General features: G+C 57.6%; 57 protein-coding genes and 1 riboswitch (2 of these 58 cut by a window edge). Of the genes, 34 read left to right on the top strand and 23 right to left on the bottom strand.

Features of this window, described 5'->3' with window-relative positions; all coding sequences use genetic code 11:
• Positions 1-40, top strand: the 3' end of a protein-coding gene (locus MWR57_RS10440; RefSeq protein WP_423124759.1) for a response regulator. 806 nt of this gene lie to the left of the window's left edge; 40 of the gene's 846 nt are visible here — the last part of the coding sequence; its start codon lies beyond the left edge, outside the window; the stop codon is at positions 38-40.
• Positions 1-228: the 3' portion of a diguanylate cyclase domain-containing protein gene (locus MWR57_RS10435; RefSeq protein WP_423124988.1), read on the top strand. The gene continues 60 nt to the left of window position 1, outside the view; only the last 228 of its 288 coding nucleotides appear in the window; its start codon lies beyond the left edge, outside the window; it ends in the stop codon at positions 226-228. Before MWR57_RS10440 ends, MWR57_RS10435 begins: the two co-directional genes overlap by 100 nt.
• 123 nt (positions 229-351) lie before the next feature.
• On the top strand, positions 352-531 hold the full coding sequence (locus tag MWR57_RS10430; protein ID WP_423124758.1) for a hypothetical protein: 180 nt from the start codon (positions 352-354) through the stop codon (positions 529-531).
• Positions 518-643 (top strand): hypothetical protein, encoded by a 126-nt coding sequence (locus tag MWR57_RS10425; RefSeq protein WP_423124757.1) that lies wholly within the window; start codon positions 518-520, stop codon positions 641-643. Before MWR57_RS10430 ends, MWR57_RS10425 begins: the two co-directional genes overlap by 14 nt.
• 38 nt (positions 644-681) lie before the next feature.
• Positions 682-837 carry a rubredoxin gene (locus MWR57_RS10420; RefSeq protein ID WP_423124756.1) on the top strand — a complete coding sequence of 52 codons (156 nt, stop codon included), beginning with the start codon at positions 682-684 and terminating at the stop codon, positions 835-837.
• A 233-nt stretch (positions 838-1,070) separates the two neighbouring features.
• Positions 1,071-1,286 (top strand): hypothetical protein, encoded by a 216-nt coding sequence (locus MWR57_RS10415; protein WP_423124755.1) that lies wholly within the window; start codon positions 1,071-1,073, stop codon positions 1,284-1,286.
• 26 nt (positions 1,287-1,312) lie between these two features.
• Positions 1,313-1,519 carry a hypothetical protein gene (locus MWR57_RS10410; protein WP_423124754.1) on the top strand — a complete coding sequence of 69 codons (207 nt, stop codon included), beginning with the start codon at positions 1,313-1,315 and terminating at the stop codon, positions 1,517-1,519.
• Between the two features lie 24 nt (positions 1,520-1,543).
• Entirely contained in the window at positions 1,544-2,038 is a 495-nt protein-coding gene (locus MWR57_RS10405) for a GatB/YqeY domain-containing protein (protein WP_423124753.1), read from the top strand.
• A 9-nt stretch (positions 2,039-2,047) separates the two neighbouring features.
• The gene (locus MWR57_RS10400; protein ID WP_423124752.1) at positions 2,048-3,502 is read left to right on the top strand and encodes a class I SAM-dependent DNA methyltransferase; all 1,455 of its coding nucleotides are present in this window, start codon (positions 2,048-2,050) and stop codon (positions 3,500-3,502) included.
• A 31-nt stretch (positions 3,503-3,533) separates the two neighbouring features.
• Positions 3,534-4,121, top strand: a complete 588-nt coding sequence (locus MWR57_RS10395) for a four helix bundle suffix domain-containing protein (protein WP_423124751.1) — start codon at positions 3,534-3,536, stop codon at positions 4,119-4,121.
• Positions 4,106-5,263: a restriction endonuclease subunit S gene (locus MWR57_RS10390; protein WP_423124750.1), complete on the top strand. Its 1,158-nt coding sequence runs from the start codon at positions 4,106-4,108 to the stop codon at positions 5,261-5,263. Before MWR57_RS10395 ends, MWR57_RS10390 begins: the two co-directional genes overlap by 16 nt.
• An 11-nt stretch (positions 5,264-5,274) precedes the next feature.
• The gene (locus tag MWR57_RS10385) at positions 5,275-6,114 is read left to right on the top strand and encodes a BRO-N domain-containing protein (protein WP_423124749.1); all 840 of its coding nucleotides are present in this window, start codon (positions 5,275-5,277) and stop codon (positions 6,112-6,114) included.
• Positions 6,115-6,174: 60 nt separating this feature from the next.
• Entirely contained in the window at positions 6,175-8,556 is a 2,382-nt protein-coding gene (gene hsdR / locus MWR57_RS10380) for an EcoAI/FtnUII family type I restriction enzme subunit R (protein ID WP_423124748.1), read from the top strand.
• Between the two features lie 15 nt (positions 8,557-8,571).
• Here the strand turns inward: hsdR and ftsH are convergent, their stop codons facing one another.
• Positions 8,572-10,392, bottom strand: coding sequence for an ATP-dependent zinc metalloprotease FtsH (gene ftsH, locus MWR57_RS10375; protein WP_423124747.1), 1,821 nt, complete (start codon positions 10,390-10,392; stop codon positions 8,572-8,574).
• 128 nt (positions 10,393-10,520) lie between these two features.
• Between ftsH and yfcD the strand changes: the two genes are divergently transcribed.
• The 3 genes from yfcD to mtnA all read left to right on the top strand — a co-directional run bounded on the left by yfcD (position 10,521) and on the right by mtnA (position 13,242).
• Positions 10,521-11,018, top strand: coding sequence for an NUDIX hydrolase YfcD (yfcD, locus tag MWR57_RS10370; protein WP_423124746.1), 498 nt, complete (start codon positions 10,521-10,523; stop codon positions 11,016-11,018).
• Positions 11,015-11,743, top strand: coding sequence for a ComF family protein (locus MWR57_RS10365; RefSeq protein ID WP_423124745.1), 729 nt, complete (start codon positions 11,015-11,017; stop codon positions 11,741-11,743). Before yfcD ends, MWR57_RS10365 begins: the two co-directional genes overlap by 4 nt.
• A gap of 392 nt (positions 11,744-12,135) precedes the next feature.
• A complete protein-coding gene (mtnA, locus tag MWR57_RS10360) occupies positions 12,136-13,242 on the top strand; it encodes an S-methyl-5-thioribose-1-phosphate isomerase (RefSeq protein ID WP_423124744.1) in 1,107 nt (368 codons plus the stop codon).
• A 281-nt stretch (positions 13,243-13,523) separates the two neighbouring features.
• Here the strand turns inward: mtnA and MWR57_RS10355 are convergent, their stop codons facing one another.
• Positions 13,524-14,549, bottom strand: a complete 1,026-nt coding sequence (locus MWR57_RS10355; protein WP_423124743.1) for a serine hydrolase domain-containing protein — start codon at positions 14,547-14,549, stop codon at positions 13,524-13,526.
• Between the two features lie 564 nt (positions 14,550-15,113).
• Here MWR57_RS10355 and dnaN point away from each other — a divergent pair.
• From dnaN to MWR57_RS10330, 5 genes are all read left to right on the top strand, one after another.
• Positions 15,114-16,244, top strand: a complete 1,131-nt coding sequence (gene dnaN, locus MWR57_RS10350) for a DNA polymerase III subunit beta (protein ID WP_423124742.1) — start codon at positions 15,114-15,116, stop codon at positions 16,242-16,244.
• Positions 16,245-16,387: 143 nt separating this feature from the next.
• Positions 16,388-18,784, top strand: coding sequence for a DNA topoisomerase (ATP-hydrolyzing) subunit B (gene gyrB / locus MWR57_RS10345; RefSeq protein ID WP_423124741.1), 2,397 nt, complete (start codon positions 16,388-16,390; stop codon positions 18,782-18,784).
• Between the two features lie 192 nt (positions 18,785-18,976).
• A complete protein-coding gene (gyrA, locus tag MWR57_RS10340; RefSeq protein WP_423124740.1) occupies positions 18,977-21,451 on the top strand; it encodes a DNA gyrase subunit A in 2,475 nt (824 codons plus the stop codon).
• Positions 21,452-21,530: 79 nt separating this feature from the next.
• Entirely contained in the window at positions 21,531-21,743 is a 213-nt protein-coding gene (locus MWR57_RS10335; protein ID WP_423124739.1) for a TA system antitoxin ParD family protein, read from the top strand.
• A gap of 6 nt (positions 21,744-21,749) precedes the next feature.
• Positions 21,750-22,034, top strand: coding sequence for a type II toxin-antitoxin system RelE/ParE family toxin (locus tag MWR57_RS10330; RefSeq protein ID WP_423124738.1), 285 nt, complete (start codon positions 21,750-21,752; stop codon positions 22,032-22,034).
• A gap of 56 nt (positions 22,035-22,090) precedes the next feature.
• On the opposite strand, the gene MWR57_RS10325 is transcribed toward MWR57_RS10330, so the two are convergent.
• Positions 22,091-22,264 carry a hypothetical protein gene (locus MWR57_RS10325; protein ID WP_423124737.1) on the bottom strand — a complete coding sequence of 58 codons (174 nt, stop codon included), beginning with the start codon at positions 22,262-22,264 and terminating at the stop codon, positions 22,091-22,093.
• A 201-nt stretch (positions 22,265-22,465) separates the two neighbouring features.
• Here MWR57_RS10325 and MWR57_RS10320 point away from each other — a divergent pair, with 201 nt between their 5' ends.
• The 10 genes from MWR57_RS10320 (at position 22,466) to MWR57_RS10275 (ending at position 31,714) form a co-directional block, all read left to right on the top strand.
• A complete protein-coding gene (locus tag MWR57_RS10320) occupies positions 22,466-23,494 on the top strand; it encodes an NAD(P)H-dependent glycerol-3-phosphate dehydrogenase (protein ID WP_423124736.1) in 1,029 nt (342 codons plus the stop codon).
• A 193-nt stretch (positions 23,495-23,687) separates the two neighbouring features.
• Entirely contained in the window at positions 23,688-23,984 is a 297-nt protein-coding gene (locus MWR57_RS10315) for a putative Se/S carrier protein (RefSeq protein ID WP_423124735.1), read from the top strand.
• 252 nt (positions 23,985-24,236) lie between these two features.
• Positions 24,237-25,280, top strand: a complete 1,044-nt coding sequence (selD, locus tag MWR57_RS10310; RefSeq protein ID WP_423124734.1) for a selenide, water dikinase SelD — start codon at positions 24,237-24,239, stop codon at positions 25,278-25,280.
• A gap of 22 nt (positions 25,281-25,302) precedes the next feature.
• On the top strand, positions 25,303-27,192 hold the full coding sequence (locus MWR57_RS10305) for an ATP-binding protein (protein ID WP_423124733.1): 1,890 nt from the start codon (positions 25,303-25,305) through the stop codon (positions 27,190-27,192).
• Between the two features lie 138 nt (positions 27,193-27,330).
• The gene (locus MWR57_RS10300) at positions 27,331-29,130 is read left to right on the top strand and encodes an ATP-binding protein (protein WP_423124732.1); all 1,800 of its coding nucleotides are present in this window, start codon (positions 27,331-27,333) and stop codon (positions 29,128-29,130) included.
• A gap of 278 nt (positions 29,131-29,408) precedes the next feature.
• The gene (locus tag MWR57_RS10295; protein ID WP_423124731.1) at positions 29,409-29,684 is read left to right on the top strand and encodes an RNA recognition motif domain-containing protein; all 276 of its coding nucleotides are present in this window, start codon (positions 29,409-29,411) and stop codon (positions 29,682-29,684) included.
• 152 nt (positions 29,685-29,836) lie between these two features.
• On the top strand, positions 29,837-30,430 hold the full coding sequence (locus MWR57_RS10290) for a hypothetical protein (protein WP_423124730.1): 594 nt from the start codon (positions 29,837-29,839) through the stop codon (positions 30,428-30,430).
• Positions 30,430-31,041: a DUF2238 domain-containing protein gene (locus tag MWR57_RS10285; RefSeq protein ID WP_423124729.1), complete on the top strand. Its 612-nt coding sequence runs from the start codon at positions 30,430-30,432 to the stop codon at positions 31,039-31,041. Before MWR57_RS10290 ends, MWR57_RS10285 begins: the two co-directional genes overlap by 1 nt.
• A complete protein-coding gene (locus MWR57_RS10280; RefSeq protein ID WP_423124728.1) occupies positions 31,038-31,394 on the top strand; it encodes a hypothetical protein in 357 nt (118 codons plus the stop codon). The genes MWR57_RS10285 and MWR57_RS10280 overlap by 4 nt, the downstream gene beginning before the upstream one ends.
• A 35-nt stretch (positions 31,395-31,429) precedes the next feature.
• Positions 31,430-31,714 carry an Lrp/AsnC family transcriptional regulator gene (locus MWR57_RS10275; RefSeq protein ID WP_423124727.1) on the top strand — a complete coding sequence of 95 codons (285 nt, stop codon included), beginning with the start codon at positions 31,430-31,432 and terminating at the stop codon, positions 31,712-31,714.
• Between the two features lie 51 nt (positions 31,715-31,765).
• On the opposite strand, the gene ald is transcribed toward MWR57_RS10275, so the two are convergent.
• Complete coding sequence (gene ald / locus MWR57_RS10270; RefSeq protein WP_423124726.1) at positions 31,766-32,872, bottom strand: alanine dehydrogenase; 1,107 nt, start codon at positions 32,870-32,872, stop codon at positions 31,766-31,768.
• 12 nt (positions 32,873-32,884) lie between these two features.
• Positions 32,885-33,838, bottom strand: a complete 954-nt coding sequence (locus MWR57_RS10265; protein WP_423124725.1) for a YbgA family protein — start codon at positions 33,836-33,838, stop codon at positions 32,885-32,887.
• A 37-nt stretch (positions 33,839-33,875) separates the two neighbouring features.
• Here MWR57_RS10265 and MWR57_RS10260 point away from each other — a divergent pair, with 37 nt between their 5' ends.
• Positions 33,876-34,775: an MBL fold metallo-hydrolase gene (locus tag MWR57_RS10260; protein WP_423124724.1), complete on the top strand. Its 900-nt coding sequence runs from the start codon at positions 33,876-33,878 to the stop codon at positions 34,773-34,775.
• A 22-nt stretch (positions 34,776-34,797) separates the two neighbouring features.
• Here the strand turns inward: MWR57_RS10260 and MWR57_RS10255 are convergent, their stop codons facing one another.
• From MWR57_RS10255 to MWR57_RS10230, 6 genes are all read right to left on the bottom strand, one after another.
• Positions 34,798-35,796 (bottom strand): GGGtGRT protein, encoded by a 999-nt coding sequence (locus MWR57_RS10255; protein ID WP_423124723.1) that lies wholly within the window; start codon positions 35,794-35,796, stop codon positions 34,798-34,800.
• A 17-nt stretch (positions 35,797-35,813) separates the two neighbouring features.
• Positions 35,814-36,506: an iron-sulfur cluster assembly scaffold protein gene (locus MWR57_RS10250; protein ID WP_423124722.1), complete on the bottom strand. Its 693-nt coding sequence runs from the start codon at positions 36,504-36,506 to the stop codon at positions 35,814-35,816.
• A gap of 18 nt (positions 36,507-36,524) precedes the next feature.
• A complete protein-coding gene (locus MWR57_RS10245) occupies positions 36,525-36,872 on the bottom strand; it encodes a DUF190 domain-containing protein (RefSeq protein ID WP_423124721.1) in 348 nt (115 codons plus the stop codon).
• Between the two features lie 12 nt (positions 36,873-36,884).
• Positions 36,885-37,262 (bottom strand): fluoride efflux transporter CrcB, encoded by a 378-nt coding sequence (crcB, locus tag MWR57_RS10240; RefSeq protein WP_423124720.1) that lies wholly within the window; start codon positions 37,260-37,262, stop codon positions 36,885-36,887.
• Positions 37,259-38,479: an MFS transporter gene (locus tag MWR57_RS10235; RefSeq protein ID WP_423124719.1), complete on the bottom strand. Its 1,221-nt coding sequence runs from the start codon at positions 38,477-38,479 to the stop codon at positions 37,259-37,261. Before MWR57_RS10235 ends, crcB begins: the two co-directional genes overlap by 4 nt.
• A 46-nt stretch (positions 38,480-38,525) precedes the next feature.
• Positions 38,526-38,592, bottom strand: a riboswitch (Fluoride riboswitch).
• Between the two features lie 187 nt (positions 38,593-38,779).
• The gene (locus MWR57_RS10230) at positions 38,780-39,397 is read right to left on the bottom strand and encodes a pyrimidine dimer DNA glycosylase/endonuclease V (protein WP_423124718.1); all 618 of its coding nucleotides are present in this window, start codon (positions 39,395-39,397) and stop codon (positions 38,780-38,782) included.
• A gap of 97 nt (positions 39,398-39,494) precedes the next feature.
• Between MWR57_RS10230 and MWR57_RS10225 the strand changes: the two genes are divergently transcribed.
• On the top strand, positions 39,495-39,896 hold the full coding sequence (locus tag MWR57_RS10225) for a response regulator (RefSeq protein WP_423124717.1): 402 nt from the start codon (positions 39,495-39,497) through the stop codon (positions 39,894-39,896).
• Here MWR57_RS10225 and MWR57_RS10220 read toward each other — a convergent pair.
• The 8 genes from MWR57_RS10220 to MWR57_RS10185 all read right to left on the bottom strand — a co-directional run bounded on the left by MWR57_RS10220 (position 39,893) and on the right by MWR57_RS10185 (position 50,101).
• A complete protein-coding gene (locus MWR57_RS10220; protein WP_423124716.1) occupies positions 39,893-44,164 on the bottom strand; it encodes a PEP/pyruvate-binding domain-containing protein in 4,272 nt (1,423 codons plus the stop codon). The two genes, MWR57_RS10225 and MWR57_RS10220, sit on opposite strands and share 4 nt — an antisense overlap.
• 145 nt (positions 44,165-44,309) lie before the next feature.
• A complete protein-coding gene (locus tag MWR57_RS10215; RefSeq protein WP_423124715.1) occupies positions 44,310-44,699 on the bottom strand; it encodes a hypothetical protein in 390 nt (129 codons plus the stop codon).
• Between the two features lie 266 nt (positions 44,700-44,965).
• Positions 44,966-45,307 carry a hypothetical protein gene (locus MWR57_RS10210; RefSeq protein WP_423124714.1) on the bottom strand — a complete coding sequence of 114 codons (342 nt, stop codon included), beginning with the start codon at positions 45,305-45,307 and terminating at the stop codon, positions 44,966-44,968.
• Positions 45,308-45,324: 17 nt separating this feature from the next.
• Positions 45,325-46,329, bottom strand: a complete 1,005-nt coding sequence (gene gap / locus MWR57_RS10205; protein ID WP_423124713.1) for a type I glyceraldehyde-3-phosphate dehydrogenase — start codon at positions 46,327-46,329, stop codon at positions 45,325-45,327.
• A 197-nt stretch (positions 46,330-46,526) separates the two neighbouring features.
• Complete coding sequence (locus tag MWR57_RS10200; protein WP_423124712.1) at positions 46,527-48,140, bottom strand: glycogen synthase; 1,614 nt, start codon at positions 48,138-48,140, stop codon at positions 46,527-46,529.
• Between the two features lie 50 nt (positions 48,141-48,190).
• The gene (locus MWR57_RS10195; protein WP_423124711.1) at positions 48,191-48,424 is read right to left on the bottom strand and encodes a hypothetical protein; all 234 of its coding nucleotides are present in this window, start codon (positions 48,422-48,424) and stop codon (positions 48,191-48,193) included.
• A 27-nt stretch (positions 48,425-48,451) separates the two neighbouring features.
• Positions 48,452-49,507 (bottom strand): chorismate synthase, encoded by a 1,056-nt coding sequence (gene aroC, locus MWR57_RS10190; RefSeq protein ID WP_423124710.1) that lies wholly within the window; start codon positions 49,505-49,507, stop codon positions 48,452-48,454.
• Between the two features lie 9 nt (positions 49,508-49,516).
• Positions 49,517-50,101 (bottom strand): shikimate kinase, encoded by a 585-nt coding sequence (locus MWR57_RS10185; RefSeq protein WP_423124709.1) that lies wholly within the window; start codon positions 50,099-50,101, stop codon positions 49,517-49,519.
• Positions 50,102-50,387: 286 nt separating this feature from the next.
• On the opposite strand from MWR57_RS10185, the gene MWR57_RS10180 reads away from it, so the two are divergent.
• Positions 50,388-50,999, top strand: a complete 612-nt coding sequence (locus MWR57_RS10180) for a peroxiredoxin (protein WP_423124708.1) — start codon at positions 50,388-50,390, stop codon at positions 50,997-50,999.
• 157 nt (positions 51,000-51,156) lie between these two features.
• Here MWR57_RS10180 and MWR57_RS10175 read toward each other — a convergent pair whose 3' ends face one another.
• The 4 genes from MWR57_RS10175 to MWR57_RS10160 form a co-directional block, all read right to left on the bottom strand.
• Complete coding sequence (locus MWR57_RS10175; RefSeq protein ID WP_423124707.1) at positions 51,157-52,905, bottom strand: acetylpolyamine amidohydrolase; 1,749 nt, start codon at positions 52,903-52,905, stop codon at positions 51,157-51,159.
• Positions 52,906-53,141: 236 nt separating this feature from the next.
• Entirely contained in the window at positions 53,142-53,615 is a 474-nt protein-coding gene (locus MWR57_RS10170) for a GNAT family N-acetyltransferase (RefSeq protein WP_423124706.1), read from the bottom strand.
• Complete coding sequence (locus MWR57_RS10165; protein ID WP_423124705.1) at positions 53,612-54,613, bottom strand: D-alanine--D-alanine ligase family protein; 1,002 nt, start codon at positions 54,611-54,613, stop codon at positions 53,612-53,614. The genes MWR57_RS10170 and MWR57_RS10165 overlap by 4 nt, the downstream gene beginning before the upstream one ends.
• Positions 54,610-55,593, bottom strand: a complete 984-nt coding sequence (locus tag MWR57_RS10160; RefSeq protein ID WP_423124704.1) for a D-alanine--D-alanine ligase family protein — start codon at positions 55,591-55,593, stop codon at positions 54,610-54,612. Before MWR57_RS10160 ends, MWR57_RS10165 begins: the two co-directional genes overlap by 4 nt.
• Between the last annotated feature and the right edge of the window lie 438 nt (positions 55,594-56,031).

The raw sequence follows: 56,031 nt of genomic DNA, 5'->3' as shown, positions 1-56,031 counted from the left end.
TCGGCGCTGGGCAACCAGGAAACCATTCTCAGCCGGTTGAGCGAAAACATCGACAAAGCCAACCGGTTGACAACCCGGCAATACCGGCTGTCCCTCAGTGTCGGGGTGGGCCGCTACGAGCATCAGGCCCCGTGCTCCATTGACGAGCTGCTCCACCGGGCAGACCAGGCCATGTATAAAAACAAGGAAGACAAAAAGGCCCGCCGCCAGGATGGGTATAAACAGTAAGGCCGCGGGCTGATGCTGCTTTTTCCCAATCTCTTACCATAAAAAAATATCCCTTTTTCCCGTGGATTTTTTCGCAGGGACGATTATAGTAAAAATTATCATTAACCATCAATCAGGTGACTCATGGAAATAAGCGTTGATAAAAATGTCGTGGAATTCAAGCCGGGCAACGCCCAGGAAACCGCAGCCATGGAGCTGCTGTGGCGGGTCATTGTGGACTGCATGCGGGAGAACAAAAAGCTGGTGCCCATCGGCGAGTACATCCCCACCAAGGAAAACCTGGCCCGCTTTGTCATCGAGTAGCTTCCCGGCGGACAACACCTGTTACTGTTCGGTCTGCAACAAGGACCTGAAGGTGAAAAAGAACAGCGAGATTCCGAAATGCTGCGGCAGGAACATGGAAACCATGGCCTGATCCGCCCCGCAACTATCCAGCCTAAAAGGAGAGCCATCATGGACAAGTTTGAATGCCCCTGCGGTTATGTGTACGACCCGGCGGAAGGCGACTACGAACACGGCATCGAGCCCGGCACCGCCTTTGCCGACCTGCCCGATGACTGGGTCTGCCCCAAGTGCGGCGCGGAAAAAGAAAATTTTTACAAGGTGTAACCGCGCACTCGGACTCAACCCCGTCCAAACCGCCCCCTGAAACCCCTCCCTGGTTTTCAGGGGGTACTTTTTTCAGGAGTTCCGCACCCTGGAGCTTCCTGCACCGCCTCGCCCATCCTTTTGCTTTTCATTCCCTAAAAAAAAGGTACAATCTCGTTGCCGGGGACGCGCAATAACCCCGGAGAGACTTTTTTGACAATCTCAGCCGCACAACGCGGCAGCGGAATCCAGCCATGAACATCAACAACGAAGATCAGGCCAGGGAGGCCATCTCCCTCTGGCGGACAGAGCCACCCAAGGCGCAGCTCAAAAACCTGCGCTTTGCCCTGGAATCCCTGGAACTCAGCCAGATGTACTATGAACAGAAGGGCAACGAACAGGGGGCGGCGCGGGTTGTCGCCTGCCAGACCATCATCAGCGGCCGCATCGCCGAAATCGAAGCCGAATAAATAAGCCCAGGAGTCAGAAGCGCGCCATGCACACCATGTTCGCCACCATAGGCATGATCCTCGCCGTTGCCGGGCTTGTCGTTTCCGTGGCCTTCTGGATCCCGGGTCTCTGCAACCGGACCCGGCTTAAAGAGATCCTCGGTTCCAGATATCCGCTGGTCTATGTGGTCTATGTCGCCAACGGCCCCATGCTCCTGCTGCTTGGCGTCATCCTGCTGATCACCTTCCGCTGAACACTCTAAAAAGAGGACACCATAATGAGCACTGACACACAATACGGCTGGAACCCCGCCTTGGGCATGACCCTGCTGGCCAAACTGAAAAGCGACCTCAAGGCTGCCATGCTGAGCAAAAACGAGACGGTCAAGGGCGCGCTGCGCATCATCATCAGCGAATTCCCCACCAAGATCACCACCCCCATCACTCTGGAGAGCGGCAAAAAGAGCACGCGGGCCAAGCGGGACGACGAGATCACCGACGACGACATCATCAGCCTGATCATGGGGCTGTGCAAGTCGGAACGGCAGACCCTGGAGTACAAAAAAGAGACAACCTCCGAATACCTGGAAATCCTTGAAGCATACCTGCCCAAGATGGCCACGGAAGAGGAGATCACCGCCTGGGCCAAGGAAAACATCGACCTCTCCCAGTTCAAGAGCCCCATACAGGCCATGGGCCCGATCATGAAGCATTTCGGCAAGAGCGCGGACGGCAATGTGGTGAAGAAGGTGCTGGCGGAGATGGCGGGTTAGGATACCCCCATGTTCGAACAGGCTTTCAGAAATATCGACGACGTTCTCCGCAAAGAGGCGGGCTGCACCACCGAGCTCGATTACACCGAGCAGACCTCCTGGCTCCTGTTCCTGAAATACCTCGACAGTCTGGAGCAGGACAAGGCCATGGAAGCCGGGTTGGAGGGAAAGAAGTACTCCTTCATCCTCGACCCGCCTTACCGTTGGGAATCCTGGGCCGCGCCCAAGGGCGCCGACGGCCGGCTCGACCACAACAAGGCGCAGACCGGCGACGATCTGCGCGATTTCGTGGACCGCAAGCTCTTCCCCTACCTGCACGGCTTCAAGCAGAAGGCCAGCGGCCCGAACACCATCGAATACAAGATCGGCCAGATCTTCGGCGAGATCAAGAACAAGATCCACAGCGGCTACAACCTGCGCGAGATCATCGACCACATCGACGAGCTGCGCTTCCGCTCCCAGACCGAGAAGCACGAACTTTCCCACCTCTACGAAGCCAAGATCAAGAACATGGGCAACGCCGGGCGCAACGGCGGCGAATACTACACCCCGCGCCCGCTGATCCGCGCCATGGTGCGGGTGGTCAAGCCCAAGATCGGCGAACGCATCTACGACGGCGCCTGCGGCTCGGCGGGCTTCTTGTGCGAGGCCTTCGACTTTCTTAAAGCCCGGCCCAAGCTGACCACCACCGACCTCAAGACCTTGCAGGAGCGCACCTTTTACGGCAAGGAAAAGAAGTCGCTGGCCTACGTGATTGCGATCATGAACATGATCCTGCACGGCATCGAGGCGCCCAACATCATCCACACCAACACCCTGGCCGAAAACCTCGCCGATATCCAGGACAAGGACCGCTTCGATATAATCCTGGCCAACCCGCCCTTCGGCGGCAAGGAGCGCAAGGAGGTGCAGCAGAACTTCCCCATCCGCACCGGGGAAACCGCCTTCCTCTTTCTCCAGCACTTCATCAAGATGCTCAAACCAGGCGGCCGGGCCGGGGTGGTGATCAAGAACACCTTCCTCTCCAATACCGACAACGCCTCAATAAGCCTGCGCAAGCTGTTGCTGGATTCCTGCAACCTGCATACGGTGCTCGACTGCCCCGGCGGCACCTTCCAAGGGGCGGGGGTAAAAACCGTGGTGCTCTTCTTCGAGAAGGGCGCGCCGACCCGGAAGGTCTGGTACTACTCGCTCGACCTTGGCCGCAACCTGGGCAAAACCAACCCGCTCAACGATGACGACCTTGCCGAGTTTGTGGAGCTGCAAAAAACAAAAGCCGACTCGCCCAAGTCCTGGAGCGTGGACGCAGCCAGCATCGACCCAGCCACCTTTGACCTTTCGGTGAAAAACCCCGATGGCGGCGAGGAGATCATCCACCGGAGCCCCCGGGCGATCATGGACGAAATCGCCTTGCTGGATAACGAGAGCGCCGAGGTGCTGGCCAAGATCAAAAGGCTTTTATAAGTCCTATAGGACACATACGACCTATCGACCTATGGAAAACCAAAAAACCCCGCCAATAATCCTGCCCCACGGCAACTACCAGGAACTGCTTTCCTACCAGAAGGCCGAGGTGGTCTACGACCTGACCTTCCGGTTTTGCGAAAGGCATCTCAAAAAAGGGGACCGCACCATAGACCAGATGGTGCAGGCGGCCCGCTCCGGCAAACAGAACATCGTCGAAGGCAGCAAGGCCTCGGGCACCTCCAAGGAGATGGAGATCAAGCTGACCAACGTGGCAAGGGCCAGCCTGGAGGAGTTGCTGGAAGACTACCGCGATTACCTGCGGGTGCGGGATTGTGCCCTCTGGGACAAGGACTCCAAGGAAGCGCAGTATGTGCGAAAGCTGGGCAATAAGTCCCATACGACCTATGAAACCTACAGGCAGTTTGTGGAAACCCGCCCCGCCGAGGTGGCGGCCAACATCGCCGTCTGCCTGATCCACCAGACCAACTACCTGCTGGACCAGCAGATTCGCCGGCTGGAAAAAGATTTCCTCAAGGAAGGCGGCCTGCGCGAGCGCATGACCCGCGCCCGTTTGCAGGCGCGGGACCAGCAGCGAAAAGGATGGGGGAAGAAATGAAGGCGGGGTGGGAAAGAAGAAGGTTAGTGGATGTTCTGAATATCCAGAACGGCTATGCCTTTGACTCCAAAGGATTTAATCCTACCAAGGGGGTGCCGCTCGTTCGTATTAGAAGCCTCAAGGCGGGCATTGAAACGGAAACCCGTTTTGATGGCGAGTACGATGCTCGGTACCTAGTCAGAGCTGGGGATCTATTGGTCGGCATGGACGGCGAGTTCGGGTGCTATGAGTGGAAAGGTGAACCATCTTTACTGAACCAACGAGTTTGCAGGCTGCAAGGATTTTCCCATGAACTTCTTCCGCGCTTTCTTTATTACGGCGTAAATGATTATCTGAAGGCGATTGAGGAGGTAACCGGTTTTGCCACAGTGAAGCACCTGTCGTCGAAGCAAATCCTTGAGATTGAGTTCCCAGTTCCTCCTCTTCGAGAACAGCAACGCATCGTCACCATCCTCGACCAGGCGTTTGCCTCCATCGCTACTGCCAAAGCCAACGCCGAAAAGAACCTGCAAAACAGCCGCGGACTCTTTGAAAGCCACCTGCAATCCGTCTTCACCCAGCGTGGCGAGGGGTGGGTGGAGAAGAAGTTGGGCGATGTGTGCGAGCTATTCCAAGGCTTATGCATAAACGCCAAAACAAAGCACCTCCTTGTTGAAAAGAGCAGCCTGCCACTGTTACGAATTAAAGATCTCCGAACGAACTCGGCTGAACAATTCGTGGCTGAAAGTGGGTGGCCTAAGAATGCACACGTGTGTGAGTCCGAAATTATTTACACAAGAACAGGACAAATTGGCTTGGTCTTCCGTGGGCGCGTTGGCATTCTTCACAACAACTGCTTCAAGGTCAGACCAAAGCCAGTTCTGAATACCGACTATCTGTTTTGGTGGTTACAGAATCCCGCGTTTAGAGCGAAAATTACCATTCTGGCATCGAAAGCGGCTCAACCGGACATAACGCACTCGTTGTTCAAAGAACAGCCAATCTTACTGCCACCACGCGACTATCAGGATCAGGCGATCGCCCTCATTGATAAAATGCGTGCCGAAACCCAACGCCTCGAATCCATCTACCAGCAAAAACTCGCCGCCTTGGAGGCGCTGAAAAAATCCCTGCTCCACCAGGCCTTCAGCGGACAATTGTAAGGAGCCGAACCATGTCGATTCAGCCCGTGCTTTTTGAAACCCACGAAATCCGCAGACTCTATGACGAAAAAACCGAAACCTGGTGGTTCTCGGTGGTGGACATCATCCAGGTGTTGATCCAGCAGCCGGACTACCAGACCGCACGCAAGTACTGGAACAAGCTGAAAGAGCGATTGGGCAAGGAAGGAAGTCAACTGGTGACAAATTGTCACCAGTTGAAAATGACCGCCGAGGATGGCAAGCAGCGGCTCACCGACGTGGCCACCGCCGAAACCCTGTTGCGTTTGGTGCAGTCCGTCCCCAGCCCCAAGGCGGAGCCGATCAAGCTCTGGCTGGCCAAGGTCGGCTACGAGCGTATGCGGGAAATGGCCGATCCGGCACTGTCGCTGGATCGCGCCCGCGAAACCTGGCAGAAGCACGGACGCAGCGAGAAGTGGATTCAGCAGCGCATGACCGGCCAGGAAACGCGGAACAAGCTGACCGATTACTGGGCAAACCACGAAATCAAGAAAAGCGAGGAATTTGCCATGCTCACCAACATCATTCACCAGGAATGGTCCGGGGTGAGCGTGAAAACGCACAAAGCGATGAAGGGGTTGCGGGATCACAATCTGCGCGACCACATGAGCGAGGCTGAACTGATTTTTACCGCCCTGGCGGAGTTATCGACGCGACAGATCGCCGAGACGGATGAGGCGACCGGGATGGCAGAAAACAAGGTGGCGGCAAAAAAAGGTGGTACAATTGCCAAGCAGGCGCGAAAAGCGCTGGAGGCCAAGACCGGCAAACCGGTGGTGTCCGGCGACAATTTTCTGCCACCCGCCAAGCCGCGCTCCAAGAAGGTGAAGTAGGCCGGGAAGGCTGCTTGACAGAAAACTGGACGTATACTTGACATCACAGTTGAGAAAACCATGAACGAAGCCGAAACCCGAGCCGAGCATATCGACCCCGCCCTGAAAGCGGCTGGCTGGGGCGTGGTGGAAGGCAGCCGCATCCGCCGCGAGTACCCCATCACCCTGGGCCGCATCGAGGGAGCCGGCCGCCGGGGCAAAGCGCTCACCGCCGACTATGTACTGGAGTTTCGCAACACCAAGCTGGCCGTGGTGGAGGCCAAGGCCTGGGACAAGCCGCTGACCGAGGGCGCGGCCCAGGCCAAGGATTACGCAGGCAAGCTGGCGGTACGCTTTGCCTACTCAACAAACGGCCAGGGCATTTATCAAATCGATATGGCTCATGGGACTCATGAGTCCTATACGACCCATAAGTCCCATAAAAACGAAACCGAAATCCCCCACTACCCGACCCCCGAAGACCTCTGGAACCGCACCTTCGCCAGCCAAAACACCTGGCGCGACCGCTTTGCCGGTGTGCCTTTCGAGGACCGGGGCGGCTACTTTCAGGGCCGCTACTACCAAGACATTGCCGTCGAGCGAGTGCTTGCGGCCATAGCCGACCGAAAACAGCGCATCCTCCTGACCCTGGCCACCGGCACCGGCAAAACTTTCATCGCCTTCCAGATTGCCTGGAAGCTCTTCCACAGCCGCTGGAACCTGAACGACTGGCAGAAGGAGGGCGAGCCGAGCCGCCGCCCGCGCATCCTCTTCCTGGCCGACCGCAACATCCTGGCCAACCAGGCGTACAACGCCTTTTCCGCCTTTCCCGAAGACGCGCTGGTGCGCATTGAGCCCGACGAGATCAAAAAGAAAGGCAAGGTGCCCAAGAACGGCAGCCTGTTTTTTACCATCTTCCAGACCTTCATGAGCGGACCGCCCAAGGATGGCCACCCCTCCCCTTATTTCGGCGAGTACCCGTCCGACTTCTTCGATTGCATCGTCATCGACGAGTGCCATCGGGGCGGGGCCAACGACGAGAGCAACTGGCGCGCCATCCTCGACTACTTCGCCCCGGCGGTGCAGCTCGGCCTGACCGCCACGCCCAAACGGCGCGACAACGTGGACACCTACGCCTACTTCGGCGAGCCCGTGTATGTTTATTCGCTCAAGGACGGAATCAACGACGGCTTTCTGACCCCGTTTCGGGTGCGGCAGATTTCCACCACCCTGGACGAGTACGTCTACACCCCCGACGACACGCTGGTCGAAGGGGAGATCGAGGCGGGCAAGCGGTACACGGAGCCCGATTTCAACCGGATCATCGAGATCCGGGAGCGGGAAAGGAAGCGGGTTGAAATCTTCATGGCCCAGATCGACCAGCGGGAGAAAACCCTGGTCTTTTGCGCCACCCAGGACCACGCCCTGGCGGTGCGCGACCTCATCAACCAAATCAAGACCAGCCGCGACCCGAACTACTGCCAGCGGGTAACGGCCAACGACGGCGCTTTAGGCGAACAGCACCTGCGGGACTTCCAGGACAACGAGAAAACCATCCCCACCATCCTCACCACCTCGCAAAAGCTCTCCACCGGGGTGGACGCCCGCAACATCCGCAATATCGTGCTGATGCGCCCGATCAATTCGATGATCGAGTTCAAGCAGATCATCGGCCGCGGCACCCGGCTTTACGACGGCAAGGACTATTTCACCATCTACGACTTCGTCAAGGCGCACCATCATTTCAACGACCCGGAATGGGACGGCGAACCGCTGGAACCGGACGTTCCCATACGTCCCATGGCTCCCATAAGTCCCATCGAAAAAGAAAACCGCACAAGCGAACCAACAGCGGAATACAGCAAACGCCAAAAGATCAAGGTCAAACTGGCCGACGGCAAGGCCAGGACCATTCAGCACATGACGGCGACGAGCTTTTGGCACCCGGATGGCACGCCTATGTCGGCAGAGCAATTCATGGTGGCCTTGTTCGGCAGGCTGCCGGACTTTTTCAAGAATGAAGAGGAACTCCGTACCTTATGGAGTGCGCCGGATACGCGGAGAAAGCTGCTGGAGGGGCTAGCCGAAAAAGGCTTCGGCAGGGAGCAACTGGCCGAGATGCAGAAGATCATCGATGCGGAAAAGAGCGACCTGTTCGACGTGCTGGCCCATGTGGCCTATGCCCTGGCCCCGCTTACCCGCGAAGAACGCGCCGGGAAAGCGAAGGTCATCATCAGCACGCATTTCAACAGCAAGCAACAGGTTTTTCTCGACTTCGTATTGTCCCACTATGTCAGCGTCGGGGTGGAAGAGCTTGATCAAGGGAAGCTGACGCCGCTGCTGCGCCTGAAATATCACGATTCGCTTGCCGATGCCGTGGCCGACCTCGGCAAGCCGGAGGATATCGGCAAGGTATTTTCCGGCTTCCAGAAGTATCTGTATCAGCAGCAGGCCGTGGCATGAAAAAGAGCAGCCCGCCTACACAGCCGGAGCCCCTTCCCCCAGCAACGCCTTGAACTCCTCATCGTCCAGGGCCTCTTTCTCCAGCAGGGTTTTCGCTATCTTTTCCAGCAGGGGCCGCTGTTCGGTCAGGGTCTTTTCCACTCCAACCATGCGCTCGTCGATGATCTTGCGCACCTCCTCGTCGATGAGCAAGGCGGTCTGGTCGCTGAACTCCTTCTGTTGGAACATCCCCTGCTGCAAAAACTGGTTGGCCTGTTGCAGGTAGGTGACCTGGCCGAGTTTTTCGTTCATCCCGTACATGGCCACCATGCTGCGGGCAATGTCCGTGGCGCGCTGCAGATCGTTCTGGGCGCCGGTGGTGATCTCGTTGAAGATGACCTTTTCCGCCCCCCTGCCCCCCAACAGCACGTCGATTTTCTCCAGCAGCTCGGTCTTGGACATCAAAAACCGGTCCTCGGTGGGCAGTTGCATGGTGTAGCCCAGAGCGCCGATGCCCCGGGGCACGATGCTGATCTTGTGCACCTTTTCCGCGGTTTTACGGAAGGTGGCCACCAGGGCGTGCCCGGTTTCGTGGTAGGCCACGGTCTTTTTTTCCGTCTCGTTCAGCACCCGGTTCTTTTTTTCCAGCCCGGCGACGATCCGGTCGATGGCCGCTTCAAACTCCGTACCCTCCACCTGCTCCTTGCCCTTGCGCACCGCGAGCAGGGTGGCCTCGTTGACCAGATTGGCAAGGTCCGCCCCGGTAAAACCAGGGGTGCGGCGGGCGATGATCTCCAGATCAACCCCCACAGCAAGTTTGATCCCCTTGGCATGCACCGCCAAAATGGCCACCCGTTCCTTGAGGTCGGGCCGGTCCACCAGGATATGCCGGTCGAAACGGCCCGGCCTGAGCAGGGCCGGGTCCAAAATCTCGGGCCGGTTGGTGGCGGCGAGGATCACCACCCCCTTGTTCACCTCAAAGCCATCCATCTCGGCGAGCAACTGGTTGAGGGTCTGCTCGCGTTCGTCGTGGCCGCCCATCATGCCGCTGCCCCTGGCCTTACCCAGAGAATCCAGCTCGTCGATGAACACGATGCAGGGCGCCTTGGCGTTGGCCTGCTCAAAGAGATCGCGCACCCTGGCCGCGCCTAAGCCCACGAACATCTCGATGAAATCCGAGCCGCTGATGGAGAAAAACGGCACCCCGGATTCGCCGGCCACCGCCTTGGCCAGCAAGGTTTTGCCCGTGCCCGGAGGCCCGACCAGGAGAATGCCCTTGGGGATCTTGGCGCCCAGCCGAGTGAATTTTTCCGGGGTCTTCAAAAACTCGATCACCTCGGCCAGCTCCACCTTGGCCTCCTCCTGGCCGGCCACCGAGTTAAAATCCACCCCCAGATCGGTCTGGGCGATAATCTTGGCCTTGGATTTGCCCAGGGTCATCATGCCCCCGGCCCCTCCCTGGCCCATGCGTTTCATCATGAACATCCAGATCCCGACAAAAAAGAGGGTGGGCAGAACCCAGGAGAGCAGCGTGCGCAAAAAGGTGTTCTCGTTGGCCGCGATGATATCGACCCCGTGTTTTTCCAAAAAATCCACGAGGTTGCGGTCGTCTATCCGAGGGGTCACAAAGAGGGCCTTGGGAAACATCGGCTCCTTCTTGTTGCTCTCGATTTTTTCATACCCTTTGAGCAGGGTGGAGGAAATGACCACGGAGTTGATCTTTTTTTCCGCCACATGCGCCTTGAACTGGCTGTAGGAAACATTGTTGATCTGCGGCGAAAGCCAGTTCTGGAGGAGGATGAAGATGGCCACGGCGATGAACAGGTAGCTGAGAGAAAACTGGAATTTTTTTTCCATTGCCAATATATCCTTTGGATTACGGTCCGCTCAGGCGGGGAACGCACGATCTTCCCTGCCCGGACCTTGCTTTCATGGTATAAGAGAATTGTTTTTTTTGCAAAGCCGCAGAATGGAGCCCGTGGAAAATGAATCCCGCCGATGAAATCGTTTTGATCGTTGATGAGCAGAACCACGAGGTGGCACAGGTTTCCCGGCGGGTGATGCGGGAGGGCGGCCTGATCCACCGGGCCTGCTACATCCTGGTCTTTAACCGGAACCAAGAAATCTTTGTCCAAAAACGGACCATGACCAAGGATATCTATCCCGGGTACCTGGATGTGGCCACCGGCGGCGTGGTCCTAGCCGGGGAATCCTACGAGGTTTCCGCCAAGCGCGAACTGGCCGAAGAGCTTGGGGTGCGCAAGGCTTCCCTCACCAGCCATTTCGATTTTTACCATGCGGCGGACAACAACCGGGTCTGGGGCAGGGTTTTCTCCTGCACCGCCGAGGGCCCGTTCGTGCTCCAGCCCGAAGAGGTGGAGGATGGTTTTTTTCTCGGGATGGATGAGTTGCAATCCCTTGCCGCGGCCGAACAATTTACCCCGGATGGCCTTATGGTCCTGAAGAGATTCATGGCCGGATGAGACGTTTTTTTACAGCCCTCCTCGACCTCCTGCTGCCCTCGTTCTGCCTGGCTTGTGAAAAGCCGCTGGGCTCGGCGCCGGAGCTCTTGTTTTGCCCGGACTGCCTCACGAGGCTTACGTTCATCCACAGCCCGCTCTGCCCCTGCTGCGGCAGGGTCTATCTTGTTGCCGCCGCCGGCGACCACCTTTGCGGAGCCTGCCTTGCCGCCCCCCGTCATTTCACGCGGGCCAGGGCGCTCTTTCTCTACGAAGAGCCGCTGAAAGAGGTGATCCACCGCTTCAAGTACCAGGGAAAGACCGCCTGTTTGCCAAGCTTTGCCCGCTTTGCCAAAAACCATCCCCTGTTGGCTGATCTGGAAGGAGTTGACAGGATCGTCCCTGTGCCCTTGCATCCAAGCCGCCTGCGGGAACGCGGCTTCAACCAGGCCCTGCTCCTGGCCCGCGCCTTGTTTCCTAAAGACCGCCGGATCGTCCCCGATCTTTTGGTCCGTACCCGGCCGACCGAGCCCCAGACCAGTTTCAACGGGACAGCCCGCCGCGCCAACCTGAAAAACGCCTTTGAGGTTGTGAAACCGCACCGATTTGCAGGAAAAAATATTCTCCTCATCGATGATGTGTTCACCACCGGCACCACGGTGAACGAATGCGCCCGGGTTCTCAAAAAGGCAGGGGCCGCCGAAGTGATGGTGCTGACCCTGGCCAGGGTCAAGGAAGATTATTATTAGGTAACTATCCAGCAGCACCACATCTGCTTTGTCATAGGCCTGCTCGCATAGCTGGGCTATTGCTCGCCGTCCTATTCCGCGCATCTGCGGCACTGCTGAATATTTACCGCCTGCGGGCGTCTAGGGGCTTTGATCTTACGACTATTAATCCTTGGCAGCGGAAAAAATCCGGTTTACCCTGTAGCCATCAACCGATGAGGAATATACCCATGAATCTCCATGTCCTTGCCACCCTCGCCGCCCTTGTTGTTGCCGGTCTGACCTTTGCCTTCATGCTCAAGAAGCAGCGGGAAATCGACTGTCCGTCCTGACTGTTGATCTACGCCACTATTGGTATGGGTCTCATATCATATTATCTTTTCACCTTTTTTCTCTGATCTCCCGGGGCGGACATGCGCGTTTTTGGAAAACCCTATCGAACCATCTGGCCGTCTGAGAAAGACAACGCCACCATACACATCATCGACCAGCGCCATCTTCCCCACCGCTTTGTGGTGGAGGAGCTGCGCACGGTTTCCGAGGTATGCACGGCCATCCGGGAGATGCATGTCCGCGGGGCCGGGCTCATCGGCGCCACGGCTGGTTTCGGCATGCACCTTGCCGCCCTTGCCGCACCGGAACATGACTTTGCCGGATTCATGCGGAAGGCGGCCGATGATCTGGTGCGCACCCGGCCCACTGCCAGCAATCTGGCCTGGGCGGTAAAGCGGCAGCTTGAGGCGATCACGCAAGAAACCACCCTGGCGGCACAACGGGCCAAGGCCTTTGCGGTTGCCTGCGAGATAGCCGATGAGGACGCGGAGTTCTGCCGCAGGATCGGGGAGCACGGCAAGGGGATCATCGCCGAACTGAGCCGCAGGAAAAACGGCGGGGTGGTCAATATCCTCACCCACTGCAATGCGGGCTGGCTCGCCTTTGTGGATTACGGTTCCGCCACCGCCCCCATCTACGCCGCCCATGCCGAGGGAATCAAGGTGCATGTCTGGGTGGATGAAACCCGCCCCTGGCTACAAGGGGCCAAGCTCACCGCCTGGGAACTCAAAGAGGAAGGGGTGGCGCACACCCTGATCGCCGACAACACCGGCGGCCATCTCATGCAGCACGGGATGGTGGACATGGTCATCGTCGGCACCGACCGCACCACCCGCTGCGGCGACGTGGCCAACAAGATCGGCACCTATCTCAAGGCGCTGGCTGCCCACGACAACGGGGTGCCCTTTTATGTGGCCCTGCCCTCCTCCACCTTTGACTGGGGAATTCGGGACGGTCTGAGTGAGATACCCATCGAACAGCGGAGCGGCGAGGAGATCACCCATATCCGGGGCTTGAACGAGGCGGCGGAAATGACCACCATCGCCATTGCCCCGCCGGCTACCCCCTGCGCGAACTACGGCTTTGACGTCACCCCGGCCCGTTTGATTACCGGACTGATCAGCGAACGGGGGGTCATGCAGGCAAGCGAAGGGGATATCCTGCGGCTATACCCGGAACAGAAGTGAAAACCTCCTTTGCATTTTTAGAGCTGTTAACATCCCTTTGGCACGCCGCCGAGCACCGGAAAAGCTGCCGAAAAGGGAGGTTGCACTGTTTGAGCGCAGCGAGTTTGCAACATCCCGGCAGCTTTGAGGAGCACAGGGCATCCCGCCTTCGGCGGGACAAGTGTCTGGGGGCCCTTTCTTTGGTTCGTTTCTTTGGGCAAGCAAAGAAATGAACAAAGGGTAGAAAAGGCACAAGGAGAACGATACTGCGAAGCAGATGCGGTATCCTGTAACAGGTGACCTCAGACCAACCCCAAACTCTCCATAACCGTCTCGTGAAACAAAGGCCGGAACTGCTTGATCCGTGAATTCTCCCGGCTGGGATGGACCCGGTTGCTCAACAGAACCATAACCAGATCGCGGGTCGGATCGATCCAAAAAGAGGTCCCGGTGAAGCCGAGATGGCCCACGCTGGCCGGATCCAGATATCTGCCGCCGCTGGAACCGGTGGCGGAAGGGGTGTCAAAGCCCAGCGCCCAGGTGGAGCCGGGAATCTCCTGCCGTGTTAGAAACCGGCGCAAATCGCTTGCCAGGTAGTTGGGATGCTCCTCCCTGCCCTGCCATTGATCCAACAGATGTTCTCCCATCTCCAGCACCCCCTCGATGGTTCCAAACAACCCTGCGTGCCCAGCCACCCCTCCCAGGGCATGGCTGTTTTCATCGCTCGCCTCGCCGCAGAGGAGGCGCTTGCGAAAGGCACACTCTTCCGTGGGCGCGATGCGTTTCTTTTGCGTGGCCCCTGCCGGGCCGTAGAATATCCTTTCCGCAATCCCAAGAGGCCCGGCGATTTTTTCCCTGAAAAACCGGTCCAACTCCCAACCACTTTTCCTTTCCACAATCAGGCCGAGCAATAGAAAGCCAAGATCGCTGTACACCGAGGCGCTGCCCGGTTCATAGGCTGGAGATTCCGCGAGGAGCAGATTAAGGAGCGCCTCCTTTCTTTTGGCCTCGGGCAGGCGGAGCAATTCGAGATAATAGGGTTTATGGGCCGAAAAGCCTGCGGAATGGCAGAGAATATCCTTGAGCGAGACCCTGTGCAGGAATGAATCCCTTGCCAGGGGAAAGATATCCGAGATCCGCTCGGCACGTTGCAGTTGTTGTTCTTTCAACAGGATGAGCAGCGCCAGGGTGGTGGCCAGCGGCTTGGTCAGCGAGGCGAGGTCGTACACCGTGGCTTCATCAACCCTGTTTTCCCGGCTGTAGGTGGTGTGTCCGTATGCTTGAAGTATCCTTTCTCGCTTCTCCGGCGCTCCCCACACAACACCCATTGCGGCCCCGGGAAAAGTTCGGAGCTGGATCGCCTCGTTAAAAATATTATAACAGTTTGATATTACTGTTTTTTTATTATTTGTATTCATACAATGAAAAAATATTCTGCTCCTTGTGCGGGTTAGTCACAAAAATGGGTGTTCCGGCGGCTCGAAAATTACCATAATACAGTATCTTTTTATTTATTATCATTGAATTTTTTTTGATTTTACACTATCTTTTTGTAGCTGTTTTTTTAAAAGTGCAGCCGTTGACGTAATTTTTAATATTTTATAATGAAATCAACAAATTAAATGGTTTTTATTATTGTGATTCGCTTAATGTCTGTGCACAATTTTTTCAACACCTTCTCAACCGCGTCTGTCGATACTCTGTTCACTCTGTTTGCACAACCTGTTGATAACTCGTTTTATAACCTTTTCCAATTTTTTCCAGTCTGTTTTGATTTAAAAAATATTTAAAATTTTCAGGAGGTTAATGTCTTTTTAAACATATCAACACCTGTAATAACCATAATCTTTTAAATATACATAAAACTACTACTACTTCATGGAGTGCCCCTTATGTCCCTTATTTTTAACATCTCCCGTGATGATTTTTTGACAGGTCTTGCTTCCCTGCAAAATGTAACCGGTAAAAAGGGAAATATCGCCATTCTCTCCAATATCTTGATCGAGTCCAAAACAGACTCCCTCCTTCTGACTGCCACGGATCTGGAAATAGGCATCCGAAACAGTCTGCCCGCGGAGATACTCTCCCCCGGCTCCATCACCCTGCCTGCCAAGAAGCTTTTTGAAATAGTCCGGGAATCCGGCGCGGATCAGATCCACGTCGAGATCATGGAAAACAACTGGGCAAAGATCACCGCGGATTCCACGGATTACAAGCTGGCCGGCATGCCCAGCGAAGAATACCCCGCCTTTCCCGAGTATGATGAAAACAATCTTGTCGCCCTGGCCAGCGACAGGATCAAGGATCTCATCGATAAAACGATATTTTCCGTGGCTCCGGAAGGGGAATCCCAATTCAATCTCACCGGAGTTCTGGTGGAAAAGGATGTTGCGGACGGCAAGAATATGCTCCGCATGGTTTCCTCTGACGGGCACCGTCTTTCTTTGTGCGAAACGAACGTGGACAACGATTTGAGCGGGTTGAAGATGGAAAAGATCATCCTCATTCCCCGTAAAGGCATGCAGGAGATACGAAAATTCACGGAAAATTCAGCGGAAATAAAAATATCGTTTGAAGAAAAACAAGCGGTTATCAAAACAGACCATTCCATCATCGTTGTTCGTTTGATGAATGGTGATTTTCCTGATTATAAAAATATAATCAATATGATTAAAAAAGAAAAATGCATAGAGTTGAAAAGAGTTCAGTTCATGAACTCGATGAAGAAGATGAATCTCTTCACCGAAGACCGTTACAACGCCGTGCAGTTTCAGATAAAACCAGGCAAACTTGTGCTTTCCTCGCAGAGCATGGATATAGGCAGCGCAAAGGATGAAATAGCTATCACCTATGATGAAGCTCCCCTAAAGCTCGGGTTCAACGGAAAATATTTTATTGAAACCATGCAGGTCATGTCCAGCGAGACCATTAAGGCCTATATCAATTCGGAAGAAAGCCCCTGCATGATCCAAGGCGACGACGATCCAGGCTTTGCCAGCATCATCATGCCCATGAAAATATAAAGGTCTGTGAAACAAAATAAAGACTACACAGGGGCAACCTTTGTAATCGCGGCTTTTTGCGATTTCAACAAGATATAAAAAGAGTTAGTCGAAATATTCCAACGCACCAAAAAAATTAGAAAAAAAAGACGAGGGCTCATACTTTGACTGAAGGACAGAACAACTACGGAGCGGATCAGATCAAGGTTCTTTCCGGCCTTGAAGGGGTCCGGATGCGGCCGGCCATGTACATCGGCAATACGGCGGAAGAGGGGCTGCACCATCTCATCTACGAGGTGGTGGACAACAGTATCGACGAGGCCCTGGCCGGGCACTGCACGGACATCAAAGTAATCTTTCATGCGGACGGCAGTTGCAGCGTCGAGGACAACGGCCGCGGCATCCCGGTGGAGATGCACGAAGAAGGCGTCTCCGCCCTTGAGCTGGTTATGTGCACCCTGCACGCGGGCGGCAAATTTGATCACGACACCTACAAGGTGTCCGGCGGTCTGCACGGCGTCGGCGTCTCGGTGGTCAACGCCTTAAGCAAATGGACCACGGCCGAGGTGAAAAGAAACGGCAAGATCCATCGCCAAACATATCACCTTGGTATCCGCCAGGGCGACATGGAAACCTTTGGCGAGTCGGAAAAGACCGGCACCAAGATAACCTTCCTGCCGGACCCGGAGATATTCAAGGAAACCACCGAGTTCAAGTACGAGATCATCCAGGCCCGCATGCGGGAAGTGGCTTTTTTGAACAAGGAGGTCAAGATCCTCCTGCACGACGAGCGGACCGGGGCCGAGGATATCTTTCATTTTGAAGGAGGGATCAATTCCTATATCGAATATCTCAACCGCAACCGGACCCATATCCATCCCGACCCGGTCTTTATCTCCGGCGAACGGGACAATGTCCAGGTGGAGGTGGCTTTTCAGTATTTCGACGGCTATTCCGAGCGGCTCTTTTCCTTTGTCAACAACATCAATACCAAGGAAGGCGGCACCCATGTCGCCGGTTTCCGCGGGGCGCTGACCCGCTGTATCAACAAGTATGCCAGTGATGACGTGGTGCCCAAAAACATGAAGGAGAAGATGGGCGGCGACGATGTGCGCGAGGGATTGACTTGCGTGGTTTCCGTTCGCGTTCCCGACCCGCAGTTTGAAGGGCAGACCAAGACCAAGCTGGGCAACAGCGAGGTAAAATCCATCGTCGAGGCTATTTGTCACGAAAAGCTTTCCATTTACCTGGAGCAGAATCCCCAGGTGGCCAGAAAGATTCTCACCAAGGTGGTGGATGCGGCCCGCGCCCGCGAGGCGGCCCGCCGCGCCAAGGAACTCTCCCGCAAGAAGGGCTCCGGCCTTGATCTGCTGATGGCGGGCAAGCTGGCGGAATGCCAGTCCAAGGACCCCAAGGACCGGGAAATCTTCCTGGTGGAGGGCGATTCCGCAGGCGGTTCGGCCAAACAGGGACGGGACCGCTCCGTGCAGGCCATTCTCCCCCTGCGCGGCAAGATCATGAACGTGGAAAAGGCCCGCTTCGACAAGATCCTTTCCAGCGAGGAAATAAAGCAGATCATCTCCGCCCTGGGCACCGGCATCGGCCGCGATGAGTTTGATCTCGATAAACTCCGCTACCACAAGATCATCATCATGACCGATGCCGACGTGGACGGTGCGCATATCCGCACCCTGCTCCTCACCTTTTTCTATCGGCAGATGCTGCCCCTGGTGGAAAACGGCAATATCTACATCGGCCAGCCGCCCCTGTTCCGCCTGGGCCGCGGCAAGAAGGAACAGTATTTTTCCGACGAGGAAGAGCTCAACCAGTATCTCTTCGCCCAGGCCAGCACCAGCGTGCAGGTAACGGTGGGGGCCAGCAAGGAGAAGATGGCGGGCGAGGATCTCATCGGGTTGCTGAAAAACCTTTCCAGCTACCAGAAGATCATCGAGTACCTGACCCGCATCAATCTCTGGGAAGAGATGGTTCACTTCCTGCTGGACAACGACATCACCTCGGCGGATCAGTTTGAAGACCGGAATCTGGTGGAACACCTCAACGAAGAGCTGCACCACAAGGATTTAATCCTCGGCGCTGTCCGCCCCTGCCGTTGGCGGCCGAGCTGCTGGGAGTTCGACGCGGCCATCAAGGACAAGGCCCACATGATGATCACCGTGGGCCCCCAGATCCCGCTGATCAGCGAATACCGCTCCGCCATCCGCCAGTACGGGCAGATCAAACAGTATCTCACCTCCCCGTTCACCGTGGAGACCGCCAACAAGGAGATTGTGGTGCCAAACTGGCAGGAGCTGCTCACCGTGGTCCGCCAGGAGTCTTTCCGGGGCAGCAACCTCCAGCGCTACAAGGGTCTCGGTGAAATGAATCCCGAGCAGCTCTGGGATACCACGATGAATCCGGAAAAACGGACCCTGCTGCGGGTGAGCATCGACGATGCGGCCTTGGCCGACGATATGTTCACCTGCCTCATGGGCGACAAGGTCGAGCCCCGCAGGGATTTCATCCAGAACCATGCGCTTGAGGTGGCGGACCTCGATATTTAGCAGCGTTTATCCCCCTTCCTCGATGGGAGGGGGTGAGGGGGTGGGTGAAGTTGCAACCAGCCGATCCACTAGCTAGTTCCCCCCCTCCCTAACCCTCCCCCGCCAGGGGGGAGGGAATTTAAGAGACTCGGGTGTAACACATTCAGGATGGTCTCCATCCATTGAACAAGGATTTTTAATATGTCGGAAGAAATGACCCAAAATTTGCCGATTGCCTCGATCTCCATCGAGAAGGAACTGAAGAAATCCTACCTCGATTACGCCATGAGCGTCATCATTGGCCGGGCCCTGCCCGATGTGCGCGACGGCCTCAAGCCCGTGCATCGCCGCGCCCTCTTTGCCATGCGGGAGCTGAGCAACTTCCACAACCGGCCCCACCTTAAGTCGGCCCGTATTGTCGGTGATGTTATCGGTAAGTACCACCCGCACGGCGATACCGCGGCCTACGACACCATCGTCCGCATGGCCCAGGATTTCTCCATGCGTTATCCCTTGGTCGACGGCCAGGGCAACTTTGGTTCGGTGGACGGCGATTCCCCTGCGGCCATGCGGTATACCGAAGCGCGGATGACCAAGATCGACCAGGAGATCATCGCGGACCTTGAAAAGGAAACCGTTGATTTCGTGCCCACCTACGACAACTCCCATATGGAGCCGGTGGTTTTTCCCTCCCGAATCCCCAATCTGCTGATCAACGGCTCTTCCGGCATTGCCGTGGGCATGGCCACCAATATCCCGCCCCACAATCTGGTGGAGGTGATGAACGGCCTGATCGCCATGATCGACGACCCCAACATCACGGTCAACCAGTTGATGGACCATATCACCGGACCCGATCTCCCCACCGGCGCTTATATCTGCGGCAGGGCCGGCATCCGCGAGGCCTATGAAACAGGGCGCGGCTCCATTCTCATGCGTTCCAAGACCGATGTGGAAAAGAGCAAGAGCGGCCGGGAATCCATCATCATCACCGAGATTCCCTACCAGCAGAACAAGGCGTTCCTCATCGAGAAGATCGCCCTGTTGGTCAAGGAAAAACGGATAGAGACCATCTCCGAGGTGCGCGACGAATCCGACCGCCATGGGATGCGCATCGTGCTTGAGCTGAAAAAGGACGCCATTGCCGAGGTGGTGATCAACCAGTTGTACAAGCTGACCCCGCTGCAGCGGAGCATGGGCATCATCCTGCTCTCCATCGTCAACAACCGGCCCGAGATTTTGAACCTGCGGCAGATTTTGGAATATTTCCTCCTGCACCGCAAGACCATCGTCTACCGCCGCACTGCCTACGACCTCAAAAAGGCCGAGGAAAAGGCCCACATTTTGGAAGGGCTCAAGATCGCCATCACCAACCTCGACGAGGTGGTGGAGCTGATCAAGAAATCCGCCAACCCCCAGGAAGCCAAGCTCGGCCTCATCGCCCGCTTCTCCCTTTCTGAGATTCAGGCCCAGTCCATCCTGGAGATGCGGCTGCACCGGCTCACCGGCTTGGAGCGGGAAAAGATCGTCAGCGAGTACGAAGAGCTGATGAAACAGATCACCTGGTTCAAGCAGGTGCTGGCCGACCAGAATCTGGTCATGAAGATCATCCGCGACGAGTTCACCGAGATCATCGAGCAGTACGGCGATGAGCGGCGCACCGAGATCATCGAAGCCCCGGACGAGATTCTGCCTGAAGACATGATCATGCAGGAAGAGATGGTGGTCACCGTTACCCACGAGGGCTACATCAAGCGCAACCCGGTTGACCTCTACCGCTCCCAGCGGCGCGGCGGCAAGGGGATCAAGGGCACCACCACCATCGAGGAGGATTTCGTCTCCAACATGTACACGGCCTCCACCCACGCCACCTTCCTTTTTTTCACCAACCACGGCAAGGTCTTCTGGCGCAAGGTTTACGAGATCCCGCAGGCCGGGCGCATCGCCAGGGGCAAGGCCATCGTCAATCTCCTGGAGCTGACCGAGGGCGAAAAGGTTATGGCCATCCTGCCGGTTTCCACCTTCGATATCCCCGAGGGCCAGGAATGCCACATCATGATGATCACCAAGAAGGGCGTGGTCAAGAAAACCGTGCTCACCGAGTTCCGCCGCCCCATCCGGCGCGGCAAGATCGCCCTCACCATCCGCGAGGATGACGAGATTTTGGGTGCGGTCCTGACCAACGGCAGCAACGATATCATGGTCGTCACCCGCAAGGGCATGTCGATCCGCTTCAACGAGCAAAACGTCCGCAGCATGGGCCGCACCGCGACCGGGGTCAAGGGCATCAACCTGGCCGAGGGCGACGAGGTGGTCTCCGTGGATGTGGTGCACGAGGGCTCCTCGGTGGTGGTGGTCACGGAAAACGGCTACGGCAAGCGCAGCGAGGTGGATGAATACCGGCTGATCAAGCGCGGCGGCAAGGGAGTTTTCGCCATCAAGGCCAGCGAGCGCAACGGCCTGGTGGTTGGGGCCTTGCAGGTGACGGACGAAGACGAGCTGATGATGATCACCAACGGCGGCAAGATCATCCGCATCTCCATGCGCGATCTGCGGGTCATCGGCCGGAACACTCAGGGCGTGCGGCTCTTCAAGCTGGATGAGGGCGAGAAGGTCATGGCGGTGGATCGCATGGCCGAGATCATTTCCGATGATGAGGAAGGTGAGGACGAGGAAACCGCAGAGTGACGCAAAAAGTTGCATTTTGCAATTTTAAGTCGTAAAATGTATCCATGAGAGAGACTTATCATGGAGGTGTGTTATGGCAATGGCGGTAAGAATATCGGAAGAGTTGGTCGGCGAGGCGAAACGGTTCAGTAAAATCGAGCACCGATCCCTGACCGGCCAGATCGAGCATTGGGCGCGGATTGGCAAATGCTCGGAAGAAAACCCGGATCTCACCTACAGCCTTATCAAGGAGATTTTGATGGGGCTTGAAGAGCTGGAGCACGACGAGAAGACAGAGTATCAATTCGGTTGATGATCCATGAAGATTTATCAATCACACTCGTTTGCGAAAAAAGTTAAAAAATTCAACGAGAAAGAGAAGTCTGAGTTAGACAACGAAATCAGGCAGATTATAGAAAACCCCTCCCTTGGCTCGGAAAAGAAAGGCGACTTGCGGGGTGTTTTTGTCCATAAGTTCACAGTGCAGAGCCAGATGTATCTTCTTGCCTACCGCTGTATCAAGGACGAAAGTCTTGAGCTTATCATGATCGGGCCCCACGAAAATTACTACCGGGATTTGAAGACGTATTTGAAAAGCGGATGAGGTAGGAGAGATTATGCAATGTGCTGGAGGAATGTTCTCGTACAGAAATCTATAGTTCAATAAGCGACACCAAAACACTGGGGGTTAGCGATGGCGGCGGTCTCGTGGATAATTGGCATTGGTGTCATATTTTTTATGGTTTTTCTTGTTTCATGTGGACCATCAATCGTCATTTTACGAACAACAACAGTGCCCCAAAAACAACGAATTATTTGGGCGATAGTAGCCATTCTGGTTATTCCGTTGTATTTCTCTATAACCAAGCTTAGCATATTTTTGTTTCCTGAAATCTGGGCATGGATATCGAATGGCGTGAATGGTGGGTCATCATTGAAGGTTCGCCTTTATTTTGCGTTATACGTACTACTCCCCGTGTTTGTTTTGGTTGTTTTTCGGATTAAAAATAAAACTAAATAACAGTATTTGCTTCCATGGCCCCTCCTGAAAACATAGCGGTAATTGGCGCAGGGAGCTGGGGAACCGCCCTGGCCAAGCTCCTTGGCGACAAGGGGTTCAGCGTGGATCTCTGGGCGCATCGTCCGGACCATGTGGCCGGGCTTCTGCGGGATCGGGAAAACACCACCTACCTCCCCGGCTTTCCCTTGCCCACTACGGTGTACCCTACCGCCGATCTTGCCCAAGCGGTTTCCAACAAGCCGGTGGTGGTCATGGTGGTTCCCTCCCATGTTTACCGGGAGGTCTTCACCCTCCTTGCCCCCCATCTGGCTCCCAACGCTGCGATCATCTCCGCCACCAAGGGCGTTGAGAACGAGACCCTGCTCACCATGAATCAGGTGATGGCGGAGGTGTTGGCCTCCCTGCGTCCGGATTTCAAGGGGCAGCTCGGGGTGTTGGCCGGGCCGAGCTTTGCCAAGGAGGTGGCCGCTGGAATCCCCACGGCAGTGACGGTCGCCGCCCCCACCATCGAGGGGGCTCGTTTTTTTCAGGATATCTTTCACACCGAACGGTTCCGTGTCTACGCAGGCACCGATGTGATCGGCATGGAGCTGGGCGGGGCGCTCAAGAACATCGTCGCCATTGCCGCAGGCATCTGCGACGGGTTGGGCTACGGCACCAACACCCGCGCCGCCCTCATCACCCGGGGGCTGGCCGAGATCACCCGCCTCGGGGTGGCCATGGGCGCCAAGCCCCTTACCTTTTCCGGCCTGGCGGGCATGGGCGATCTGGTTCTTACCTGCACCGGGGATCTGAGCCGCAACCGGCAGGTTGGCCTCAAGCTTGGCCAGGGCAAGACTTTGCAGCAGATCCTTGCCGAGATGAAGATGGTTGCCGAGGGGATAAAAACCACCCGTTCCGCCATGGCCCTGGCGAAAAAGATCGGGGTGGAGATGCCCATTTTGGAGCAGGTGTATGCTATGATCTATGAGGATAAGCCGTGCGGTGAGGCGGTTCAGTCCCTGCTTGGCCGGGATTCGAAAGAGGAAATGGAAGAGGTTTGATGTATCTGCCTCTGATTTTTTTAGCTATGCAAGCAGTAAGTCAGCACGATCCGATGAGAAAATTGCAACATGCAAAAAAATCCCCTCTCCCCTGGCGGGAGAGGGATAGGGAGAGGGGGAAGGTGCATGAGGTGAGGCTGTTGGCCATTTCACCCACCCCCCAGCCCCCTCCCGTCAAGGGAGGGGGGGCTTTATGATGGCTGCCGCCAAGAATGGGTGCCACCCGAGCGGATCGTATGTGGCTATTTTTTTTTCCATCCACTACGTGCTCAAGGCGGAACAGTTGTTGAAAGGTGGCAACATCGCCCTGGATGTGGTGCCGGTGCCCCGGGAAATCAGTGGGGATTGCGGCATGGCCATCACCTTTGCTCCGGCAGAGCTTGCCAAGGTGCAGGGTATTCTGGCCTCTGCCGGTATCGCCATTGCCCGGATTTTTTGTAAGGAAGCGGAAGGGGTTTTTCGCGAGATACCTTGGAAGACGGATTCGTAAGAACCCGGAAGGTGATTTAAAGCGGTGCTTCGACAGGGCTCAGCACGAACGGAATATTAATTGTTTGCCTGGCACAGTCAAGTCATTCCCGCGCAGGCGGGAATCCAGAGGAATTAGCTAGATCGTATGGATTCCCGCCTGCGCGGGAATGACGTTAAAGAATTAGGGGATAATCTGAATTTTTTCAGACAACACCGTTCGGCCTGAGCCTGTCGAAGGCCCGTTGTTATATGACCCAAAATGGAAGGAACAATGACCAAACTGAAACTGACCAGCACCGTCAAAGCCGCTGGTTGAGCCGCCAAATTGAGTCCGGGGGACCTGGACCAATTATTGTGCGGTCTTGACCTGCCCACCGATCCGAATCTGATCGCGGGCGCGGCAACGGGCGAGGATGCCGGGGTGTATCGTCTCAACGACGATACCGCCCTCATCCAGACGGTGGATTTTTTCACCCCCATTGTCGACGATCCCTACCAGTTCGGGCAGGTGGCCGCGGCCAATGCGCTTTCCGACGTCTACGCCATGGGCGGCAAACCGCTTTTGGCCATGAACCTGGTGGCCTTTCCCATCAAGGAGCTGGGCCGTGCCGTCCTGCAGGAGATCCTGCGCGGTGGGCTGGATAAGATCAAGGAGGCCGGGGCCTTGCTGGTGGGCGGGCATTCCATCGAAGACCCCGAGTTGAAATACGGACTTTCCGTAACCGGGGTGGTGCATCCCAACCGGGTGCTCCTCAACTCCGGCGCCCGGTTGGGCGATCTGCTGCTGCTCACCAAGCCCCTGGGCACTGGCATCCTTTCCACCGCTCTCAAAGGCGGGTTGGCGGCCAAAGGCACCGAGGCCATGATCACCCGGGTCATGGCCACCCTGAACCGGGAGGCGGCCCAGCTCATGCAGACCGTAGGGGCGCATGCCTGCACCGACATCACCGGTTTCGGGCTGGTGGGGCATCTCTACGAGATGGCTCTTGCCTCGGGCGTGGCCATCCGCATCGACTCGCGGGCCGTGCCGATCTTGCCCGAGACCCTGCACCATGCCTCCATGGGCATCATCCCGGAGGGAGCCCACAAGAACAAGGCCTTCTACGCCCCGCACATGCACAGCGCCTTGGAAGAAATGGATCCCATGGAGATGGTTCTCTGCGATCCGCAAACCTCCGGCGGCCTGCTCATTGCCGCTTCCGTCGAAGGGATCAACTCCATTGCCGAACGGTTGGGCAAACGGGACTATCCCCTGGATTTCGGCATCATCGGCGAAGTGGTGGCTGGCAAACCCGGAACCATTGAAATCATGTGATGGACAGGGTATAGCATCAAGTATGCTCAAATTTTTTCTCGATCGCAGCCATAAGGAAAAAGAGAACAGCGGGCCGGTGGCGGACGAACTGATCCGGCTGGTGCTCGATTCCGGGGTTTCCAGCAGCACCGCGGCCTATGTCCTGACCTGGGCCCTTTTTCTCATGGTGCGGACGGTTGCCTCGCCAAGCCTGCTGACCGGCTGGCTACTCGCCATGACGCTTATTTTCCTGCTGAGGCTCGTGGCCACCCGTTGTTACCGGAAAAAGGCCAAGGATCATGGGCTGATATCCTATCCCTGTGTGAACACCTATGTGGGGTTGGTTTTTCTCACCGGCGTTTTATGGGGGGTGGGGATATTCTGTTTTTTTCAAACCGGATCGATGCTGGCGCAGATGGGGCTTGTTTTTATTGCCGCCGGTCTTACCGCCGGGGCAATTCCCCTTCTCTCTCCCCTGCGCAAGCTCTATTACTGGTATATCTGTCTGCCGCTCCTGCCCTTGTCCTACAGGCTTTTCGAGCAGGGCGGCACCCAATACCTGGTCATGGGGACCATCATCTTATTTTACATCCTGGTGTTGATTAATTCCGCCACCATCATGCAGAGATCCCTGGTCTCCGCCCTGGAGACGCGGTATGCCAACGATGCCCTGGTGGCGCACCTGAGGCAGGCCAGCGAGGAAAGCGAATCCCTCAACCTGGAGTTGATTGCCGAGAACGACAGGCGCAAGGCCACGGAGAGCGAGTTGGTTCTGGCTCGCGACGCCGCCGAGGCGGCGAGCCGGGCCAAGGATGAGTTTCTCGCCAACATGAGCCATGAGATCCGGACGCCGATGAACGGCATCCTCGGCACCCTGCAGCTTTTGCAGGACACCAAGATGGATGCGGCCCAGATCGATTATGTCAAGACCGCCTATTCCTCGGCCGAGGGGTTGCTGTCCATCCTGAACGACATCCTGGATTTTTCCAAAATCGCCGCCCGCAAGCTGGTGCTGGAGGATATTCCCTTCAGCCTGCGGGCACTGGTGGACGAATTGGTCACCCTGCTCTCCCATTCGGCAAAGGTCAAGGATGTGGCCCTGATCGCGGAGATCGATCCGCACCTGCCGGAAATGCTCATCGGCGACCCGACCCGGGTGCGGCAGGTGTTGACTAATTTCATCACCAATGCCATCAAGTTCACCGAGCAGGGCGAGGTTCGGGTTCGGGTTCGGTGCCTGTCCGCCTTTGCCTCCCGGGTGATGCTGCGGCTTGAGGTCCGCGACACCGGCATCGGCATCCCGGAGGAAAAACAGCACGATCTTTTCCAGAGCTTTACCCAGGGCGACGGCTCCACCACCAGAAAATACGGCGGCACCGGCCTGGGTCTGGCCATTGTCCGGCAGCTTATTTTAATGATGGGCGGGAAGATCGGGGTGGAGAGCGAGCCGGGCCAAGGCTCGCTCTTCTGGTGCGAGCTGGATTTCCCCGTGGCAACCATGGGGCGGCAGGGCGAGGAGCGAAAAACGGAAGCAACGCAGGCCGAAGGCGCCTTGCAGGGCCATATTCTGCTGGTGGAGGACAACAAGGTCAACCAGATGGTGGCCGCGAAGATGCTCGACGCCATGGGCTTGACCGTCGATCTTGCCGAAAACGGGGAAAAGGCGCTGGCCGCCCTGGCCGGAAAGCACTACGATCTGGTGTTGATGGATTGTCAGATGCCGCTGCTGGACGGCTACCAGGCAACGCGAGCCTTTCGCGCGCGGGAGCCCAAGGGAGAAAGACCGTTGCCGATTATCGCCATGACCGCCAATGCCATGCAGGGTGACCGGGAGAAATGCCTGGAAGCGGGCATGAACGATTACCTCGCCAAACCGGTGAAAAAAGAGCTGTTGCGCAAGCTCCTGGGGCAATGGCTTGCCCCTTCTTCCTAGCAGCCGGTTCCGGCTTGAAGGTGACACCCTTCCCCCATTACGAAGCAGGATTGCTCCAGCAAATATCGGCCGGCGAGGTTGCGGCCATCCTTCCCGGAAGCATTGAAATCGTCTGATGGACAGGGTATAGCATCAGTCATGCTTAACTTTTTTCTCGATCACAGCGGTAAGGAAAAAAACAGCCGCAGGCTGGTGACGAACGAACTGGTCAGGCTGGTGCTTGATTCGGGATATTCCAGCAATATTACGGTATTTATCCTGAGTGTTGCCTTGTGCCTGCTGGTGCAGTCGGCGCTTGCCTCTCCTGTTTGGCAAGGCTGGCTGGCAGGCATGACCGTGCTTTTTCTCCTCAAGCTGGGTGTTGTTTTTTGTTTTCACCGGCAGGAGAAAAACACGGAGCCCATGGCGCTGCGCTGCGCGCATGCCTATATCTATATGGTATCTTTCACCGGCATCATGTGGGGAATGGCGGTGATCTTCTTTTTCGCCTCAACCACCGGCATGGAGCAGGTGGCTTTGTTTTTCATTATTTCCGGGCTCACCGCCGGGGCCATCCCCATTCTCTCTCCTTTGCGCAATCTCTATTTTGTCTACATGGTCTGCCCCCTGCTGCCTTTTGTCTATTTGTTCCTGAAACACGGCGGCCAGTTTTATACCATTATGGCCAGCGTGATCATTTTGTATATCCTGATGTTGATCAAATCGGCAACCCACATGCAGGATGCCCTTGTTTCCTCTCTGGAGATGCGGTTTGCCAACGATATTCTGGTGCGGGATCTCCGCCAGGCCAATGAAGAAGCCGAAACGGCGAGCCGGGCCAAGGATGAGTTTCTCGCCAACATGAGCCATGAGATCCGGACGCCGATGAACGGCATCCTCGGCACCCTGCAGCTTTTGCAGGACACCAAGATGGATGCGGCCCAGATCGATTATGTCAAAACAGCCTATTCCTCGGCCGAGGCGCTGCTTGGTATTTTGAACGATATTCTTGATTTTTCCAAGATCGCCGCCGGCAAACTGGTTTTGGAGGAGATCCCCTTCAGTCTGCGCGCACTGGTGCGAGACCTGGCTACCCTGCTCGCCGGCCAGGCCCAGGCCAAAAATGTCGCCGTGGTTACGGAGATCGATCCACAGGTGCCGGAAATGCTCATCGGCGACCCGACCCGGATGCGTCAGGTGTTGCTCAATTTCATGACCAATGCCATCAAGTTTACCCATCACGGCGAGGTGAGGGTTCGGGTTCGGTGTCTGTCCTCTCTTGCCTCCCGGGTGAAGTTGCGGCTTGAAGTCCGCGACACCGGCATCGGCATCTCCGAGGAAAAACAGCACGATCTTTTCCAGAGCTTTACCCAGGGTGACGGCTCCACCACCCGGAAATACGGCGGCACCGGCCTGGGTCTGGCCATTGTCCGTCAGCTTGTTGTGCTGATGGGCGGAAAGATCGGGGTGGAGAGCGAGCCGGGCAAGGGCTCCGCTTTTTGGTGCGAATTGGATTTCCCGGTGGCAGCCATGGCCGTCCAGACCGAGGAGCAGGAAAGGGTCGTGGCCGAAGGCCCACTGCAGGGCCATATTCTGCTGGTGGAGGACAACAAGGTCAACCAGATGGTGGCCGCGAAGATGCTTGATGCCATGGGCTTGACCGTCGATCTTGCCGAAAACGGGGAAAAGGCGCTGGCCGCCCTGGCCGGAAAGCACTACGATCTGGTGTTGATGGATTGTCAGATGCCGGTGCTGGACGGCTACCAGGCAACGCGAGCCTTTCGCGCGCGGGAGCCCAAGGGAGAAAGACCGTTGCCGATTATCGCCATGACCGCCAACGCCATGCAGGGTGACCGGGAGAAATGCCTGGAAGCGGGCATGAACGATTACCTCGCCAAACCGGTGAAAAAAGAGCTGTTGCGCAAGCTTCTTGAGCAATGGCTTGCTCCTTCTTCTTAACTGCTTGTCATTATGTGTAAAATCGTGAAAAAGCTTGAGTTTGCCCCCCAATCCATGCTATAGATTCGGAACGGAACCGGTTGTTTTCTCCTTTTTTGAGGCGCCGAAACCGTTTGACAGTACCTGCAGACGTGTAACGAGGGACCGCGGACCGGTCCCTTAATTTTTTTACACCTCTGCAGATGGGCCAATTGTTGGCCGTTGCGCTATCCGCCAATTCTGTGCGTTGGGTTTTTTGATAGCGGTTGTTATGCATGCACATGAGGGAGGATGTATCAATGAATATGTATATCGGCAATCTTGCTTTTGGGGTCACCGAAGAAGAGCTGAAGGAACTTTTTTCCCAATACGGCGAGGTCGCCAGCATTAGTCTGGTCAAGGACCGGTTTTCCGGGCAGTCCAAGGGCTTCGGTTTTATCGAGATGCCCAGCAACTCCGAGGCGGACAAGGCGATCAAGGCTCTGAATAAGATGATGCTCAAGAACCGCGAACTGAAGGTGAATCAGGCCGAGGTAAAGAAAAAAGACAAAAAGCGCCGCCGTCCCAGCTACTGATCGGGATGTCGCAACGCAGCACGATGGGTATCGCAAAAAGCAGGTTGGTCCGGTTGGCCAACCTGCTTTTTTTATAGGGAACGGCCCGTAGCGGGCTTGTCCCCGGCCACGGCAACGAACAGCGCACCGCAGGCAAGGCGCACGGGAGAACGATGGATACCAGAATAGAAGCCCTGCTTGAGGCGATGAAAAAACTTGAGCAAGAGGTCCTGGAGGAGATAGAGAAGAAGGAGGCGGAGTTTTATTATCGCGTGGTCGGCCGCAAGGTCCGTTTCGAGGCGGAGGTAAAAAAACAACACCGGGCTCTCATGCAGCGGGTGTCGCGTTACCTGTCCGAGGCCCCCCTGCTCACTATCCTCACCGTGCCGTTCATCTGGTTCATTCTGATTCCGGCCCTGTTTCTGGACCTCTCGGTCACGGTGTTCCAGGCGGTTTGCTTCCGGGTTTACGGCATCCCCAGGGTTAAAAGGCGGCGCTACATCGTCGTCGACCGCCAGTCCCTGGCCTATCTCAACCTGATCGAGAAGCTCAACTGCATGTACTGCGGCTATGTCAACGGGTTGATCGCCTATGTCCGGGAGATTGGCGGCCGCACCGAACAGTATTGGTGTCCGATCAAGCATGCCCGGCGGATTGCCTCCATGCACAGCCGTTATGGGAAATTCCTGGAATACGGCGATGCCGAGAGCTACCGGAACCGTTTGGAGGAGATCCGTCGGGATTTCAGAGACCTGGAGGGAAAATAATGAGCAGGGGCGCGGTGAGCTGGGCAGCGATCTATCTGGCGGCTTTGGTTTGGTCCGCCATTGAGCCGAAGGATTTCTACACCTGGTTTCTCGAGGTGCTCCCAGCCCTGATCGGGGCTGGAGTGCTCGTTGCCACCCGCCGCCGCTTCCCGCTGACCCCCCTGGTCTACATCCTGATCCTGATCCATTGCCTGATTCTGATGCAAGGCGGGCATTACACCTACGCGGAAGAGCCTTTTTTCAACTGGCTCAAGGAGGTGTTCGGCTGGCCGCGCAACAACTACGACAAGGTGGGTCATTTTGCCCAGGGCTTTATCCCGGCCATGGTGACCAGGGAGATCCTGCTCCGCAAGGGGGTGGTCAGCGGGCGCGGCTGGCTCAGTTTTCTGGTGGTCTGCGTCTGTTTGGCGATCAGCGCCTTCTACGAATTGCTGGAGTGGTGGGTGGCAGTGCTTTCCGGCACCGGAGCCGATGCTTTTCTCGCCACCCAGGGGTATATTTGGGATACCCAGTCGGACATGGGGCTGGCCCTGCTGGGCGCCATCGTGGCCCTGCTCCTGCTGGGAAAAATACATGACCGGCAGATGGTGAAGCTGGGGGGGTTGGGATGAACTGCGATCGTTGCCATCAAGCGATGGAGCCCGGGGAAGAAGCGATGTTGCACGGTCAGGCGCTCTGCGAGGATTGTTACATGGATGCCTTTTCTCCAACCCGGACCTGCGACCCATGGGCGGTGCGCAGCGCCCAGCATTGCAAGGACAGCTTTGGCAGCGCCGCCGTAAGTGCGGAGCAGGCCAAGATCATCGATATCCTCAAGGAAACGGGCGGGGCTGACATCGCGTTTTTGTCTCAACGGCTGGGGACCGCGCCTGCGGATATCCAGCGGGAGATGGCCGCTCTGCGTCACATGGAAAAGGTGCGCGGCGCATTGCAGGACGGGAAAAAGATTTTTTGTCTCTGGTAAGCGCTGGTCAATGCATGCAAAAAAAGGAAACGGAAATGGTTACAGCGATTATTGTGATGAATGTTGAGCGGGGGAAGATCAACGAGGTGGCGGAAGCGCTCGCGGACATGGAGGGCATTTCCGAGGTGTATTCCGTCAGCGGCAGCCACGATCTGGTGGCCATTGCCAGGGTGGCGAGCAACGAAATGCTCTCGGCCTTGGTGACCCGGCAGATGCAGAAACTGGAGTCCATTCAAAAAACAGAAACCATGCTCGCCCTCCAGACTTACTCCCGCCATGCCCTGGAGAGCATGTTTTCCATCGGCTCGGACGGCGCCTGATTTCCGGGCAGGGCGTTGAAAAAAGCCGTCCCGGCTTTTTTCAACGCCCTGCTAGAGCTGAAGGGGTTGCCAGTCCCGCCCCTGGGACTCGGCCACCAGCCGGTTGGTGAGCGCGCCTTGGTATGTGGTTATGCCCCGGAACAGGGGTGGATCGTCCTTGGCTGCCTGGGCAAACCCCTTGTCGGCCATGGCCAGGGCATAAGGCAGGGTGGCGTTGGTCAGGGCAAAGGTGGAGGTACGCGGCACCGCGCCGGGCATGTTGGCCACGCAATAGTGGATGATCCCGTCCACCTCGTAGACCGGAGCGGAGTGAAAGGTGGGGCGCGAGGTTTCGGCGCAGCCGCCCTGGTCGATGGCTACGTCCACAATCACCGCGCCCTTTGGCATCAGGGAAAGCATCTCCCGGCTGATCAATCTCGGCGCCCGGCCTCCCACCACCAGCACCGCCCCCACCACCAGATCGGCCTTGGCAAGCTCCTCCTCGATGGTATGTTGGTTGATGGCCAGGGTTCGCACCCTGCCCCGGAAGAGGGTGTCCAGTTCCGCCAATTTGGGCAGGTTGCGGCCCAGCATGGCAACCTCCGCGCCCAGACCCATGGCCATCTGCGCCGCATTGACCGCCACGGTGCCGCTCCCCAGGATGGTGACATGACCCGGCGGTACGCCGGGCACCCCGGCCAGCAGCACCCCTCGTCCGCCCGCCTCCTTTTCCAGAAAATGGGCCCCCACCTGGATGGCCATGCGTCCGGCCACTTGGCTCATCGGCGCAAGGAGCGGCAAAAAACCGTTGTCGAGCTGCACCGTCTCGTAGGCCACCCCGGTTACCCTGGCGTCGAGCAGCGCCTGGGTCAATTCCGGCAGCGGGGCCAGGTGGAGATAGGTGTAGAGAATCAGGCCGGGTTTGAGCAGGGGATATTCCGGGGCCAGCGGCTCCTTGACCTTCATGACCAGATCGGCCTGGGTCCAGACCTCGGCGGCCGTGGCCGCGATTATGGCCCCAACCGCCCTGTATCCACCATCGTCAATGCCACTGCCCTCGCCCGCCCCCTGCTCAACCAGCACCGTATGCCCAGCCAGCACCAGGGACTTGACCCCGGAGGGTACGATCCCCACCCGGAACTCCTTTTCCTTGATCTCCTTGGGTACGCCGATGATCATGGGGCCTTCTCCTCAGACATGGTTTCTCAGCTTCAGCTCCACGGGATGCGGCTGCAGATAATACTGGCCGGCCAGATATGCTTCGTTGTATTTGCGCACGTAATGGTTGAGCAGGGTAAGCGGCACCAGCAGGGGCACATATTCCCGGTGGTACTGGTCGATCAGTTCGAGAAGCTCGGCTTTTTCCGCGGGGGAGAGCACCTTTTTGAAGTAGCCCATCAGGTGGAGGAGCACGTTGACCTGCTTTTTCACCGTGGGTTTGCAGGCCAGCGCGGTCATCAACCCCTTTTCGTAGTCGGCAAAGAGCGCTTCGGCGGGGTATTGCTTTGCCTGGGCCACGAATCTGCCCAAGGCGCGGTAGTGCGTTTCGCTGTGGGAAAAGAGCAGGAGCTTGTGGCGGGTATGGAACTCGATCAGGCTGCCCAGCCGCTGGTGGGCGGCAGCCTCCCGCCAGCGGCGGAGGACGAAGATCCGGGTGATGAAGTTCTCCCGCAAGGCCGGGTCGTGGAGGCGGCCTTCATCCTCCACCGGCAGCAGGGGAAAATGGTCCATGAAGGCCCGGGCAAAGAGGCCGACCCCCTTATGTTGGGGGGCGCCGGTGGAGGATTCGCTGTAGACCTTGACCCGCTCCATGCCGCTGGTGGGCGAACGGCTTTTGAAAATGAAGCCGCAGAGGTTTTCCGTTTCCAACTCGTGGACCCGTTTTTGGCACCAACTCTCCATCCGTTCGGTCAGGTCGATTTTGCTCTGGATGGTAATCAGCCTCGGCTTGGCAGGGTCACCCACCAAGCGCATGGGTTCGCGGGGTACGCCCAGGCCGCATTCCGCCTCCGGGCAGACCGGCAGGAACTCGACAAACCGGGCCAGGGTTTCCATAAGATACGGGTCGCGGGTATGGCCGCCGTCGTAGCGGACCTTCCGGCCGGTGAGGCAGGCGCTGATTCCGATTGTGATTGGGGTGTCCATGGAGGTATTGTAGCATGAAAAATAAGGAGAACAAAAGATGTCTCAGGGATTCAGACTTGGTGACTTCACGATCCGCTGGCTGCAGGGCGGGGAGTTCGAGATCGACGGCGGCTCCATGTTCGGGGTGGTGCCCCGGGTGTTGTGGGAGAAAAAATGCGCCTCCACTCCGGATAACCATGTGCTGCTGGCAAATTCGCCCATGCTGCTGCAAACGGGCCAGTCCAATGTGCTCATCGACACGGGTCTGGGCAACAAGCTGACACCCAAGCAGAGGGGGATTTTCCGGGTGCGGGCTGAATGGGATCTTGTTGCCGGCCTGTCCCGGCTTGGGCTCTGCCGCGACTCCATCAGCCACGTCATCCTCACCCACGGCGATTTCGACCATGCCGGCGGGGTCACCATGCTCAACGATAGCGGCGGGTTGGAGCTGACCTTTCCCGCGGCCATGTACTACCTGCAGCGCCAGGAATGGGAGGATGTGCTGGCCCCCAACATTCGCTCGGCCAGCGCCTACTGGCCGGAGAATTTCGCGGGGTTGGTCGCGGGGAAAAACCTGCATCTGGTCGAGGGCGAGGAGGAAATTCTGCCGGGGGTGCGGTTGGCGCGGACCGGCGGCCATACCAGGGGGCATCAGGCCGTCTGGCTCGAATCAGGAGGGCAAATCGCTCTGCATCTGGGAGATCTGCTGCCCATGCCCTGCAACAGCAACCCGCTCTGGATCACGGCCTACGACAACTTTCCCCTTGATTCCGTCGCGGCCAAGGAGCGGTTTCTGGGGCAGGCGGGTGCCAAGGATGCCTGGTTTCTTTTCTATCATGATCCGAAAATCCTGGCCTGCAAGCTCGATGGGGATGGCGCGGTTCGGGAAGCCTTTTATGGCAGCCAAAATCCATTGGCCGCCACCGAATCGTGCTTGAAAACTATCCCGCAATTCTGATTTTCGCTTCTGGTTAAGCCCTTTACTTGATGGCTTCTTCAAGAGCCACCGCGACCGCAACGGAGGCCCCGACCATGGGGTTGTTTCCCATGCCGAGAAATCCCATCATTTCCACATGGGCCGGCACGGAGGATGAGCCGGCGAATTGGGCGTCGGAGTGCATCCGCCCCATGGTGTCGGTCATGCCGTAGGAGGCGGGGCCGGAGCCCATGTTGTCCGGATGCAGGGTGCGACCGGTGCCGCCCCCCGATGCCACGGAGAAGTACTTCTTCCCCCGTTCCAGACACTCCTTCTTGTAGGTGCCAGCCACCGGGTGCTGGAAACGGGTGGGATTGGTGGAGTTGCCGGTGATGGAAACATCCACCCCTTCATGGTGGTTGATCGCTACCCCTTCCCGGACATCGTCCGCACCAAAACACCGAACCTTGGCCTTTTCCCCCTTGGAGTAAGCCACTTCACGCACGATTGCCAACGTTCCTGCGCCATAGTCGAATTGCGTCTGTACATATGTGAAGCCATTGATGCGGGAGATGATCTGGGCCGCGTCCTTGCCGAGTCCGTTCAGGATGACACGCAACGGCTCCTTGCGGGCTTTGTTGGCCGAGCGGGCAAGGCCGATGGCCCCTTCGGCGGCAGCAAACGATTCATGGCCAGCCAGGAAGGCGAAACACTTCGTCTCTTCCAAAAGCAGCATGGAGGCCAGATTACCGTGACCAAGGCCGACTTTGCGATCTTCCGCCACGGAGCCGGGGATGCAGAAGGCCTGGAGCCCCTCGCCCAGCGTCCGGGCAATGTCCACCGCCTTGGTCTCTCCCTTTTTCAGGGCGATTGCCGCACCGAGAATATACGCCCAACAGGCGTTCTCGAAACAGATCGGCTGGATGGACTTGACGATGCCATACACATCCACCCCCTTTTTTTCGCACAGCGCGCGGGCCTCTTCCAGTGAGGTCAAGCCATACTGGGCCAGCACGGGGGTGATTTTTCCAATTCTTCGTTCGTAACTTTCAAACAGGGCCATATCTAAAGTCCTCCCGCTTATTCGTGACGTGGATTGATGGTGCGAGTGGCTTCATCAAAGCGGCCGTAGCTTGCCGTCGCCTTGCCCAGAGCCTCGTTGGCGTCAATGCCCTTGTGGATCATCTCCATCATCTTGCCCAGATGAACAAACTCGTAGCCGATGACCTCATCGTTATCGTCCAGGGCTAGACGTGTTACATATCCTTCGGCCATTTCCAGATAGCGCACCCCCTTGGCCAAAGTGCCGTACATGGTCCCGACCTGGCTGCGCATGCCCTTGCCCAAATCTTCCAACCCGGCGCCGATGGGGAGCCCCCCTTCCGAAAAGGCGGTCTGGGACCGGCCATAAACGATTTGCAAGAACAGCTCCCGCATGGCGGTATTGATGGCATCGCACACCAGATCAGTGTTGAGCGCTTCCAGGATGGTCTTGCCCGGCAGAATCTCCGCTGCCATGGCTGCCGAATGGGTCATGCCCGAGCAGCCGATGGTCTCCACCAGCGCTTCTTCAATAAGGCCATCCTTGATGTTGAGGGTGAGTTTGCAGGCACCCTGCTGCGGGGCGCACCAGCCCACGCCATGGGTCAGCCCGGCGATATCCTTGATCTCTTTGGCCAGTGTCCAGCGTCCCTCCTGCGGAATCGGCGCTGGGCCGTGATTCGCGCCTTTGGCCACGCAGGTCATTTTTTCCACTTCCGCCGCGTAGAGCATTAACGACCTCCTTGTTGGTTATTCATTTTCATGCCGGTGAGTGTAACGGATCACCGTGGCTTTCTCCAGGGTGATCATGCCGCTTTCCATGATGGCATCCACCTTGGGCATGATTGCATCAATTTTCTCCTGGCTTTCCACAACCTCCACCACCATCGGCATATCGGCCGAGAGCTCAAGGAGCTTGTGAGTGTGATAAATTCGGTGAGCCCCGAAGCCGATCACGCCTTTCAAAACGGTGGCTCCGGCAAAACCCTCGGCGAGAAAAAGTTCTACGAGCACCTCGTAGAGGGGGCGGTGGCCGTGCATCTTGGCCTCCCCCACAAAAATCCGCATCAGAACTTTTTCCCCAATAAATTTGGACATGGATGGCTCCTCCTATGCTATTTGCCGGGCAACAAGAATTCCGAGCCAGGTGAATGTGAGGCATACCGCCACACTGGCCAGGATATTGAGAAATGCCGTGATAATCTGGCCATCTTCCATCAGCGTGAACGTTTCATAGCTGAAAGTGGAAAAGGTGGTCAACCCTCCCATAAAACCGATCGTAAGGCCGATGCGCAGATTTGGCGAAATGAGGGTACTCCGTAAGCCATATTCTATCACCAAACCGATGAGAAAGGCGCCGACAATGTTGACTGCAAATGTGCCATAGGGAAAGTCCCGTCCCAAAGGGGCATAGACCCAACTTGACAGATAATATCGGGCGAGGCAGCCCAACGCCCCGAATCCCGCGATGAAGGCAGCGGTTGTCATGTTCGCACCTCATGAAGAATACATCTGCTCTTGTTCGTTCTGCCCATGGAACACATCAAAATGAAGAACAACAGTGCGGAAAGGCTTGCCGTGGCCGCACCGAAGTAAAAGGTTGCCGCTGGCGAGACGCGATCCCACAATACTCCGCCGATCAGGCTGGCCGGGAACATGGCCAACCCTACAGTTGCAGCATAGACCCCGAAAGCGGTTGCCTTGAAATCGGGAGGAATGATGGTGGCCAGAAACGCCTTTTGAATCCCTTCGGTAAATCCCATGAACAGACCGTAGAGCCCGAACAGCAACCAGATGGTTTCCGTATTCCTGGCGACCGCAAAACCGTAATACAATCCGGCGAAGAGCACGAAGCCCAAGAGGATGATTCTCTTCCTGCCGAACCGATCCGCCGCCATCCCTGCCGGAATCGCCGACAAGGAATAAACAAGATTGAAGACCAGATAGACCGCCGGAATCATCACCGTCGGGATGCCGATCTGCTCTGCCCGTAGGATCAGAAAGGCGTCACTGGAATTGCCGAGGGCGAAGAGGGTCGCGATGATAAGGAAAAATTTCACCTTCCAGTCAAAATGGCGCCAACGCAGCGTTGGCCGTTCTGCATGGGGCGCGGGGCGCTTCTTCTTTTCTTTGACAAAGAGGATGATCAGGGCCACCGCTATGACGCCTGGTATCATGGAGAGCCAAAAGACCAAGCGGTAGTCGTTGCTGAAAAGTCCCAAAAGCGAGAGGGTGATGGCCGGGCCGACCACTGCCCCCAAGGTGTCCATGGAACGGTGGAAGCTGAAGGCCCTGCCCAGGTGGGTTGTTTGGGCGGATTCGGCAATGATCGCATCCCGTGGCGCGGTGCGGATTCCTTTGCCGACCCGGTCGGTAAAGCGTGAGGCCAAGACGTGCTGCCAGGCCCCGGCCAAGGCGATGATCGGACGGCTCAAAGTGGAAATGGTGTAGCCGATAACCATCAGGCCTTTGCGTTGCCCGTGTCGGTCGGAAAACCAGCCGGAAAAGACCTTGAGCAGGCTGGCCGTCGATTCGGCAAGCCCTTCGATCAGGCCGATCATGGACTTATTGACCCCGAGCACGTTGGCCAGGAAGAGCGGCACCAGCGGGTAGATCATTTCGGAACTCACATCCATGAAAAAGCTGACCAGTCCCGTAACAAAGACATTCCTGCTGAAGCCGAAATAGGTTTTTTCTTTTTCCAATGGGGCTTCCTCAATGTGGGGACATAAAAAAACTCCTACCCTTGGTTCAAGAGTAGGAGTCATTAGCTTCGTCGGGGAAGCGCTCAAAGGCGAACTCCATCGCCATTATTTCGAGTAAGACTAGATCATGATTCTCGTATTGTCAACTGTTAAGGGGGGTATCTTTTTGGTTGCCGCGCCACCATGGAGGACACTTTCACGCGGTTGCCATTCGCCTTGTTTTGGGTGAAGAAAGAAGTTCACAAAGGGATACAGCGTATTCCTCAGACTACAGAGATTGCGTGATGCTCGGATAAAATATTACGGCCAAAGGAGCAGTTCGTTCAACACCGTGGCCTGACGGGATTTTTGGGGGACATAATCGAGGAGCAGGCTGGCATCGCGTAGGTTGGGCACCTCCAGCAGTGCCAGCACTTCGGTCCGTCCTTTTTTGGTTGGCGGCTGGCGCAGGTGATGGACCAAGGCTTCGGCCAGCGAAGCGAAACTCTCGGGGGTTGCTGGGTTGGCCGAAGCGGGAAGGCATTCGCGGCTGATCAGCGAGAGGGCGTGGGAGCCAAGGAGTTCGCCCGCGTTGGCGGGTAAGGGAATCCTCCCCTGCTCTTTTGTGGCGTATTTTCTCGCAAGCAGTTCAAATTGGCGGCCCGGCGTATCGATGAACACACTGGGCCAGATGATCTCCGTGTGCGGGGCGGGAAGCGGGCTGAAATGGTTGAAGCCGCGCAGACGCATCTCGGCAACCACCTGTTCGTGGCGAAGCCACAGGGCGGGAAGATGGTCTTGCCAACGGAGGGTTTCCGGGTGGCGGGAATACCCCTTTTTGTGTTGGCTGAGAACGGTGTGGATGGCATGGATTTCCCGGTGTTCGCCCAACAGGCTTTGTCTGTTGAGAAATCCGGGATGAATGTCCCAAACCCGCATGCCTTGCTCCAATGAATTTTTTCTTGTTGATCCTGGCAAAAGGGGGTAACACATCCGCTCTTTACCACAGGATATCGAACGCGGGAGTTGCAGGAACATGGCTGAAAAACTAAAAATTCTGATTGCCGAAGACGAAGAGGTCACCCGTCATCTTTTTCAGATCGCCTTCCGGGACGAGGAACGGTTTGAATCCCGGCAGGTCACCAACGGAGAGGAGGCCCTGGTCGCCTTTAAAAGCTGGCAACCAGATATTGTCTTGATAGATATCATGATGCCGCAGATGAACGGCTTTGAAACCCTCCAGACCATCCGACAGACCCTGAACGACACAACCACCACGGTGATCATGGTCAGCGCAGTCACCGACAAGCAGGACATCGTGGCCTGCGCCAAACTCGGCATCCAGGGCTATGTGCTCAAGCCCTTTCAGGCAAAGACCCTGGCCGAGACCGTGGTCGGGTATCACCGCCAGCACAAAAAAGTCAAAAAACTTTCCTAGAGCGGCAGGATCTGCACCTCTTCCCGCACCGGATGGGCGCCCTGTAAAAACAGACCCTTTCGCCCGTCAATGCTGATCGGGTCGCCGAAACGGATCTCGCGGCCATTGATCTCGCAGCGCTCTTCCGCCTCGTACACCTTCAGGGCGTTGCAGCCCACGACACAGGTTTTTTCCAGCCGGATGGTGACCACCGCCGCATGCGAGGTCTGGCCGCCGCGCGCGGTGAGCAGACCATCGGCCATGGCGATCTCCTTGATATCCTCGGGCACGGTGTCCTGGCGGATGAGGATCAGCGGGGTAGCGGGGTCTTCCTCCTTGAGCTGCCGGATATTGGCCGCGGTGAACACGGCGCGGCCCGAGAGGGCGCTGCCGGAAACGCCGATGCCGGAGCCGAGCAACGCCTTATCCAATGCCTTGCCCTCGGTGAACACCGCGAATTTTTCCCGTTTCTTGATGGTGATCATATCCCTGGTTTGGAGCAGAAAGAGGTTTTCTTCCTCCGGACCTTCAAAGGTAAACTCGATCTCCTGGGGGTTCCAGCGCTTTTCATAGACCAGCTCCCGGGCAATACCGAGCAGCCGTTCGTACACCTTGGGGAATCTTGTTTCCAGGCTGTTTTCCTCGGGCCGGCCGTCCAGTTCCGCCTGCTCCACCGAGATGGGCTGGGTGGCGACTAAGCCGCTGACGATATCCTCGCCCTGGTCGCCCGTGGCATAATCGCCCCACAGGGCCACCCGGCTCACCTTGCGGTAGGGGTGGGCGGTGAAGAGCACGCCGCTGCCCGATTCCGGCCCCAGATTGCCGTAAACCATGGCCTGGACGATGACCGCCGTGCCCCAGGCCTCGGAAACATCCATCAATCCCCGGTATTCCTGGGTTTTCTGCGCATACCACGAGTTGAGCACCAGCTCCACCGCGCCGGTGAGCTGCTGCCAGGGATCGGCCGGAATGCAGATGCCGGCCTCGCGGATCTTCTCCTGGTACTCCAGGGCCAGCTCCCGCATTTGGGTGGCGGAAAAATCCTTTTTCACCGCGACGCCGTAACGGGTCTTGGCCTCGTTCATCTGGGTCTGGAAAATCTCGCGCTCCATGCCTTCGGCCATGGCCCAGGACTGGAGAAAGCGCCGGTAGTTGTCCCAAGCCAGATAGTCGATCTGACAAGACGGCGGATACCCCTGGCCGGAAGATCCGGCAAACCCCTGACTGATCTCCTCGCTCAGTCCCACGTTGTGGATGGTGGCCATCATCCCCGGCATGGAGATCGCGGCGCCGCTGCGCACGGAAAGGAGCAGCGGATTGGCCGGATCGCCGAAGCGCCGGCCGGTCTTTTTTTCCATTTCAGTCAGGGATTTTTTGATCTGGCCCATGAACTCGTCGCGGGCCTTGTAAAACCCCTTGATCACCGGCCAGCAGCGGAAGATCTCCGTGGTGATGATAAAGCCGGGGGGCACGGGTTTGTCGTCCGTGGCCAGCACGGTCAGGTTGAAGCCTTTGTTGCCCAAGAGGATCAGGTTGTTGGTGTGGTGGTTCTTGAGGTGCAGGTTGCTCAAGGCCCGGTCCGGGTTGTAGGTCATCAGCAGGTCGAGATCCTCTTCGCTCAGGATCTCCTTCTGGTGCTCCAGGGTTTGGTAGATGCGGGTGATGAAGTTGTCCAGATGCTGGAGGCCGAAGGTGGTGGCGATGAGATCCCGCATGAAGGTTTCTGAAAGCCTCAGGATGCTGGCCGGCAGATCGTCCGCCTCCCAGAGCGAGCGGTGTTTGGGCAGCAGGTTGGCCTCGCCGATCTTGGGGATGATGATGGAAAGGTTGTTCTCGTGGATGTTGGTGTAATAGGTGTAGATGATGTCCTTCACCCCCTCGGTGAAGCCCCGGAAGATGTCGAGGTACTGGGTGTAGGAGAAGCGTTTGATGTTAAACGAGCTGGTCAGGAGCGACATGTAGGTTTCCAGCCGCCGGCTGGTGATGCCGTCGATCTTCAGGGCCCGCAGATAGAGGCGCAAACATTTGATGATCCGGATAAAGGTGGCCCGGGTGATGAAGGCGAGGTTGACGGTCTCGGGCAGTTTTTCCAGATAGACGTTGGCCAGGTTTTCCAAGCGGAAGGTGAGGCCGAGGGCGTCGAATTTCTTCTCCCGGTAGCGGCCGTAGACCGAGGGGATGTCCACGGCGATGTGGCGTTTGTAGTAGATATCCTCCTTGGCCTCGAATTTCTCCGGGCTCTGGATGGTTTCCTTGAGCTGTTCCAGGGTGTCGAGCAGCGCCTCCAGGCACTGGAAGGTGTCGCAGATCTCCAGATCGCCCAGCAACTGCTCCATTTCCGGAAAACCGCTTTTGGCCGCGAGATGGAGCTGTTGCCGGATCTCCTGCACGCCGAGGTTGTACTTCTGGTGGCAGAGCTGGTACATCTCGACCATCAGGGTGAAGCGGCGGATCTCTTCGGATTTGAGCCCCTGCTGAGAGGCCAGCCAGGTGTCGCGGCGGTGGTCGTCCCAGGTCAGCAGCTCCTCGATCCGGGTGATGGGGCCATCATGGCCCAGCACCCGGCCCATCAGGGCGTGGAGATCGTCGACAAATGGCCCCTGGTTCGAGACCTCCGCGAGCACCTCCTCGGGCAGATAGGGCGCCAGGGTGGCTTTGTCCAGGGTCTGCCAGAACCTAAAGATCGCCTCGATGAAATCGACGATCAGGTTGCTCGACTCCACATGGCTCTGTTTGCGCAGGAAATGGATGAGCCGGTCCTTGCGGCGGTGCATCTCGTCGAGTTCGGTGGACACATCGCGGAGCTGCCCTTCCGCCCCGATTTCATTGAAAAAAACCGGCATCAACTTGGTGAACTGCTTGGCCAGGTTGTAGATGGGCTCGATGGGGTGGTTCAAGAGCTGGGTGATGTCGCGCTGGAAGAGGTCGGTGTCCTTGACGCAGGTGCCCGAGAGCTTGAGATTGATGATCAGGGCGGAAAACAGGGTGGAGCACCATTTGGGCTCCTGCATGATCAGGCTGAGCCAGACCCGGATGTTGTCCAGGTGGGCCGGGTTGGTGATGGGCTGCCAGTCGTCGTTGAGGCCCTGGAAATTGGCGTACTGAAAGCCGAAGCGCACGGTTTCAAAGAGGAAGGTTTCCACCAGCCGGCTGTTGCCGCGATGGAACACCTCGCTTCCCAGAACCTGGATGCATTGCAGCGAGGTGTGCGGGTATTTTTTGACATTGGCCTTGAGGAGCTGGAGTGTGGTGAGCAGGAAGCGCTCGATCTCCTCGAAGGTCTGCTGGCGGATGAGCTGGACCAGGCTCCGGTTGATCTCGCGCAGGGTTTCCTCGTGAATCAGTCCCAACCCCGCCGTATCCATGATCCGGAAAAGAAAGAGCAGCTTGCGGTTCTCGGCAAAGCGGTCCACGGCCAGTTCTTCGGTGACGGTCTCCTCTCCGAGCCGGTCCGGCGCCTCTTTGTAGAGGCGGATGATGTCCATGTGGTTGGGCAGGGCAAGCATGGCGCCCAAAGCGCCGGGGGCTGCCGGATCAAGCTGGGTGACGGTGGCGAGATGTTCGTTCAGCCGCTGATGGGAGATGGCGTTGAACAGGGTGCCGGAGCGCCAGCCCATGCAGAGATCGCCGCATTGCGCGGTAAACCAGGCGAGGGGGTCTTCCTCGTCCAGCCAGTACCGGTAGTTGAGGGTCAGAACCCGCTGCAGAAGCCGGGCGGCGCTTGTCTCGCCGCGGCAGCCGGGAGCGGCAAGGCACAACCCGTGCAGCCGGGCCAGGATCTTGCCCAGGGGATGGTGGCCTTGGACCAAAAAGAGCAGAATCTCGTCGTCCAGCGCGTGGAGTCGCTCAAAACACGCAGCCAGGGCGGTTTGATAGCGCGGCAGGCTGTCGGCGGCAAGCAGGGAGGTCTGTTTGTCCAGGTAGGCCAGCAACCCTTCCATGGCCGTGGCCAGCAGCGGTTCGTTCTTGCGGCAATCCTCCACCGCCTTGAGGAATATTCCGCAGAAAAGGGGGAAGGCCTGGGGCCCCTGCTCGTGCCGGAAATAATGGTCGATATTCTTGAGAACAAAGGAACGGAGCCGGGGCAGGATCATCTTCCAGTTGCGGAACGGATGGCTGACCTCATAGAGCAGGGTTTCCAGGGTTGTGCTTATCCCCCGGTAGTTGTTGACGATCTCAAGGAGCGGCAGCAGCGCCTCATCGATGGTCACCGAATCCACCGCGGTTTCAAGGAGGTTGGCCTTGAGCGCGTCCGATTCGAGTTCCGGCGGGGTGTGGTCGGTGGTCATGGCAATCCTGAGTAACTCAAAAGATTACAGCATAGAGCGGCGCGGAAGGCGTGAACCGTTCCAGTCGTGTCATGGTGCCACGAGGCGAGAACAGAGCAGGTCCGGGCCGCAACGCTAACTCCCCGACCTGCTCTGTGGAGGCCTGTTATTTCTTTGCGGGCTTTTTGGCGGCAGCTTTCACAGCCTTTGCCGGTGCTTTTTTTGCAGCAGGCTTGGCAGCCGGTTTTTTGGCTGCAGCCTTTGCGGCGGGCTTGGCCGCAACTTTCTTGGCGGGAGCCTTTGCTGTGGTTTTTGCAGCAGGCTTTGCTGTGGTTTTCTTGACTGCTTTTTTGGGGGATGCAGCGCTGGCGGCAGAAGTTTTTGGTTTGGCCGCTGTTTTTTTAGCGGCCGCAGCCTTTGCAGGCTTACTCGTTGTGACCTTGGCTGTAACCTTTGCAGCAACCTTTGCTGCGGGCTTGGTTGCTGTTTTTTTGGTCGTCGATGGTTTTGCAGGCTTACTTGTCGCAACTTTTCCAGGAACCTTGGCCTTTGGCATTCGTACTTCCTCCCTTGATTTTAATAACAAACAGCTAGTTGTAGGTCGGGTAGAGCAAAGCGAAACCCGACTTCGTCTAGGGTTCAAAAGGGGTCGGAACCCCTTTTGCCCGTGCTTCATCACCCAGAAATCTTCGCCGTTCGTGGGTCACGGCGGTAAAGAAAAAAGCCGCTCCTTTTGTTCTCGACCGCCGGTATGGCATGATTTACCTTCTGCGCTGGAGCTATTGCGTCGGGTTTCGCTTTGTTCTACCCGACCTTGCGACTCTATTTACAGTCAAAATCCCACTGACAGGTACGAATCCATGTTACGCATCGTTCGCCCTCATAGACTTGGCACTCTTTCCAGCAGCGCATGCAGCCCGGCATTTTCCGCGCGCTTTCCTTGTTCGGCGCCTGAATCCTTAAATCTTCCACGAACCGTGCCACTTCCTTTCCGTTTTGGTCCACGATAGCCTTCCCGTCGCGGGAAATCATGAGTTCTACCGTGGCAACTTCACGCTGCTCTTTTGCACTCTTCGGTTCGGCGGCAGCGGCGGACATGCCAGAAAAAAGGATCAGGAGTATCGCCGTTGTTGCGGTGTGAATACCCAGCATCTTGAAATGCATGATTTCCTCCTTTGGGATTATAGCGGTTTTTGGCTCTCCATCAGCAAAATCAAATCCAGCACCCGGTTGGAGTAGCCCCATTCGTTGTCGTACCAGGAGAGCACCTTGACCGAGGTGCCGATCACCTTGGTGGACAGGGCGTCCACCACCGAGGAGTGCGGGTTGCCCTGGTAGTCGATGGAGACCAGGGGCTCTTCGGAATAGCCGAGATACCGGTTGGCCGCTTCTTTCAGGGCCTGATTCACCTCCGGCACCGTGGTCGCCCTTTCCACCTCCATGACCGCATCCACCAGGGAGACGTTGGGGGTGGGCACCCGCACGGCCAGGCCGTCGAACTTGCCTTTCAGCTCGGGGATCACCAGGGAGACCGCGGCCGCGGCCCCGGTTTTGGTGGGGATCATGGAGAGCGCCGCGGCCCGGGCGCGACGCAGGTCGCTGTGCGGAAAATCCAGGATGGACTGGTCGTTGGTGTAGGAGTGGACCGTGGTCATCAACCCGGTCTTGATGCCGAAGCGGTCGAGGATGACCTTGACCATGGGGGCCAGGCAGTTGGTGGTGCAGGAGGCGTTGGAGATAATGTGGTCTTCGGTGGGGTTGTATTCGTCTTCGTTGACCCCCATGACGATGGTCTTGACCTTGCCCTTGGCCGGGGCGGAGATCACCACCTTTTTCGCGCCGGCTTCGAGGTGCAGGGCTGCCTTATCGCTATCCGTGAAGAGCCCGGTGGATTCGACCACGTACTCGACCCCAAGCTTGCCCCAGGGAATGTCGGCGGGATTGCGATGGCTGAAGATTTTGACCTGACGACCGTTGACGGCGATGCCATCCTCGGAGGAGGTCACGCTTTTATCGTACACTCCCATGATCGAGTCGTACTTGAGCAGGTGGGCCAGGGTGGCGTTGTTGGTCAGGTCGTTGATGGCGACGACTTCGATATCACCAAAGAGCGGATCTTTATCGATGGCCCGAAAGATGTTGCGGCCGATGCGGCCAAAACCGTTGATGCCTATTCGTATCGCCATGCCAATCTCCTTGTGTGTGTAACTGTCCAGCAGCACCGCACCTGCTTTGTCATCGACCAGCTCATGTGCAATAGCACACTTCGCAGGCTTCTTCCGCGCATCTGCGGCACTGTTGAACAGTTACGGTCCGTGGTTTTTCCAACTTCCCGGCTCCAAGCCGGACATTTTTTTCTGTCGTTTTTCCAGAAGGCGCGGAATTATTGTACCTGCGAAACTGCTTCGTGATAAAGCGATAAATAATGGGTCAGCACTTTATCCCAGGTGTAGGTGTCGTGAATCGTTTTGACGGCGGCCTGCTGCATGGCCTGGATTTTTTTGGGATTGTCCCGGAAGGTCTGCATCGCTTTCTGCATTGCGCCCATCAGGGCGGCGGATTTGTGCTCCGGATAGGCAAAGCCGGTTTCCCCGTCTTTCACTTTGACCAACCCGCCGATGTGGTGGACGATGGGCAGGTTGCCGAAGAGTTGGGCGATATAGTCGGTAAGGCCGCACGGCTCGTAGCGGGAGGGGATGAGAAAAAAGTCCCCCGCAGCGTAGATGCGGGTGGCAAGCTGCTGGTCGTAGCCCCTGAGCAGGCAGATGCGGCCGAGGTTTTTGCGGGAAGCGGCCAGGCCGGACAGGGCCGTCTCGATTTCCTTGCTGCCCGAGCCCTGGATCAGGACCTGGAAGTTCTGGTCCGAGGGCAGCAGGGTTTCCAGCGCCCCCAGCAGCTTGTCCACCCCCTTTTGGGCGGAAAAGCGGCCGACAAAGGTGAACAGCGGGATGCCGGGCCGGTCGTCCAGGGTGCCGGTCTGGCGGACCGTTTTGAGGCTGCGTTGGGCCAGATCCTTGAGCAGGCTCCGGCGGCATTTCGCCTTGCCCGCCAGGTCGCCGCTGGCCGGGTCAAAGGCGGCGGCAAGACCCAGGGGTTTTGGTTTGGCCGGGTCAAAATCCGCCGGGTTGATGCCGTTGGTCACGCCCTTGAGCACCACGCCCCGGGCCAGGAGCCGGTGGCCGAGCATGCCGGTCAGCGCGTCGTCGTCGGTTTCCCGCAGCTCCCGGGCATAGTTTTCGCTCACCGTGTTCATCACCGCATAGGTCGAGGCGGCGAGAAACGGGTCGAATTTGCCGTCCAGCAGATTGGCGGTGATCAGGGAGCTTGGCAGACCGGTGATCGCCTCGGCAAAGGGCAGGTCGCCCACCTCCTGGTGGTAGCCGGTCCCGGCGTTGTGGATGGTCACCACGCAGCCGGTTTCAGCAAAGTAATGGCGCCATCCTTCCGTTTCGCGGAGCATGGCCGGGAGGATGGCGGTGTGGCCGTCGTGGCAGTGGATGATATCGGGGTGTTCGTCCAAGCGGATCATCAGGGCCGCCGCCGCTTTTTGCAGCAGGACGTTCATGGCGAAGTAGTCGAAATGGCCCGAGCCCTGGCGGTGGAAAGGGTCCAGGGCTTCGTCCTCGGCGGTATAGGTGTAGACGCTCTTTTTTTCCAGATAGCGGGCTGCGTCGATCAGGTAGAGGGCAAGTGCCCCTTTTTTTGCGGCCGGTTTTGCCGTTTTGGCGAAGACCCGCACATACTCCCGGCGCGGTTCCCCGGCATAGTCCATGTCGATGTCAAAACCCAGATCCAGGGGGGTAAAGCCCAGCGGACCAGGGTCCATGAAGCCATAGAGCGGCAGGACCACGCTGACCTTGCGGCCCGAGCGCGCCAGGGCCTCGGCCAGTTGCCGGGCCACATCCTTGACCCCGCCGGCCCCGGCCAGGCCGTCGTATTCGCGGGTCAGCATCCAAACATTGTTGATTTTTTTGTAATGGCGGGACTCAGGGGCCATGACTTCTCCGATTAAAATGGGGCTGTGTGCTTATGTGAGAGCAGGATTCATTATTGCGGGATTTCGCCCGGAAGAGGCGGCTCTGGCTCGCGATCAGTTCCTGTTTCTTTTTTATACCGATCATAGGAGATCTGTTCTTGTAAAGCGATCTCCGCCGGATGTTGTTCCATCCGCTCGCGCATCTTGAGCCCTTCGTAAATATGTTCGTACACCTGCTCTTTTGATGAACAACCGGCGGAGAAAATTACAAGAAAAAGGCCTATGAGCAGGGAGAGATGTTTCATGGATTTCCCGTTGCGTGAGCGCGGTGCTCAGGCGATGGCCTTCTGCCGGAGCAGATGATCGGCCAGGCACAGGGCAACCATGGCCTCGCAGACCGGGATGATCCGGGGAATGGCGGAGATGTCGTGCCGGCCGCCGATGCTGACCGTGACCGGCTCGTGGGCCAGGTTGATGGTTTGCTGCTCCTTGCCGATGGAGGGGATGGGCTTGACCGCCACCCGGGCCACGATGGCATCGCCGTTGGAGATTCCGGCCAGGATGCCGCCGCTGTTGTTGGAGGCAAACCCCTCGGGGAGGATAACATCGTTGTTTTCCGAGCCCCGCATCCCGGCGGCAGCAAAGCCCGCACCGATCTCCACCCCCTTGACCGCGCCGATGGACATCAGTGCTCCTGCCAGGGCCGCGTCGAGTTTTTCAAACACCGGCTCGCCCAACCCCGCGGGACAGCCGGTGGCGAGAATCTCGACAATGCCGCCCAGGGTGTCGCCCTCTTTGCGCACCGTCTCGATATGGCCAACCATTTTGGCGGCGGCCTCGTTGTCCGGGCAGAACAACGGGTTATCGTTGATTTCGCTCAGATTGCGTTTGTCGGTGGTGATCCCGCCCAGGGACACGGTGTAGGCTGTAACCGTGATGCCGTGCAGGCTGAGGAGTTTTTTCGCCACTGCCCCGGCTGCTACGCGCCCTGCGGTTTCCCGGGCCGAGGCCCGGCCGCCGCCCCGGTGGTCGCGGATCCCGTACTTGGCGAGATAGCTGATGTCGCCATGCCCCGGCCGGAAGATATCCTTGAGATTGTCGTAGGATTTGCTGTGGGCGTCTTTGTTGAAGATCGCCAGGGCAATGGGGGTGCCGGTGGTTTTTCCCTCAAAGACTCCGGAGAGGATCTCCACTGCGTCCGGTTCCTTTCTGGGGCTGGCCGCAGGGCCCCCCTTGCCGGGCCGCCTGCGGTCCAGCTCCGCCTGGATATCCTGGGCAGTGAGCGGCAGCCCGGGGGGGCATCCGTCCAAGGTGGCGCCTACGGCCGTGCCGTGGGATTCGCCCCAGGTGGTTACGCGAAAAAGAGAGCCAAAGGTATTTCCAGCCATTATTTACACCTAACAGAATATGGGGTCCTTGGGGAGCGAGGCTTCTACCTCGCGAAGAAACGCGTCGTCTCCCAGGGCCGTTTCAATGATATGCACGATTTCACCCGCGGTTTTGTTGCTGGTGTCCACGGCAAGGTGCGAACCTTTTTCATAGAGCGGATCCCGCTCGGCCAGCACCTGGGCCACCTCGACATAGAGGTCCGAGTCGGTGAGCGTGGGCCGCTGCTCCGTACTGTTTGCATCCTCGGCCAGCCTGCGGCAGATGGTGTCGATATCCGCCGTGAGCCAGACGGTGAGGCCGGTCTGCCGCAAGAGGTTCCAGATATCCTGATGGAGGATCGCCCCGCCGCCGGTGGAAATGATCGCGTCTTTGCGGCAGACCATTTCGGCCAGCAGGTCGCGCTCCAGGAGGCGGAACTGCCCCCACCCGTGCTGGGCGACGATTTGCCGGATGGACTGCCCTGCCCTGGCCACGAGCATCTCGTCCATATCGATGAAATCGAGGTGCAGGTGTTCGGCCAGCGTCAAACCCACCAGGGTCTTGCCGGTGGCCCGGTAGCCGGTGAGGATTATTTTTCTCCGCGGTGTGAACATATAGAGAATTTACGGGAAGATAGGGGGGGTGTCAAGCGCGGCCGCTCTTTCTTTTCCGTGATAGACCGCGAAGCAGGAAAAAGCACAAGGGTTTTGTCGGGCATGGTTTTCAGAATCAGGGCAATGCGGATATCTCGTTTTCACTTAATATCCTGAAATACAACGACATTTCAATTTTTTCACGAAATAGGACAAAAAAGGTTTGACAGTCTTCCGTGCAAATGATAACTTTTATCAAACACGAAACGATTGTCCTTACGGATTCCTTTTACGATGGAGATATCTCATGGGTGAAAACTGCTGCGGTTGTTTACAGGTTGGTCAGAATGTCCCCGATTTTACCATGGAAACCTACGAGCCGACCGATTACGGGTTCGGCACCACTTCCCTGGAAAAGCTGAAAAAGGCCGGCAAGTGGACCGTCCTGGTTTTCTATCCCGCTGATTTTACCTTTGTCTGCTCCACTGAATTAGGCGATCTGGCCGACGAGTACGACAATATCAGGGCAGCGGGCGGTGAGGTGATCACGGTGAGCACCGATACCGTTTACACCCATCTCGCCTGGAAACGGGAAGAGAAATTCCTGGAAAACGCCAAATACCCCATGGCCGCCGACCCCACCGGCGCCGTGGCCAAGTTGTTCGGGGTCTATGACTACACCACGGGGCTTGCCCTGCGCGGCACCTTTCTCATCAGCCCGGAGGGCAAGCTGGTGGCCTCCGAGGTGAATTTTTACAACGTCGGCCGCAGCGCCAAGGAACTCTTGCGGAAACTCAAGGCCAGCGTCTATGTGGCCGCCCATCCCGCCGAGGCGTGCCCGGCCCGCTGGGAAGCAGGCGACAAGACCCTGACCCCCGGTCCGAAACTGGTGGGGCATGTGTACGACGCCCTGAAGTAATCCCGTCGCAATCGCGGATCGCGCGATTGCGCAAACACGGAACACCCTCTCCTCCGCTGCACTCCCAGCACAGGAGGAGAGTTGCTTTCTTCCTCTCTCCCCTTGAAGCCCCCTTTCCCCCCTCCCTGGGAAAGGGGGCTTTCTTTTTCCGCTGACTTCAAGGGGTATTATTCCCGTGCATCCCTGTCCAGAGGCCCAGGAAAAAATGGCGGGCATTGGCGCCCAGCGAACGGGTCCGGTAGCCGCCTTCCTGCACGATCAGCGTGGGCAACCGCAGGGTGCCGAGCATCCGGCCGTTTTCCTCAAAATCAGCGGCCATGAGCGACCAGGTTCCGGTGGGGTCTTTTTTGGCCGGGTCAAGCCCCAGCGCCACCACGAGAAAATGCGGCTTAAAGGCGCGGATCCGCTTGAGCGCCCGGGCAAGCACCGGCCGGTAGCCAGAGCCCTCCAGCGTTTCCGGTAAAGGGTAGTTGCGATTAAATCCCCTCCCTGCTCCCTCCCCCACCTCTTCGCGGAAACCGGAAAAATAGGGATAGGCAAAGCTGGGATGCCCGTGGATGGAAAGGGTCAGCACATCATTGCGGTGATAAAAGATATCCTGGGTGCCGTTGCCGTGGTGATAATCGATGTCAAGCACCGCCACCCTGCCCTCGCGGCTTAAATAGTTGGCGGCGATGGCAGCCGAATTGAAGTAGCAGAAACCGCCGAACACCCGGCTTTCGGCATGGTGCCCCGGTGGCCTGACCAGGGCGTAGGTAAGGCGGTAGCCTTTTTCCAGAAGCTGAGCCGCGGTCAGGGCGCAGTCCACCGCGCCCTTGGCCGCCCTGTAGGCATTGTGGTTCAGGGGGGTGAAGGTGTCGATGCAGTAGTAGCCTGCCCGCACCGGCAGATCCTTGGGCGGCTTGGTCGCGTTGCGGATGGGAAAGACATAGGGGTACACCGATTTCCCGGGCTCAAGACCGGTGCAGACCTGATTGAGGTAATCGACGAATTTCGGGTCATGGACTTTTTTGATGTGCCGCTCGGAAAAATGGCGCGCCGGCAGCCGCTCGAACAGGCCGGTGGGCTCTATCCCCTTGAGGATGGAGGCAATGCGCACCGGCGCTTCCACGTAGCCCCGTTCGCGGACATGGTGGATATCGTGCTTTTCGTTGACGATGAGGCCGATCAATTTTTCCAGCGACTTGGTGTGGTACACCCGAATCGGCTCTTTCTTGATATACCGGGGGGGGCGGCGCTCCACCGGGTCGTCGCGGAAGGAATCCACCACCATGTCGATATAGCCCGCGGGGCAATCCTTGCCGTATTTGCGGATGAGGATGGCGCGCACCACCTGGCGGGCCCTTTCCCTGGCAAGGGGCTTGCCGGAGCCGAGATCGTCGTACACCAGATAGGGCGGGCAATCGTACTCCGACTTGAGCGGGGTTTCGTAGGTTGTATTGATGATGGGCAAGGCGCCGTAGCGCTCGTAGAACCGGAGCCGGGCCCGGCTCTGCTTCACCGCGGCCGGGTCGCGGCAGATCTTCGGGTCGTCGGGCAGGCACTCCATGAAGATTCCGTCTGTGGCAAGGGAGCGGGCCTCCTCCCGCACCCGGGCGTACAGGGCGCCGCCGATGCCGCTGGCCGCGGCCTTGGGGTCCACCGAGATGAAGTCCAGAAAGCAGAAGGAAAGGTCCGGGGCATGGTTGAGCAGGGCAAACCCCTTGACCCGGGGCTTCATGTCGTCGGCAACGAAGAGGATGGTGCGGAAGCGGTATTTCAGGGGGTTCGAAAGCTTTTGAGCCAGGCTGTTGATCTCGTTTTCCGAGACCGCCGAAAACTGGCTGCGCAGGATTTGCTGCACCTGATCGATGGTCTCGCGATCGATGGCCAGGGTGTCGTCGTAGATCCGGCGAATGCGAAACATGGTGGGCTCACTTAAAAAGAGAGAAAGAAACAGGTCCGCGACATAGATTCAAAGGCATAAAAGTGTAACTGTTGTAATCGCGGTTTGAGCGATTTCAACAAACAGGATGGCCTCGTAACAAATCGAAATGTGCTTTAAACAGGTGCTTCGACAGGCTCAACACGAACGGAATATCAATCGTTAAGACAACATCCGGTCGGCCTGAGCTTGTCGAAGGGCTGTTGTTACGAGGACATTCAGATCTCCTTGAGGTAGATCACCTTGTCGTCGCCGTCCCGGTAAAAATCATGGAGCACGCAGGCCACCTGGTAGCCGTTTTTCTCGTAAAAGCTCCGCGCCCGATCATAGCCCGGCGTGGAGGAGGTGTCCACGTAAACCTTGGCCGACCCCTGTGCGCGCAGGTCTCTCTCCATCCGGGCAAGCAGCCGCCGACCCACCCCTTGCCTGCCCAGGGCCGGAGCCACTGCCACCCAGTACAGGTCGAAGCGGCGGTCGGTCATGGGGATTTCGCCGTAGCAGATAAAACCCACCACCCCCTGCCCCTCGCGTATTGCCACCAGGATGGAATAATCGTTTTTGGCCGGGTCCAGGGTGTCGTCGATGACCTCGATGGCCACCTCGACCTCCTGGGCGTTGAAATTATCTTGCTGCTCCACCAGGCTCAGGAGTTGGGCGCGGTCTTGGGGTTCAATGGGCCGGATGGTGATCATAGGGCGAGCCGCAGGGAAACCAGCCGGAGGAATTCTCCGATCATCTCCGTGTAGCCCATCCCGTTGTGGGCCACGGCGGCGGGAAACCCGGCGTCCGGACTCAGGCAGGGATTGGCGTTGATTTCCAGGATGGCGAGACGTCCTTGCGCATCAAGGCGCAGGTCCACCCTGGCGTAATCGCGCAGGCCAAAAAGTCCGAAGCATTCCTGGGCCATATGGCGCATGGTGTACTGCAAGGATTCGGGCAGGGTATCCGGAAAAATTCGCGGGCAATGGTGGTACTCAAAGGAATCCTCGTCCCATTTGGCCTTGTAACTCACGATCCGGTGCAGGTCGGCGGGAAATTCGGAAAAATCGATCTCCGCCAGGGGCATGACCCGGGGCTGGGGATAGCCGAAGAGCGAGACATTGAACTCCCTTCCCGCGACATACTCCTCCACCAGAATGGCGCCGTACCGGCCGTAGAGTTCTTCCAGCCGGGGCAGCAGGTCAATGCTGTTTTCCACCACTGATTCTTGCTCGATGCCGATGGAGGCATCCTGGAAGCGAGGCTTGAGGATCACCGGGAAATGGAGCCCGGCGGGCCGCAGCACCTCGGCGCCCTCGTAGAGGAAAAAGGGCGGAGTACGAAGGCCGGAGGCGGAGAGCAGCCGTTTCACCGTGAGCTTGTCCGTGGAGAGCAGCAGCGCCATGGCCGAGGAGCCGGTGAAGGGGATCCCCAGCAGTTCAAGGACCGCGGCCGGATGGCCGATGAGGAGCGGGTCTTCGTCCACCGACTCGCAGAGGTTGAAGGCGATGTCGATCCTTGCCGCCTGCACCTGACTGACAAAGCGGGACAGATCGCGGGTAAAGGGGATGCGCACCCGAGGCTGCCCCAGCTCGGCGAGCGCAGCCTCGATGGCCTCCACCTGGGCCAGGATATCGGCGGAGGATTCCCAGTTCGGGTCGCCTTTGGGGATCGGCTCGTTGTGGATGATCCCGACCGTGAGGTGCTTCATGGTTCAAGCCCGAGCCTGGCAATGGCGGCGGTCACGATTTCGGCGAGCAGCTCCTGGTAGGAGATCCCGTATTTGGTGGCGATGATGCAGAGGTCGGAATGCTCGGGGTGCAGCCCGGCCAGGGGGTTGACCTCGATGAAATTCGGGATGCCGTTGGCGTCGGAGCGCAGATCGACCCGGCCGCCGTCCCGGCAGGCCAGCCCGTGCCAGGCGGCCAAGGCGGTTGCTTCCGCCTGCCGGGCTTCCGGGTCGTCCACCTTGCGGTATTCCACCAGCTCTTCGCAGAACTCCTTGTTGTGATACGAATAGACCTCCGGCTCGGAATGCGGCAGCAGGATTACCTCCATGATCCCGATGGAACGGGCTGCCGGGCCGTTGCCCACGATGCCCACGGTGAACTCCCTCCCCGGCAGGAACGCCTCCACCAGCACCGGCTGACGATAGATTTCTAAAAGCTCCGCGCAGACCGCGTGCAATTGCCCGCTATTGCTGATCTTGGAGGCCGGGGTAACGCCCTTGCCGGTGCCCTCGGCCACGGGTTTGGCAAAGACCGGATAGGGCAGAGCCACCGCAGCCACGTCCGCCATGGACTGCACCACCGCAAAGGCGGGGGTAGGGATGCCGAGATCCCGGACCACATGTTTGCTCATTCCCTTGTGCAGGGTAAGGGCCAGGACCAGGGGATCGGAAAAGACGTAGGGAATCCGGTGCGCCTCCAGCAGGGCGGGCACCAGGGCTTCCCGGCCAAAGCCGTACAGCCCTTCACAGATATTAAAGACCAGATCCCACCGCTCGCCGGCCAAAAGCCGGGGCATGAGGCCCATGAAATTGCCGATGGGCACCGTCTCGTGGCCCATGTTTCGCAGGGCGGCGTCAATGGCCGCGATGGTGGATTCCCGGTCGAACTCGGCGGTTTCCTCTTCCCCGTACCCTGCGGCCAGATAGTCGCTCCGCAGGTCGTAGGTCATTCCAATCAGCATATGGGTTTTTCCTTGGTTACAGGGCAGTTAGCAAAAGGCGAGCAAGTTCCCTTGTATGTCCGTTTCCAAGGGGACTTTGTTAAGATTATAAACAACAGTTAAGTTTTTTTGGTTTCGGTGCGGCAGCTCGTAATTCCCTTGGGACACCAAGCCCGTGGGGGAGCAAGGAGCGTCGCATCGTATCTCACTAACAACCCGAACGGTTGCTTGGGCAAATAAGCCCGTATTTTTGCAAGGATGGGTATGAGCGAGAAATATGTGGAATCATTTGTTGGCATCGATATTTCCAAAAACACTTTAGCAGGCTGTTGAAAAACTCATCAAATATCGAGACTTTTTAATCCGCTCAATGTATTCTGTAACCAGTTAGGATAACTCATAAACATTGAGGAAAACATGCGCGGAACCGACACCCACCAACAGATGTTGTTCAGCTAT

Origin of the sequence: Hydrosulfovibrio ferrireducens, assembly GCF_046883345.1 — a bacterium.
Classification (GTDB): domain Bacteria; phylum Desulfobacterota; class Desulfobulbia; order Desulfobulbales; family Desulfurivibrionaceae; genus Thiovibrio; species Thiovibrio ferrireducens.
The sequence above is the reverse complement of the archived record's forward strand: the minus strand, read 5'-3'. Positions and strand labels throughout refer to the sequence as shown.

Excerpts from the sequence above, each read along its gene's own strand:
- MWR57_RS10160 (WP_423124704.1), bottom strand. The coding sequence starts at position 55,593 with ATGCTGATTGGAATGACCTACGACCTGCGGAGCGACTATCTGGCCGCA.
- MWR57_RS10300 (WP_423124732.1), top strand. The coding sequence starts at position 27,331 with ATGCTTAACTTTTTTCTCGATCACAGCGGTAAGGAAAAAAACAGCCGC.
- MWR57_RS10230 (WP_423124718.1), bottom strand. The coding sequence starts at position 39,397 with ATGCGGGTTTGGGACATTCATCCCGGATTTCTCAACAGACAAAGCCTG.
- MWR57_RS10355 (WP_423124743.1), bottom strand. The coding sequence starts at position 14,549 with ATGGGTGTTGTGTGGGGAGCGCCGGAGAAGCGAGAAAGGATACTTCAA.
- MWR57_RS10285 (WP_423124729.1), top strand. The coding sequence starts at position 30,430 with ATGAGCAGGGGCGCGGTGAGCTGGGCAGCGATCTATCTGGCGGCTTTG.
- MWR57_RS10400 (WP_423124752.1), top strand. The coding sequence starts at position 2,048 with ATGTTCGAACAGGCTTTCAGAAATATCGACGACGTTCTCCGCAAAGAG.
- MWR57_RS10260 (WP_423124724.1), top strand. The coding sequence starts at position 33,876 with ATGTCTCAGGGATTCAGACTTGGTGACTTCACGATCCGCTGGCTGCAG.
- MWR57_RS10365 (WP_423124745.1), top strand. The coding sequence starts at position 11,015 with ATGAGACGTTTTTTTACAGCCCTCCTCGACCTCCTGCTGCCCTCGTTC.
- yfcD (WP_423124746.1), top strand. The coding sequence starts at position 10,521 with ATGAATCCCGCCGATGAAATCGTTTTGATCGTTGATGAGCAGAACCAC.
- MWR57_RS10410 (WP_423124754.1), top strand. The coding sequence starts at position 1,313 with ATGCACACCATGTTCGCCACCATAGGCATGATCCTCGCCGTTGCCGGG.
- MWR57_RS10390 (WP_423124750.1), top strand. The coding sequence starts at position 4,106 with ATGGGGGAAGAAATGAAGGCGGGGTGGGAAAGAAGAAGGTTAGTGGAT.
- MWR57_RS10295 (WP_423124731.1), top strand. The coding sequence starts at position 29,409 with ATGAATATGTATATCGGCAATCTTGCTTTTGGGGTCACCGAAGAAGAG.
- MWR57_RS10415 (WP_423124755.1), top strand. The coding sequence starts at position 1,071 with ATGAACATCAACAACGAAGATCAGGCCAGGGAGGCCATCTCCCTCTGG.
- MWR57_RS10395 (WP_423124751.1), top strand. The coding sequence starts at position 3,534 with ATGGAAAACCAAAAAACCCCGCCAATAATCCTGCCCCACGGCAACTAC.
- aroC (WP_423124710.1), bottom strand. The coding sequence starts at position 49,507 with ATGGCTGGAAATACCTTTGGCTCTCTTTTTCGCGTAACCACCTGGGGC.
- MWR57_RS10385 (WP_423124749.1), top strand. The coding sequence starts at position 5,275 with ATGTCGATTCAGCCCGTGCTTTTTGAAACCCACGAAATCCGCAGACTC.
- MWR57_RS10175 (WP_423124707.1), bottom strand. The coding sequence starts at position 52,905 with ATGTTTCGCATTCGCCGGATCTACGACGACACCCTGGCCATCGATCGC.
- ald (WP_423124726.1), bottom strand. The coding sequence starts at position 32,872 with ATGATCATCGGCGTACCCAAGGAGATCAAGGAAAAGGAGTTCCGGGTG.
- MWR57_RS10215 (WP_423124715.1), bottom strand. The coding sequence starts at position 44,699 with ATGCCAAAGGCCAAGGTTCCTGGAAAAGTTGCGACAAGTAAGCCTGCA.
- MWR57_RS10255 (WP_423124723.1), bottom strand. The coding sequence starts at position 35,796 with ATGGCCCTGTTTGAAAGTTACGAACGAAGAATTGGAAAAATCACCCCC.
- MWR57_RS10185 (WP_423124709.1), bottom strand. The coding sequence starts at position 50,101 with ATGTTCACACCGCGGAGAAAAATAATCCTCACCGGCTACCGGGCCACC.
- MWR57_RS10180 (WP_423124708.1), top strand. The coding sequence starts at position 50,388 with ATGGGTGAAAACTGCTGCGGTTGTTTACAGGTTGGTCAGAATGTCCCC.
- MWR57_RS10305 (WP_423124733.1), top strand. The coding sequence starts at position 25,303 with ATGCTCAAATTTTTTCTCGATCGCAGCCATAAGGAAAAAGAGAACAGC.
- dnaN (WP_423124742.1), top strand. The coding sequence starts at position 15,114 with ATGTCCCTTATTTTTAACATCTCCCGTGATGATTTTTTGACAGGTCTT.
- MWR57_RS10430 (WP_423124758.1), top strand. The coding sequence starts at position 352 with ATGGAAATAAGCGTTGATAAAAATGTCGTGGAATTCAAGCCGGGCAAC.
- ftsH (WP_423124747.1), bottom strand. The coding sequence starts at position 10,392 with ATGGAAAAAAAATTCCAGTTTTCTCTCAGCTACCTGTTCATCGCCGTG.
- MWR57_RS10225 (WP_423124717.1), top strand. The coding sequence starts at position 39,495 with ATGGCTGAAAAACTAAAAATTCTGATTGCCGAAGACGAAGAGGTCACC.
- MWR57_RS10265 (WP_423124725.1), bottom strand. The coding sequence starts at position 33,838 with ATGGACACCCCAATCACAATCGGAATCAGCGCCTGCCTCACCGGCCGG.
- MWR57_RS10320 (WP_423124736.1), top strand. The coding sequence starts at position 22,466 with ATGGCCCCTCCTGAAAACATAGCGGTAATTGGCGCAGGGAGCTGGGGA.
- MWR57_RS10200 (WP_423124712.1), bottom strand. The coding sequence starts at position 48,140 with ATGGCCCCTGAGTCCCGCCATTACAAAAAAATCAACAATGTTTGGATG.
- MWR57_RS10335 (WP_423124739.1), top strand. The coding sequence starts at position 21,531 with ATGGCGGTAAGAATATCGGAAGAGTTGGTCGGCGAGGCGAAACGGTTC.
- MWR57_RS10290 (WP_423124730.1), top strand. The coding sequence starts at position 29,837 with ATGGATACCAGAATAGAAGCCCTGCTTGAGGCGATGAAAAAACTTGAG.
- MWR57_RS10250 (WP_423124722.1), bottom strand. The coding sequence starts at position 36,506 with ATGCTCTACGCGGCGGAAGTGGAAAAAATGACCTGCGTGGCCAAAGGC.
- hsdR (WP_423124748.1), top strand. The coding sequence starts at position 6,175 with ATGAACGAAGCCGAAACCCGAGCCGAGCATATCGACCCCGCCCTGAAA.
- MWR57_RS10280 (WP_423124728.1), top strand. The coding sequence starts at position 31,038 with ATGAACTGCGATCGTTGCCATCAAGCGATGGAGCCCGGGGAAGAAGCG.
- MWR57_RS10420 (WP_423124756.1), top strand. The coding sequence starts at position 682 with ATGGACAAGTTTGAATGCCCCTGCGGTTATGTGTACGACCCGGCGGAA.
- MWR57_RS10315 (WP_423124735.1), top strand. The coding sequence starts at position 23,688 with ATGATGGCTGCCGCCAAGAATGGGTGCCACCCGAGCGGATCGTATGTG.
- MWR57_RS10210 (WP_423124714.1), bottom strand. The coding sequence starts at position 45,307 with ATGCATTTCAAGATGCTGGGTATTCACACCGCAACAACGGCGATACTC.
- gap (WP_423124713.1), bottom strand. The coding sequence starts at position 46,329 with ATGGCGATACGAATAGGCATCAACGGTTTTGGCCGCATCGGCCGCAAC.
- MWR57_RS10245 (WP_423124721.1), bottom strand. The coding sequence starts at position 36,872 with ATGTCCAAATTTATTGGGGAAAAAGTTCTGATGCGGATTTTTGTGGGG.
- mtnA (WP_423124744.1), top strand. The coding sequence starts at position 12,136 with ATGCGCGTTTTTGGAAAACCCTATCGAACCATCTGGCCGTCTGAGAAA.
- MWR57_RS10165 (WP_423124705.1), bottom strand. The coding sequence starts at position 54,613 with ATGAAGCACCTCACGGTCGGGATCATCCACAACGAGCCGATCCCCAAA.
- MWR57_RS10195 (WP_423124711.1), bottom strand. The coding sequence starts at position 48,424 with ATGAAACATCTCTCCCTGCTCATAGGCCTTTTTCTTGTAATTTTCTCC.
- MWR57_RS10405 (WP_423124753.1), top strand. The coding sequence starts at position 1,544 with ATGAGCACTGACACACAATACGGCTGGAACCCCGCCTTGGGCATGACC.
- gyrA (WP_423124740.1), top strand. The coding sequence starts at position 18,977 with ATGACCCAAAATTTGCCGATTGCCTCGATCTCCATCGAGAAGGAACTG.
- MWR57_RS10325 (WP_423124737.1), bottom strand. The coding sequence starts at position 22,264 with ATGGCTACTATCGCCCAAATAATTCGTTGTTTTTGGGGCACTGTTGTT.
- MWR57_RS10330 (WP_423124738.1), top strand. The coding sequence starts at position 21,750 with ATGAAGATTTATCAATCACACTCGTTTGCGAAAAAAGTTAAAAAATTC.
- MWR57_RS10220 (WP_423124716.1), bottom strand. The coding sequence starts at position 44,164 with ATGACCACCGACCACACCCCGCCGGAACTCGAATCGGACGCGCTCAAG.
- crcB (WP_423124720.1), bottom strand. The coding sequence starts at position 37,262 with ATGACAACCGCTGCCTTCATCGCGGGATTCGGGGCGTTGGGCTGCCTC.
- MWR57_RS10275 (WP_423124727.1), top strand. The coding sequence starts at position 31,430 with ATGGTTACAGCGATTATTGTGATGAATGTTGAGCGGGGGAAGATCAAC.
- MWR57_RS10170 (WP_423124706.1), bottom strand. The coding sequence starts at position 53,615 with ATGATCACCATCCGGCCCATTGAACCCCAAGACCGCGCCCAACTCCTG.